This window comes from Arthrobacter sp. ov407 (assembly GCF_900102895.1).
Classification (GTDB): domain Bacteria; phylum Actinomycetota; class Actinomycetes; order Actinomycetales; family Micrococcaceae; genus Arthrobacter.
Genome location: NZ_FNGD01000004.1, coordinates 226,681 through 282,268 on the forward strand (window position 1 = coordinate 226,681; position 55,588 = coordinate 282,268).

The 55,588-nt window shown below is 66.9% G+C and carries 53 protein-coding genes, 4 tRNA genes and 1 other RNA gene (1 of these 58 cut by a window edge); 23 read left to right on the top strand and 35 right to left on the bottom strand.

Annotated features, from left to right (window positions below):
• The first annotated feature begins 330 nt into the window (after window positions 1–330).
• A complete protein-coding gene (locus BLS42_RS06980; RefSeq protein WP_256336316.1) occupies window positions 331–1,344 on the top strand; it encodes an endonuclease/exonuclease/phosphatase family protein in 1,014 nt (337 codons plus the stop codon).
• Here the strand turns inward: BLS42_RS06980 and BLS42_RS06985 are convergent.
• The 3 genes from BLS42_RS06985 to BLS42_RS06995 all read right to left on the bottom strand — a co-directional run bounded on the left by BLS42_RS06985 (window position 1,341) and on the right by BLS42_RS06995 (window position 3,765).
• Window positions 1,341–2,405: a glycerophosphodiester phosphodiesterase gene (locus BLS42_RS06985; RefSeq protein ID WP_090578508.1), complete on the bottom strand. Its 1,065-nt coding sequence runs from the start codon at window positions 2,403–2,405 to the stop codon at window positions 1,341–1,343. The two genes, BLS42_RS06980 and BLS42_RS06985, sit on opposite strands and share 4 nt — an antisense overlap.
• Window positions 2,406–2,568: 163 nt before the next feature.
• Window positions 2,569–3,360: an SDR family oxidoreductase gene (locus BLS42_RS06990; RefSeq protein WP_090578511.1), complete on the bottom strand. Its 792-nt coding sequence runs from the start codon at window positions 3,358–3,360 to the stop codon at window positions 2,569–2,571.
• Window positions 3,361–3,387: 27 nt separating this feature from the next.
• Entirely contained in the window at window positions 3,388–3,765 is a 378-nt protein-coding gene (locus BLS42_RS06995) for a DUF488 domain-containing protein (protein WP_090578514.1), read from the bottom strand.
• A gap of 83 nt (window positions 3,766–3,848) precedes the next feature.
• On the opposite strand from BLS42_RS06995, the gene valS reads away from it, so the two are divergent.
• On the top strand, window positions 3,849–6,467 hold the full coding sequence (valS, locus tag BLS42_RS07000) for a valine--tRNA ligase (protein WP_090578517.1): 2,619 nt from the start codon (window positions 3,849–3,851) through the stop codon (window positions 6,465–6,467).
• A gap of 81 nt (window positions 6,468–6,548) precedes the next feature.
• Here the strand turns inward: valS and BLS42_RS07005 are convergent, their stop codons facing one another.
• The 7 genes from BLS42_RS07005 to BLS42_RS07035 form a co-directional block, all read right to left on the bottom strand.
• Window positions 6,549–8,465: a glycoside hydrolase family 15 protein gene (locus tag BLS42_RS07005; protein WP_090578520.1), complete on the bottom strand. Its 1,917-nt coding sequence runs from the start codon at window positions 8,463–8,465 to the stop codon at window positions 6,549–6,551.
• Between the two features lie 352 nt (window positions 8,466–8,817).
• On the bottom strand, window positions 8,818–9,423 hold the full coding sequence (locus tag BLS42_RS07010) for a mycothiol-dependent nitroreductase Rv2466c family protein (protein WP_090578796.1): 606 nt from the start codon (window positions 9,421–9,423) through the stop codon (window positions 8,818–8,820).
• Window positions 9,424–9,553: 130 nt separating this feature from the next.
• On the bottom strand, window positions 9,554–10,834 hold the full coding sequence (clpX, locus tag BLS42_RS07015) for an ATP-dependent Clp protease ATP-binding subunit ClpX (RefSeq protein ID WP_090578523.1): 1,281 nt from the start codon (window positions 10,832–10,834) through the stop codon (window positions 9,554–9,556).
• A 131-nt stretch (window positions 10,835–10,965) separates the two neighbouring features.
• On the bottom strand, window positions 10,966–11,625 hold the full coding sequence (locus BLS42_RS07020; protein WP_026266422.1) for an ATP-dependent Clp protease proteolytic subunit: 660 nt from the start codon (window positions 11,623–11,625) through the stop codon (window positions 10,966–10,968).
• A 38-nt stretch (window positions 11,626–11,663) separates the two neighbouring features.
• Window positions 11,664–12,302: an ATP-dependent Clp protease proteolytic subunit gene (locus BLS42_RS07025; protein ID WP_028277848.1), complete on the bottom strand. Its 639-nt coding sequence runs from the start codon at window positions 12,300–12,302 to the stop codon at window positions 11,664–11,666.
• Between the two features lie 307 nt (window positions 12,303–12,609).
• Window positions 12,610–14,004, bottom strand: coding sequence for a trigger factor (gene tig / locus BLS42_RS07030; RefSeq protein ID WP_090578526.1), 1,395 nt, complete (start codon window positions 14,002–14,004; stop codon window positions 12,610–12,612).
• A gap of 68 nt (window positions 14,005–14,072) precedes the next feature.
• Window positions 14,073–14,147: transfer RNA gene (locus BLS42_RS07035), tRNA-Pro, on the bottom strand.
• A gap of 130 nt (window positions 14,148–14,277) precedes the next feature.
• Between BLS42_RS07035 and BLS42_RS07040 the strand changes: the two genes are divergently transcribed.
• Window positions 14,278–14,348 (top strand) — tRNA-Gly (locus BLS42_RS07040).
• 88 nt (window positions 14,349–14,436) lie between these two features.
• Here BLS42_RS07040 and BLS42_RS07045 read toward each other — a convergent pair.
• From BLS42_RS07045 to BLS42_RS07060, 4 genes are all read right to left on the bottom strand, one after another.
• A complete protein-coding gene (locus tag BLS42_RS07045; RefSeq protein ID WP_090578529.1) occupies window positions 14,437–15,381 on the bottom strand; it encodes an Fpg/Nei family DNA glycosylase in 945 nt (314 codons plus the stop codon).
• On the bottom strand, window positions 15,381–15,872 hold the full coding sequence (locus tag BLS42_RS07050) for a ribose-5-phosphate isomerase (protein WP_090578799.1): 492 nt from the start codon (window positions 15,870–15,872) through the stop codon (window positions 15,381–15,383). Before BLS42_RS07050 ends, BLS42_RS07045 begins: the two co-directional genes overlap by 1 nt.
• 168 nt (window positions 15,873–16,040) lie before the next feature.
• Window positions 16,041–16,556, bottom strand: a complete 516-nt coding sequence (locus tag BLS42_RS07055; RefSeq protein WP_090578532.1) for a GNAT family N-acetyltransferase — start codon at window positions 16,554–16,556, stop codon at window positions 16,041–16,043.
• Window positions 16,557–16,786: 230 nt separating this feature from the next.
• On the bottom strand, window positions 16,787–17,788 hold the full coding sequence (locus BLS42_RS07060; protein WP_090578535.1) for a hypothetical protein: 1,002 nt from the start codon (window positions 17,786–17,788) through the stop codon (window positions 16,787–16,789).
• Window positions 17,789–18,315: 527 nt separating this feature from the next.
• Here BLS42_RS07060 and pepN point away from each other — a divergent pair.
• Both pepN and BLS42_RS07070 read left to right on the top strand, forming a co-directional pair.
• Entirely contained in the window at window positions 18,316–20,871 is a 2,556-nt protein-coding gene (gene pepN / locus BLS42_RS07065) for an aminopeptidase N (RefSeq protein ID WP_090578538.1), read from the top strand.
• A gap of 81 nt (window positions 20,872–20,952) precedes the next feature.
• Window positions 20,953–21,438, top strand: a complete 486-nt coding sequence (locus tag BLS42_RS07070) for an OsmC family protein (RefSeq protein WP_090578541.1) — start codon at window positions 20,953–20,955, stop codon at window positions 21,436–21,438.
• 18 nt (window positions 21,439–21,456) lie between these two features.
• Here the strand turns inward: BLS42_RS07070 and BLS42_RS07075 are convergent, their stop codons facing one another.
• Window positions 21,457–22,470: an NAD-dependent epimerase/dehydratase family protein gene (locus tag BLS42_RS07075; RefSeq protein WP_090578544.1), complete on the bottom strand. Its 1,014-nt coding sequence runs from the start codon at window positions 22,468–22,470 to the stop codon at window positions 21,457–21,459.
• Window positions 22,471–22,603: 133 nt separating this feature from the next.
• On the opposite strand from BLS42_RS07075, the gene BLS42_RS07080 reads away from it, so the two are divergent.
• Window positions 22,604–23,263: a mechanosensitive ion channel family protein gene (locus BLS42_RS07080; RefSeq protein WP_090578547.1), complete on the top strand. Its 660-nt coding sequence runs from the start codon at window positions 22,604–22,606 to the stop codon at window positions 23,261–23,263.
• A gap of 4 nt (window positions 23,264–23,267) precedes the next feature.
• Entirely contained in the window at window positions 23,268–23,726 is a 459-nt protein-coding gene (locus BLS42_RS07085) for a globin (protein WP_090578550.1), read from the top strand.
• 24 nt (window positions 23,727–23,750) lie between these two features.
• Here the strand turns inward: BLS42_RS07085 and BLS42_RS07090 are convergent, their stop codons facing one another.
• On the bottom strand, window positions 23,751–24,410 hold the full coding sequence (locus tag BLS42_RS07090; RefSeq protein ID WP_090578554.1) for a DUF8185 domain-containing protein: 660 nt from the start codon (window positions 24,408–24,410) through the stop codon (window positions 23,751–23,753).
• A 62-nt stretch (window positions 24,411–24,472) separates the two neighbouring features.
• On the opposite strand from BLS42_RS07090, the gene BLS42_RS07095 reads away from it, so the two are divergent.
• Window positions 24,473–25,390 (top strand): acyl-CoA thioesterase, encoded by a 918-nt coding sequence (locus BLS42_RS07095; protein WP_090578557.1) that lies wholly within the window; start codon window positions 24,473–24,475, stop codon window positions 25,388–25,390.
• Window positions 25,391–25,477: 87 nt separating this feature from the next.
• On the opposite strand, the gene ettA is transcribed toward BLS42_RS07095, so the two are convergent.
• Window positions 25,478–27,160 (bottom strand): energy-dependent translational throttle protein EttA, encoded by a 1,683-nt coding sequence (ettA, locus tag BLS42_RS07100; protein WP_090578560.1) that lies wholly within the window; start codon window positions 27,158–27,160, stop codon window positions 25,478–25,480.
• Window positions 27,161–27,421: 261 nt separating this feature from the next.
• Entirely contained in the window at window positions 27,422–28,006 is a 585-nt protein-coding gene (locus tag BLS42_RS07105) for a single-stranded DNA-binding protein (RefSeq protein ID WP_176803244.1), read from the bottom strand.
• 243 nt (window positions 28,007–28,249) lie between these two features.
• On the opposite strand from BLS42_RS07105, the gene BLS42_RS07110 reads away from it, so the two are divergent.
• A tRNA-Arg gene (locus BLS42_RS07110) sits at window positions 28,250–28,322 on the top strand.
• A 64-nt stretch (window positions 28,323–28,386) separates the two neighbouring features.
• Here the strand turns inward: BLS42_RS07110 and BLS42_RS07115 are convergent.
• Window positions 28,387–29,403: a magnesium and cobalt transport protein CorA gene (locus BLS42_RS07115; protein WP_090578566.1), complete on the bottom strand. Its 1,017-nt coding sequence runs from the start codon at window positions 29,401–29,403 to the stop codon at window positions 28,387–28,389.
• A gap of 189 nt (window positions 29,404–29,592) precedes the next feature.
• Between BLS42_RS07115 and BLS42_RS07120 the strand changes: the two genes are divergently transcribed.
• Together BLS42_RS07120 and BLS42_RS07125 are read left to right on the top strand one after the other, a co-directional pair.
• Window positions 29,593–30,039 carry a LapA family protein gene (locus BLS42_RS07120; RefSeq protein WP_090578568.1) on the top strand — a complete coding sequence of 149 codons (447 nt, stop codon included), beginning with the start codon at window positions 29,593–29,595 and terminating at the stop codon, window positions 30,037–30,039.
• A 24-nt stretch (window positions 30,040–30,063) separates the two neighbouring features.
• Complete coding sequence (locus tag BLS42_RS07125; RefSeq protein ID WP_090578571.1) at window positions 30,064–30,741, top strand: GNAT family N-acetyltransferase; 678 nt, start codon at window positions 30,064–30,066, stop codon at window positions 30,739–30,741.
• Here BLS42_RS07125 and map read toward each other — a convergent pair.
• The gene (gene map / locus BLS42_RS07130) at window positions 30,704–31,471 is read right to left on the bottom strand and encodes a type I methionyl aminopeptidase (RefSeq protein WP_090578574.1); all 768 of its coding nucleotides are present in this window, start codon (window positions 31,469–31,471) and stop codon (window positions 30,704–30,706) included. The genes BLS42_RS07125 and map overlap by 38 nt on opposite strands.
• A gap of 77 nt (window positions 31,472–31,548) precedes the next feature.
• Between map and BLS42_RS07135 the strand changes: the two genes are divergently transcribed.
• Window positions 31,549–32,232 carry a DNA alkylation repair protein gene (locus BLS42_RS07135; RefSeq protein ID WP_090578577.1) on the top strand — a complete coding sequence of 228 codons (684 nt, stop codon included), beginning with the start codon at window positions 31,549–31,551 and terminating at the stop codon, window positions 32,230–32,232.
• Here the strand turns inward: BLS42_RS07135 and mptB are convergent.
• Window positions 32,229–33,869: a polyprenol phosphomannose-dependent alpha 1,6 mannosyltransferase MptB gene (mptB, locus tag BLS42_RS07140; protein ID WP_176803246.1), complete on the bottom strand. Its 1,641-nt coding sequence runs from the start codon at window positions 33,867–33,869 to the stop codon at window positions 32,229–32,231. The genes BLS42_RS07135 and mptB overlap by 4 nt on opposite strands.
• Before the next feature lie 168 nt (window positions 33,870–34,037).
• On the opposite strand from mptB, the gene orn reads away from it, so the two are divergent.
• The 4 genes from orn (at window position 34,038) to def (ending at window position 36,761) form a co-directional block, all read left to right on the top strand.
• Window positions 34,038–34,655, top strand: coding sequence for an oligoribonuclease (gene orn / locus BLS42_RS07145; RefSeq protein ID WP_090578580.1), 618 nt, complete (start codon window positions 34,038–34,040; stop codon window positions 34,653–34,655).
• Between the two features lie 131 nt (window positions 34,656–34,786).
• Window positions 34,787–34,859: transfer RNA gene (locus tag BLS42_RS07150), tRNA-His, on the top strand.
• Between the two features lie 135 nt (window positions 34,860–34,994).
• A complete protein-coding gene (locus BLS42_RS07155) occupies window positions 34,995–36,149 on the top strand; it encodes an acyl-CoA dehydrogenase family protein (protein ID WP_176803248.1) in 1,155 nt (384 codons plus the stop codon).
• 39 nt (window positions 36,150–36,188) lie between these two features.
• Window positions 36,189–36,761: a peptide deformylase gene (gene def, locus BLS42_RS07160; RefSeq protein WP_090578583.1), complete on the top strand. Its 573-nt coding sequence runs from the start codon at window positions 36,189–36,191 to the stop codon at window positions 36,759–36,761.
• Between the two features lie 51 nt (window positions 36,762–36,812).
• Here def and BLS42_RS07165 read toward each other — a convergent pair whose 3' ends face one another.
• From BLS42_RS07165 to rnpB, 8 genes are all read right to left on the bottom strand, one after another.
• Window positions 36,813–37,523 (bottom strand): alpha/beta fold hydrolase, encoded by a 711-nt coding sequence (locus tag BLS42_RS07165; RefSeq protein WP_090578586.1) that lies wholly within the window; start codon window positions 37,521–37,523, stop codon window positions 36,813–36,815.
• A 9-nt stretch (window positions 37,524–37,532) separates the two neighbouring features.
• The gene (locus tag BLS42_RS07170) at window positions 37,533–37,991 is read right to left on the bottom strand and encodes a DUF1579 family protein (protein ID WP_090578589.1); all 459 of its coding nucleotides are present in this window, start codon (window positions 37,989–37,991) and stop codon (window positions 37,533–37,535) included.
• Window positions 37,992–38,032: 41 nt separating this feature from the next.
• Window positions 38,033–38,905, bottom strand: a complete 873-nt coding sequence (gene ppk2, locus BLS42_RS07175; RefSeq protein WP_090578592.1) for a polyphosphate kinase 2 — start codon at window positions 38,903–38,905, stop codon at window positions 38,033–38,035.
• A 186-nt stretch (window positions 38,906–39,091) separates the two neighbouring features.
• Entirely contained in the window at window positions 39,092–39,889 is a 798-nt protein-coding gene (locus BLS42_RS07180; protein ID WP_090578594.1) for an HNH endonuclease family protein, read from the bottom strand.
• A 109-nt stretch (window positions 39,890–39,998) separates the two neighbouring features.
• Window positions 39,999–40,208 carry a hypothetical protein gene (locus BLS42_RS07185; RefSeq protein WP_090578597.1) on the bottom strand — a complete coding sequence of 70 codons (210 nt, stop codon included), beginning with the start codon at window positions 40,206–40,208 and terminating at the stop codon, window positions 39,999–40,001.
• 91 nt (window positions 40,209–40,299) lie between these two features.
• Window positions 40,300–41,790: a glyceraldehyde-3-phosphate dehydrogenase gene (locus tag BLS42_RS07190; RefSeq protein ID WP_090578600.1), complete on the bottom strand. Its 1,491-nt coding sequence runs from the start codon at window positions 41,788–41,790 to the stop codon at window positions 40,300–40,302.
• Between the two features lie 231 nt (window positions 41,791–42,021).
• Window positions 42,022–43,689 (bottom strand): GMC family oxidoreductase, encoded by a 1,668-nt coding sequence (locus BLS42_RS07195; protein WP_090578603.1) that lies wholly within the window; start codon window positions 43,687–43,689, stop codon window positions 42,022–42,024.
• A gap of 110 nt (window positions 43,690–43,799) precedes the next feature.
• Window positions 43,800–44,193: RNase P RNA component class A (rnpB, locus tag BLS42_RS07200), an RNA gene on the bottom strand.
• A gap of 110 nt (window positions 44,194–44,303) precedes the next feature.
• Between rnpB and BLS42_RS07205 the strand changes: the two genes are divergently transcribed.
• The 3 genes from BLS42_RS07205 (at window position 44,304) to BLS42_RS07215 (ending at window position 46,895) form a co-directional block, all read left to right on the top strand.
• Complete coding sequence (locus BLS42_RS07205; RefSeq protein ID WP_090578606.1) at window positions 44,304–45,137, top strand: SPFH domain-containing protein; 834 nt, start codon at window positions 44,304–44,306, stop codon at window positions 45,135–45,137.
• A gap of 30 nt (window positions 45,138–45,167) precedes the next feature.
• Window positions 45,168–46,061 carry an alpha/beta hydrolase gene (locus BLS42_RS07210; protein ID WP_090578609.1) on the top strand — a complete coding sequence of 298 codons (894 nt, stop codon included), beginning with the start codon at window positions 45,168–45,170 and terminating at the stop codon, window positions 46,059–46,061.
• Window positions 46,062–46,130: 69 nt separating this feature from the next.
• A complete protein-coding gene (locus BLS42_RS07215) occupies window positions 46,131–46,895 on the top strand; it encodes a YaaA family protein (protein WP_090578611.1) in 765 nt (254 codons plus the stop codon).
• A gap of 7 nt (window positions 46,896–46,902) precedes the next feature.
• On the opposite strand, the gene BLS42_RS07220 is transcribed toward BLS42_RS07215, so the two are convergent.
• Window positions 46,903–47,640: a zinc ribbon domain-containing protein gene (locus BLS42_RS07220; protein WP_090578614.1), complete on the bottom strand. Its 738-nt coding sequence runs from the start codon at window positions 47,638–47,640 to the stop codon at window positions 46,903–46,905.
• A gap of 123 nt (window positions 47,641–47,763) precedes the next feature.
• The gene (locus BLS42_RS07225) at window positions 47,764–48,687 is read right to left on the bottom strand and encodes a Nif3-like dinuclear metal center hexameric protein (RefSeq protein WP_090578617.1); all 924 of its coding nucleotides are present in this window, start codon (window positions 48,685–48,687) and stop codon (window positions 47,764–47,766) included.
• A gap of 99 nt (window positions 48,688–48,786) precedes the next feature.
• On the opposite strand from BLS42_RS07225, the gene msrA reads away from it, so the two are divergent.
• From msrA to epsC, 3 genes are all read left to right on the top strand, one after another.
• Window positions 48,787–49,311 (top strand): peptide-methionine (S)-S-oxide reductase MsrA, encoded by a 525-nt coding sequence (gene msrA, locus BLS42_RS07230; RefSeq protein ID WP_090578620.1) that lies wholly within the window; start codon window positions 48,787–48,789, stop codon window positions 49,309–49,311.
• A gap of 65 nt (window positions 49,312–49,376) precedes the next feature.
• Window positions 49,377–50,312, top strand: a complete 936-nt coding sequence (gene cysK / locus BLS42_RS07235; RefSeq protein WP_090578623.1) for a cysteine synthase A — start codon at window positions 49,377–49,379, stop codon at window positions 50,310–50,312.
• 39 nt (window positions 50,313–50,351) lie between these two features.
• A complete protein-coding gene (epsC, locus tag BLS42_RS07240) occupies window positions 50,352–50,936 on the top strand; it encodes a serine O-acetyltransferase EpsC (protein ID WP_090578626.1) in 585 nt (194 codons plus the stop codon).
• Between the two features lie 5 nt (window positions 50,937–50,941).
• Here the strand turns inward: epsC and BLS42_RS07245 are convergent, their stop codons facing one another.
• Both BLS42_RS07245 and gndA read right to left on the bottom strand, forming a co-directional pair.
• On the bottom strand, window positions 50,942–51,775 hold the full coding sequence (locus BLS42_RS07245) for an oxidoreductase (RefSeq protein WP_090578629.1): 834 nt from the start codon (window positions 51,773–51,775) through the stop codon (window positions 50,942–50,944).
• A 107-nt stretch (window positions 51,776–51,882) separates the two neighbouring features.
• Entirely contained in the window at window positions 51,883–53,319 is a 1,437-nt protein-coding gene (gene gndA, locus BLS42_RS07250) for an NADP-dependent phosphogluconate dehydrogenase (protein ID WP_090578632.1), read from the bottom strand.
• 278 nt (window positions 53,320–53,597) lie between these two features.
• On the opposite strand from gndA, the gene BLS42_RS07255 reads away from it, so the two are divergent.
• Window positions 53,598–54,326, top strand: a complete 729-nt coding sequence (locus BLS42_RS07255; protein WP_090578635.1) for a FadR/GntR family transcriptional regulator — start codon at window positions 53,598–53,600, stop codon at window positions 54,324–54,326.
• Between the two features lie 29 nt (window positions 54,327–54,355).
• On the opposite strand, the gene BLS42_RS07260 is transcribed toward BLS42_RS07255, so the two are convergent.
• Both BLS42_RS07260 and BLS42_RS07265 read right to left on the bottom strand, forming a co-directional pair.
• The gene (locus tag BLS42_RS07260; RefSeq protein WP_090578638.1) at window positions 54,356–55,420 is read right to left on the bottom strand and encodes an L-idonate 5-dehydrogenase; all 1,065 of its coding nucleotides are present in this window, start codon (window positions 55,418–55,420) and stop codon (window positions 54,356–54,358) included.
• Window positions 55,420–55,588 carry the 3' end of an SDR family oxidoreductase gene (locus tag BLS42_RS07265; protein WP_090578641.1) on the bottom strand. 602 nt of this gene lie beyond the right edge of the window, so only the last 169 of its 771 coding nucleotides appear in the window; its start codon lies beyond the right edge, outside the window; the stop codon is at window positions 55,420–55,422. Before BLS42_RS07265 ends, BLS42_RS07260 begins: the two co-directional genes overlap by 1 nt.

Here is a 55,588-nt window from a genome sequence, read left to right on the forward strand (position 1 = left end):
CACCGCGGTACCACCTCACTTACCGCCGCCGGTCCGCACCCTTTCGAGAAAGGGGCTGCTCCGGCGTCGGCCGCTCATTACTGCTGTGACGGGCTTACCCGTCCGGTTCTACTGGCCCTGGCATGCGCTGTGGCGACTGAGTCTCCACCGTACGCAAGGGTGTTCTTCCGGAAGCTCACCGGTGATGGCCGGGTCAAAGCTGCTAAGTCGATGGTACCGGAGAAAATACGGCGTTTCACAGCGAGGCAACTCAACTGTCAGGGGCGACGCTGGCGGCCCGACTGCATAGACTGCTGCCATGACCGTCCCCCGGCCGCCTCGGGCAGACCCGTGAAGAGCCGCAGCTCAAGCCGCCGCTGGCACTTCTCCTCTGCCCTCTGCGCCGCGCCCGTGGCGGTGGTGTCCGTCTTCCGGGCGGTCCCGGCGCCGTGGCCGGCCCCTGTGGTCCAGCTCGTGGCCTTCACACCCTGGTTCGTGCTCCCCGCCGGCGCGGCCCTGGTGCTGGCGCTGCCGGCACGGCGTCCCTGGGCGGCCCTCCCGGCCGCCGCCCTCCTGGCCCTCCAGCTGCTCTGGCTGTTCCCGCCGGACCGGGTTGCGGACCGGCTCCTGACCCGGCAGGCGGCGGAACTGAAGGTCATGACCCTCAACGCCTGGAAGGGCCAGGCGGATGCCGCGGAGGTGGTTCGGCTGGTGCGCGAAAACGGCGTCGGACTCCTTGCCGTCCAGGAACTCTCCCCGGCCCTGGAAAGACGGCTGGATGCGGAGGGGTTGGGCGCGTTGCTTCCGCACCGGATCAGCCGCACGAGGGACGGCGCGGGCGGCGGCGGCGTGTACTCCTCCCGCCCGATCGTTGCGGTGGACTCCGTGAGCGGTTCCGCCTTCCATATGCCCACGGTGCAGCTGGAGCTCGACGCCGGCGGCCGGACGGCCTCCCTCACCGTGACCAACGTGCACACCAAGGCTCCCGTGTGGGGCCGGGCCGGGCAGTGGCGGAGCGAATTGGCCGCCCTGGGCCGCCTGGCCGCCCGTCCCGGCAACGCGCTGCTGCTGGGTGACTTCAACGCCACCCTCGACCACGCCGAGTTCCGCCAAATCCTGGAGGGGCCCGCCGGGGCAGGCACTGACGGTACCGGATTCGGCGGCCCCCTCGTCGACGCCGGGGCCGCGGCCCTGGCCCGCCTGGTTCCGACCTGGCCCATGGACGGCCCGCCGCTGCCGGGCGTGGTGATCGACCACATCGTGACCGGCCCGCAGGTGCGCAGCCGCGGTTATTCGGTGTTGCCGGTGGCCGGGTCGGACCACGCGGCCGTTCTGGCCACGCTGTCCGTCCCGGCGGAGGATTAGCTGCGCGGCAGTTTCATGCCGGACTCGGCCATCACGTCCCGGAGCCGGTTCGGGTAGTCCGTGATCAGGCCATCCACTCCGGCACTGATGAGCGCGCGCATGGTGGGCTTGTCGTCAACGGTCCACGGAATGACCTGCATGCCTGCCGCATGGGCACGGCGGACCATGTCGGCGGTGACGTAAGGAACATAGCCCGGATCTGTCACGGCGCCGTTCTGCGGCGTGCCGTGCACCGGGGAGATGGCGTCGAAGCCAAGGGAGGACGCTGCGGCGACGATGTCACCGCCGAAGTCATCGGCGTCGATTCCGCCCAGCCACGGCGACTTGCCGGGCTGGCCTGCCTGGAGGAAGTCCTTGTTGGTCAGGGCCACGGTGCGGATCTGGGGATCGCGCTGTTGGACCAGGCGCAGCGAACCCCAATCGAAGCTCTCAATCGAGACACGGCTCTGCATGTGGGCGGCCTTGATTTCGCGGAGCGCGACGTCGACGAACTGCTCGCGCGGGGCGGTTTCCTGCGGCGCGCCTGCCTCCACCTTGGTTTCGATGTTGAACTTCGCCTGGCTGGCGTGGTGAGAGTCCGCCAACGCGAAGACCTCGGCCAGCGTGGGCATCTTTGCGCCCGGCGAGGCCGCCTGGCCAGGGAAATCGGGAAGCGTGAGGCTGCCGCAGTCCAGGCTGCGGACCTGCGCGAACGTCAGGTCCTTGACGTACTTGCCGACGTAGGGGAACTGGGGGTCGTTCGGCGTGACGGGAGCTGTGTCCAGGCACTTCTGGCCGCTGATTTTGCGGTCGTGGGTGATGACCTCGTGGCCGTCCTTGGTGATCTGGAGGTCAAGCTCGAGGGTGGAGACGCCGGTCTCGATTCCCTTGGCGAAGGACGCCAGCGTTGACTCGACAGTCAAGCCGATGCCGCCGCGGTGGGCCTGGAGATCGAAGTGGTTGTCCTGGCCGTTGGCGTTCGTGTCGGCCGCGTGGGCCTGGGCCGCGTTTGCTTGGGCTGACGTGGCGAGGAGCAGGGCTGCGCTGAGTACGGCAGCGCCGAGCTTCGTCGGGGTTCGCATGGGAAAGTTCTCCACTCTGGTGGTGTGCAGTTGCACGGGCCACCTTGCCCCGCCGCGGCCAACTCCGGACCAGCGCAACCTGACCAGCGCACCACGCCAGAGTGAACGTCCGGGGTCGCCGCCGGACGCCCCAGCCCTGGGCCTGAGGGCTGGGGCCCGGGCCTTACTGGCTCTTGCGGATCAGCTTGTAGTTGGCCGCCTGCGCCACCGGGCGGATCACGATCTGGTCCAGGTTGATGTGGTGCGGCGCCACGACGGCGTAGCGGACCACGTCGGCGACGTCGGCGGCCGTCAGTGGCTTCTCGACTCCCTGATAGACCTTGGCCGCCGCGTCCTGGTCACCGAGGCGGTTCAGGGCGAACTCCTCGGTCTGCACCAGGCCGGGGGCCACCTCGATCACGCGGAGGTTGTGCTCGGCCTCTTCCAGCCGCAGGGCGCCGGTCAGGGCGTGCTGGGCGAACTTGGCCGCGTTGTAGCCGCCGCCGCCCTCGTAGGCCGAGAGCCCGGCGGTGGAGGTCAGGTTCAGCACGGTGCCCTCGCCGCAGGCACGCAGCATGGGCAGGAACGCGCGGATCAGCTTCATGCTGCCCAGCACGTTGACCTGGAACATCCATTCCCAGTCCTCGGTCTTGGCCCCGGCAACCTTGTCGGCGCCGCGGGCGCCGCCCGCGATGTTGATCAGCGTGTCGATGCCGCCGGCCCGGGTCACCTCGTCGAGCAGCCGGGCCACATCGGCGTCGTCGGTCACGTCGGCGGGAAGGGCGACGGCGCCGGTTTCGGCGGCGAGCGCCTCGAGCCGGTCGGCGCGGCGGGCGACGGCGAACACGGTCCAGTCTTCCTTGCGGAGCGCACGCACCGTGGCCTCGCCGATTCCGGTGCTGGCGCCGGTGACTACTGCTGCTTTGACTACTTTTGCGGTGACTACTTCTGCGCTGTTGTGGATTCCCTCAGTCATGGCACCACCCTAACGGCAACGCCGGGCTCATTTCCTACTGTTGCTGCCGTGCTCCAGGAACTCCTTCAGCACCAGGGCATGGTTGGTCTCCGGGTCCCGCGCACCGAACAGCAGCGTCACCTTCCCGTGCTCCGCCGCGAGTCCATACAAAGTCTGCACGGCGGGGTTGGCGTCCAATTCCGCTTCGTAGGCCGCCCGGAAGTCCGCGAACCTTTCCTGCATGTGCCCGAATTCCTTGCGCAGCGGCGGGGACGGCGCCACGTCCTTGAGCCAGAGCTCCAGTTGGGCCTTTTCCTTGCTGACTCCCCGCGGCCAGAGCCGGTCCACCAGAACCCGGCAGCCGTCGTCGTCGGACGGGTCATCGTAGATGCGCTTGATCGCGAAAGTTCCGGCAGATTTCTCCATACTGCTGGACACTATTGCAGTGTTTTGCCGTGGACGAGCCCGATTCTGCGAAACGAAGTGAAAAGAACTGCAAGAATTGACCCATGGCTGAAGACAATCAGGGTACAGACACGCCCACCACCGCCCCCATCAACGTTCCGGACAAGCCCGCCCTGGAGGGGTTGGAAGACGCGCTCACGCAGCGCTGGCTTGACGAAGGGACCTACAAGTTCAACCCGGACACCACCCGGGAGCAGGTCTACTCGATCGACACTCCCCCGCCCACGGCATCGGGATCCCTCCACGTCGGGCACATGTTCTCCTACACCCAGACCGACGTCCTGGCGCGCTACCAGCGCATGACCGGCAAGAATGTCTTCTACCCCATGGGCTGGGACGACAACGGCCTGCCCACCGAGCGCCGCGTGCAGAACTACTACGGCGTGCGCTGCGACCCCACCGTCACCTACGACGCCGGCTACCGCCCCCCGGCCGAGCCCGCCAAGAACCAGCGCGACTTCGACGTGATCTCCCGCCGGAATTTCATCGAGTTGTGCGAAGAGCTCGCGGTCGAGGACGAGAAGGTCTTCGAGCACCTCTTCCAGACCTTGGGCCTGTCCGTGGACTGGGACCTGACCTACCGGACCATCGATGACAAGTCCCGGGCCATCTCGCAGCGTGCCTTCCTGGCCAACCTGGCCGCCGGCGACGCGTACATGGCCGAGGCGCCCACCCTGTGGGATGTCACTTTCCGCACCGCGGTGGCCCAGGCCGAACTTGAGGACCGCGAAGTCGCGGGCGCTTACTACCGCTACCCGTTCTTCACCGAAGACGGCGAGAAGATTTACATCGAGACCACCCGCCCGGAGCTGCTGGCCGCCTGCGCCGCGCTCGTGGCGAACCCCGACGACGAGCGCTACAAGCCGCTGTTCGGCAAGAAGGTCACCTCTCCCCTGTTCGGTGTCGAGGTAGAGGTCAAGGCCCACCCGCTCGCCAAGGCGGACAAGGGCTCCGGCGCTGCCATGGTCTGCACCTTCGGCGACCTCACCGACGTCACCTGGTGGCGTGAACTGCAGCTGCCCACTCGCGCGATCGTGGGCCGCGACGGCCGCATCATGGGCGAGACCCCGGAGTGGATCACCACCGAAGAAGGCCGCGCCAACTTCGCGGCCATCGCCGGCAAGACAGTGTTCAGCGCCAAGGAAGGCATGGTGGAGCTCCTGGCCGCCGCGGAACTGCTCGACGGTGAGCCCAAGAAGATCATGCACCCCGTGAACTTCTTCGAGAAGGGCGACAAGCCCCTCGAGGTCGTCACCTCGCGCCAGTGGTACATCCGCAACGGCGGCCGCGACGAGGACCGCCGCGAAAGCCTGATCGGCCGCGGCAACGAGATCGAGTTCCACCCCGCCTTCATGCGCTCCCGCTACGAGAACTGGATCTCCGGGCTCAACGGCGACTGGCTCGTGTCCCGCCAGCGCTTCTTCGGCGTGCCGGTACCGGTCTGGTACCCCTTGGATGCCGACGGCAACCCCGAATACGACGCCCCGATCGTGCCGTCCGACGCGCAGCTTCCCGTGGACCCCGCGGCGGATGCCGCCCCGGGCTACGAAGAAGCCCAGCGCGATGTGCCGGGCGGTTTCACCGGCGACGCGGACGTCCTCGACACCTGGGCCACGTCCTCCCTGACCCCGCAGATTGTGGGCGGCTGGAGCACCGACGAGGCACTCTTCGCCAAGGTCTACCCCTTCGACGTGCGCCCGCAGGGGCACGACATCATCCGGACCTGGCTGTTCTCCTCCGCCGTCCGCGCCGACGCGCTGCAGAAGGCCGCACCGTGGAAGCATGCTGCCATCTCCGGCTGGATCCTGGACCCGGACCGCAAGAAGATGTCCAAGTCCAAGGGCAACGTCATTGTGCCCACCGATGTGCTCGAGGAGTACGGCTCGGACGCGGTGCGCTACTGGGCGGCCTCGGCCAAACTCGGCGCGGACACCGCCTACGAGATCGCGCAGATGAAGATCGGCCGCCGCCTGGCCATCAAGCTGCTCAACGCCTCCAAGTTTGTCCTGAACCTGGGCGCCACCGAGGACTCCGTCGTTTCCGGCGACGTGTCCGTGCTGAGCAACCCGCTGGATCGCGCGGTCCTTGCCCAGCTCGCCGACGTTGTCGCACAGGCCACCAAGGCGTTCGAGGGCTACGACTACGCCCGGGCCCTGCAGATCACCGAGAGCTTCTTCTGGAACTTCACGGACGACTACGTGGAGCTCATCAAGGACCGCGCCTATGGTGCGGCCGGCGAGGAGCAGCAGGCATCCGTGCTGGCTGCGCTCGCGACGAGCCTGGACACCCTCCTGCGGCTCTTCGCGCCGTTCCTGCCGTTCGCCACGGAGGAGGTCTGGAGCTGGTGGCGCACCGGTTCCGTGCACCGCGCCCAGTGGCCGTCCGCCGTCGCGGTCGACGGCGACACGACCCTCCTGGCCACGGTCGGCACCGCGCTCAGCGGCATCCGCAAGGCCAAGTCCGAGGCCAAGGTCAAGCAGCGCACCGAGGTGCTGTCCGCGACGATCACGGCCTCAGAATCCCTCACCACGCAGCTGAAGGCCGGCCTCGCCGACCTCAAGGCGGCCGCCAACGCGCGTGAACTGGCGCTTGTCGCCGGCGAGGGCGAACTGGCCGTGAGCGACGTCGTACTGGCTCCGGCTGAGCCGCCTGCCCAGGCGTAAATCAGGAAACTGACGAGGGCGCCGTGCCAGGGAAACCTGGCCGGCGCCCTCGCGCGTCCCCGGGTCAGCGCGTCCGCCGGGTCAGTGCCCGGCCGCCCGGTCCTCGGATTGGCTGATCGCCCAGGCCGCGTTGACGAGGCCGATGTGGCTGAACGCCTGCGGGAAGTTGCCCAGCAGCTCGCTGCTGTCCGGGGCGACCTCTTCGGCCATCAGGCCCAGGTCCGTGGCGAAGGCGGCGGCCCGTTCGAAGACGGCGCGGGCGCGTTGAGTGCGTCCGGCCAGGGCAAGGGCGTGCGCCAGCCAGAAGGTGCACAGCAGGAACGTACCCTCCTCCCCTGCCATGCCGTCGTCGGCCACGTAGCGGTACACGAGCCCGCGAGGGTCCGTGAGCCGCTCCTCGATCGCCTCAATCGTGGCGAGCATGCCGGGATCGTCCGCCGGCAGGAAACCCACCATGGCGAGCATCAGGGCCGACGCATCGAGGTCCTCGGAACCGTACGCCTGGGTGTAGGCGTTCGCCGCCCCGCTCCATCCCTCGGTGCGGATGGACGCCGCAATCGCGTCCCGCGCCTCGGCCCAGCGCGGAATCTTTTCCGTTGACTGCAGGATTCCGGCGAGCGAGATGGCGCGGTCCACGGCGACCCAGCACATCAGCTTGGAGTGCAGGTAGTGGCGCGGCTCCCCGCGGACTTCCCAGATGCCGTGATCGGCGGACCGCCAGCGCGCGGCGGCCGTGTCCGCGGCGTCGGCCAGGAACCTCCGTGTCTCCGGTGCCAGCTCCGCGAGAAACTCCGGAAAGGTCGCGGCGGCGTCGAGAAGCTCGCCGTAGACGTCGAGCTGGCGCTGGTTCCAGGCGCCGTTGCCCACCCGGACCGGCGAGCTGGCGCGCCAGCCCGGCAGGTGGCCGAGCTCGCGTTCGGGGAGTTCGCGCTCCCCGCCGATGCCGAACATGATCTGCAGTTCCTCGCCGGCGGCCAGCTGGCTGGCGGCCGCGGCGGCCAGGAACTGGAAGAACTTCCCGGCCTCGTCCGGGCAGGCCGCCACCCAGAGTGCCTGCAGGGTCATGCTGGCGTCCCGGATCCAGCTGTAGCGGTAGTCCCAATTGCGTGTGCCGCCGGCCACCTCCGGCAGCGACGTGGTCGGGGCGGCCACAATGGCGCCGCTCGGGTAGTAGGTCAGCGCCTGCAGAATCCTTCCGCTGCCTGCCACCTGGTCCTGCCACGGGCCGCGGTAGTTCTGGTGCATTCCGGACCAACTGGTCCAGCCCTGCACGGTGTCCTCGAGCCTGCGTGAAATCTCAGCCTGGCTCCAGAACACCGGGGCGCCGCTCCCGCCGGGCTCTGAGTCGCGGCTCTGGGAGTCGCGGGTCTGGGAGTGGAGGGCAAAGCCGGCAACCTCTCCGGCGCGGAGGGTCAGGCGTGCGTGCGCGGTATCGGTGCTGGTCTCGGAGCTGAGCTGGAACGGTGCCGGTGTCGAGAGCGACAGGACCACATCCCCCGCACTGATCAGGATCCCGCCGTCGGCGCCGCGGAGCAGGGACCAGGTGAGCAGTGGCTTGGTGAGGCCGTAGTCGGGTCGTGCGCTGAGGACGATGTCGACGTCGACGGTGCCCTGCGTGCAGGACACCTGGCGCAGGAGGGTGCCCGGGGAGTCCGCACCGAGCTCGTGGCCGCGCCTGCCCTCCCCTAGGGCGAGGGCATCCGTGACGGTCACGGACCCCCCGGCGGTGGTGTGGGTGGTTTCCAGGACCAACGTGGGTCCGAGGTAGCGCCGGGTCGAGGAGTGGGCGCCGGCGGGCCGGATCGACCAGAATCCCGCTTCCGGGCCGAGGATCCGTCCGAACACCGAGGGGCTGTCGAAACGGGGGAAACAGAGCCAGTCCACGGAGCCGGCGGCACTGACCAGCGCACCGGAGCAGCAGTCGGATAAGAGGGCGTAGTCCGCGATGGGTTCACTGCCCTGGACACTCGTCTGCAGACTGCTCTGGACGCTACTCATGGGCACACTCTGACCAGTTTTTGGGCAAAGGGGAAGCCCCATCAGCGTTAGCCGTTGGTGGGGCTTCGACTTTTCGATTGTCACGTGACGTCTTAGACAATCTGGCGGGATCCTTAGACTTTCAGGTCTTCCTACCTCGTCACTGGTAGCCATCATCTGACTTTGCCGAAGGCTGCGTCGGATGAGTGTCACTGAATCTTTGGTTCCTGCGTCCCTCTTCTTTCGAAGTGGGTAAGTTCCATTGTTGTCCCCCGGTTGGGCATGCACAAGAGCCCCGGTAGAACTACATCGGAGTAGTTCTACCAGGGCTCTTGGCAGTACGGGCAGCGTGCCCGACGCGGTGTCTTCAGGCCTAGTTGAAGACCGGGCTTTCGGTACGGCTGCGCTTGATTTCGAAGAAGTAGGGGAAGGATGCCAGGGTCACCGTGGCGTCCCAGATCCGGCCGGCTTCCTCGCCACGCGGGATGCGGGTCAGGACCGGGCCGAAGAAGGCCGTGCCGTTGAAGGCGACGACGGGTGTGCCCACGTCCTGTCCGACCAGGGAAATGCCTGCCTCGTGGCTGGTGCGGAGCTGCGCATCGAATTCGTCGCTCTGGCCAGCAGCCGCAAGCTCGGCCGGCAGTCCCGCCTCGGCCAGCGACTTCGCGATGACCTCGTCGATGTCCTTGTTGCCTTCGTTGTGGATCTTGGTGCCCATGGCGTCATAGAGCGGCTTGATGTACTGCGCACCATGCTGTTCAGCGGCGGCAATGATGACGCGGACAGGAGCCCACGCCTTTTTCATGAACTCCCGGTACTGCTCGGGCAGCTCCTCGCGGCCCTCATTGAGCACGGCGAGGCTCATCACATGCCACTCGGTCTTGATGTCGCGGACTTCTTCCACTTCGCCGATCCAGCGTGAGGTGACCCAGGCGAAGGGGCACATCGGGTCGAACCAGAAATCGGCTTTGTTGGTCATGGTTTCAGACACAGGTGTTCTCCTTTAGGAAGTCTGCTTAGGACAGCGCGCTGCTATGGATCACATACACGGCGCGCCAAAGAGGACAGCGACCGGTACGGCTGATTTATTCCGAGTGGCTTATTCCGGGTCAGGCGGACTTGCGGCGCTTGACGTCGTGGGGGATCATCGTGGGCGCTGCCTTCTTGGCCACGACCTCTTCCGTGATCACGACGCTCGCGACGTCGTCGCGGCTGGGGAGGTCGAACATGACCGGGAGCAGGACTTCCTCCATGATGGCGCGCAGCCCTCGGGCGCCGGTGCCGCGCTCCAGTGCCTGGTCGGCAATGGTGTTCAGGGCCTCGTCCTCGAAGATGAGCTCGACGCCGTCGAGCTGGAACATCTTCTGGTACTGCTTGACGAGGGCATTCTTCGGCGTCGACAGGATCTGGATGAGCGCGGCACGGTCCAGGTTCGAGACCGTCGTGATAACGGGCAGCCGGCCGATGAATTCCGGGATCAGGCCGAACTTGAGGAGGTCTTCCGGCATGACCTCGCCGTAGGAGTCCGTCGTGTTCTTGACCTCGTTGAGCGGGGCGCCGAAGCCGATGCCCTTGCGTCCGGAACGCGAACCGATGATGTCCTCGAGCCCCGCGAAAGCGCCGGCCACGATGAACAGCACGTTGGTGGTGTCGATCTGGATGAATTCCTGGTGCGGGTGTTTGCGACCGCCCTGCGGCGGGACCGAGGCCACAGTGCCTTCGAGGATTTTCAGGAGCGCCTGCTGCACGCCTTCGCCCGAGACGTCTCGGGTGATGGACGGGTTTTCGCTCTTGCGTGAGATCTTGTCGATCTCATCGATGTAGATGATGCCCTGCTCGGCCTTCTTGACGTCATAGTCGGCGGCCTGGATGAGCTTGAGGAGGATGTTCTCAACGTCCTCACCGACGTAACCGGCCTCCGTCAGGGCCGTAGCGTCGGCCACGGCGAACGGGACGTTGAGGCGGCGGGCCAGGGTTTGGGCCAGATAGGTCTTGCCGCAGCCGGTGGGGCCGATCAGCAGGATGTTGGACTTGGCGATCTCGACGTCGTCGTGGTGCACGCCGTCGGCGAGGTTGCCGCTCTTCGGCGCGTGGCCGGCCTGGATCCGCTTGTAGTGGTTGTACACCGCAACGGCGAGCGACCGCTTGGCGGGTTCCTGGCCAATCACATATTCCTGCAGGAAGTCGAAGATTTCGCGGGGCTTGGGCAGCTCGAAACTGCCCAGGTCAGCTACTTCCGCGAGTTCCTCTTCGATGATCTCGTTGCAGAGTTCGATGCACTCGTCGCAGATGTAGACGCCGGGCCCGGCAATGAGCTTGCGAACCTGCTTCTGGCTCTTTCCGCAGAAAGAACACTTCAGCAGATCAGTGCTCTCGCCAATCCGAGCCATGTGTGAACCCCTTTAGTAGCTTGCTGCTGCCTGTGACATGTTCCACTCTAGGTCACTTTGGGCCCGTTGGGTGGAATGCTGACGCCGGTGCGGCCAAGTCAAAGGGCCGCACCGGCGTCGCGAATTGCTGATTAGCGCGCGATTGCCTGGGGCTTGATCTTGCGGGAATCGAGGACCTGGTCAATGAGGCCGTACTGCATGGCTTCGGCGGCCGTGAGGATCTTGTCCCGCTCGATGTCGTTGTTGACCTGCTCCGGCGTTCGGCCGGAGTGCTTGGCCAACGTGTCCTCGAGCCAGGACCGCATGCGCATGACCTCTGCAGCCTGGATCTCCAGGTCCGAGGCCTGCCCGCCCTGTCCACCGGACAGTGAGGGCTGGTGGATCAGTACACGGGCGTTCGGCAGCGCGAGGCGCTTGCCCGGCGTGCCGGCCGCGAGCAGCACGGCGGCGGCGCTGGCCGCCTGGCCGAGGCAGACGGTCTGGATCTCCGGCCGGATGTACGTCATGGTGTCGTAGATCGCGGTCATGGCGGTGAAGGAGCCGCCCGGGGAGTTGATGTAGAGCGTGATGTCGCGGTCCGGGTCGGTGGACTCGAGCACCAGCAGCTGGGCCATCACGTCGTCCGCCGAGGCGTCGTCGACCTGGACGCCCAGGAAGATGATGCGGTCCTCGAACAGCTTGGTGTACGGGTCCTGGCGCTTGAAGCCGTAAGGAGTGCGCTCTTCGAACTGGGGCAGCACGTAGCGGCTGCTCGGCAGGTTACCGGCAGTCGAACCGAAGTTGTAGTTCATGTTCATTGCTCCTGAATTCATTGCTTTCTACCTGCCGGTCAGTTCTCGGTGGCTGTCGCAGCGCCGCCGCTGTTGCCGGAGCCGTTGGCGTTGGTTCCGCCGCCGCCGGCCACGGATCCGGCGTGCGCCGCGATCTTGTCGAAGAAGCCGTATTCGAGGGCTTCCGGGGCCGTGAACCACTTGTCGCGGTCGTTGTCCTTGAGGATGGTGTCCACGCTCTGGCCGGTCTGGTCGGCGGTCAGCTCGGCCATGACCTTCTTCATGTGAAGGATCAGCTCGGCCTGGATCTTGATGTCCGACGCCGTGCCGCCGATGCCGCCGGAGGGCTGGTGCATGAGGATGCGGGCGTTGGGGGTGGCGTAGCGCTTGCCCTTGGTGCCGGAGGAGAGCAGGAACTGGCCCATGGACGCGGCGAGGCCGGTGGCAACCGTGACAACATCGTTCGGGATGAACTGCATGGTGTCATAGATGGCCATGCCGGCGGTGACGGAGCCGCCGGGTGAGTTGATGTAAAGGTAGATGTCCCTTTCAGGATTCTCCGCCGAGAGCAGCAGCAGCTGGGAGCAGATCGCGTTGGCGTTATCGTCGCGGACCTCGGAGCCGAGCCAGATGATGCGCTCTTTCAGCAGGCGGTTGTAAATGTAGTTATCCTGGGCTGCCGGATCGACCGTGGCCATCCGGGGTGCCCCTGCTTGCTGTGACATATGTACTTACCTCTCGCTGGCGACGGTGACGCCACTGGACGACATCACTGAACTTTCCTACAGCGACACTAACCGTTTTCACGCCCGCTTTGTTCGCTGGCGCCGGGCTGTTCGCTGACGGCGCACGATTGCCGGGACCCCGCAAGCCGGGTCCCGGATGCGCGGCCTTCGCGGCTCTTAACAGACCGCGCAACAGGGCATGGCCGGCAGGCGCGGGCTTAAAACGAACGGCCCCCGGATCGGTGATCCGGGGGCCGACTGTTCTAAGTCTCAGGGACTGCTAGAACTTCACTGCTGCGGGGTCATCGCTCGACGCAGCCTCGGTGGCTGCGTCTTCGGAGGCGGCTTCTTCCTCAACGGACTCGGCGGCCGGGGCAGCCTCGTCGCCGGGGCGGACGAAATCGCTCAGGTCAACCTTGTTGCCCTCGGAGTCGGTAACCTCGGCCTGGCCCAAAACGACGGCCAGTGCCTTGCGGCGGCGGACCTCGGAAACCATCATGGGAACCTGGCCGCTCTGATCGATGATCTGGGCGAACTGGTTCGGGTCCATGCCGTACTGGCTGGCGGTGGTGACGATGTAGTCGATCAGCTCGTTCTGGCTGACGTTGACTTCTTCCTTCTCGGCAATTGCGTCGAGGATGATCTCGTTCTGGAAGGCGCGCTCGGTGTTGGCCTTGACCTCGGCGCGGTGCTCCTCGGTGTCGTGCTCGCCTTCACCGTGGGCGTTTTCGGCGTTGAAGTGCTGCTCAAGCTGCTCTTCGACGATCGATGCCGGGACGGGAACCTCAACGAGCTCAACGAGCTTGTCCAGGACCTTGTCGCGGGCCTCGACGCCCTGCTCAACAACCTTGGACTCGGCGGCCTGCTTGGCGAGGTCCTCACGGAGTTCGGCCAGGGTGTCGAATTCGCTGGCGAGCTGGGCGAAGTCGTCGTCGGCGACGGGGAGCTCGCGCTCCTTGACGGCCTTGACAGTGACCTTCACCTGGGCGGACTCGCCTGCGTGCTCGCCGCCGACCAGCGTGGTGTCGAAGATGGCGTCCTCGTCGGCGCTGAGGCCGGTGACGGCCTCGTCGAGGCCTTCGAGCATGGTGCCGGCGCCAACCTGGTAGGACAGGCCGGAGGCGGAGTCAACATCGGCGCCGTCGATCGAGGCTGCGATGTCGATCGTCAGGAAGTCGCCATCGGCGGCCGGACGGTCTACGGACTTCAGCGTGCCGAAGCGGCCGCGGAGCTCGTCCAGGGCCTTGTCGACGTCGGAGTCCGAAGACTCGGCGGCGGCGACCTCAACCTTGATGCCGGCGTACTCGGGCAGTTCGATCTCGGGGCGGATGTCAACCTCGGCGTGGAACTTGAGTTCGCCGTCGGTGGCGGACGGGTCCGGCACCTCGGTGATCTCGACCTCGGGACGGCTCAGGGGACGGATGCCGGTTTCCTGCACGGCGGCCTGGTACCAGCCGTTGAGGCCTTCGTTGATGGCAGTCTCCAGGACGTAGCCGCGGCCAACGCGCTGGTCAATGAGCTTGGAGGGGACCTTGCCCTTGCGGAAACCCGGGACCTGGATCTGCGAAGCAACAGTCTTGTATGCCTCTGCGATGCTGGGCTTCAATTCCTCAAAGGGGACCTCAACATTGAGCTTGACCCGCGTGGGGGTGAGGTTCTCGACAGCGCTCTTCACAGTCTAAGTACTCCTGGTGTGGGGGGTATGGGGTTCTGCATTGCCACGTGCTGGCAGTGCTTGCAGAGTCGGGGTGACAGGATTTGAACCTGCGACTTCCTGCTCCCAAAGCAGGCGCTCTAGCCAAGCTGAGCTACACCCCGTAAGTGCACAGAACAGTCTACGGTCATACTGTGCCGATTTGCACATTTGACACCGGGGCCCTGAATTGGGTTTAGTTGTATCCGGCTTGAACAGCCGACCGGAAGTATGCTGGAATTCCAGCAAGATCCCGGGGACGTAGCTTAATGGTAAAGCCTCAGTCTTCCAAACTGATTACGCGGGTTCGATTCCCGTCGTCCCCTCCGAAATATGACGAAAAAGCCCCTCTGCGGAGGGGCTTTTTTGTGCCTGCTTCATGCCTTGTTCCTGCCTTGCGGCGAGTCTGGCGGATCAGGCCTGCTGGCACTGCGGGCACCAGTACAGTTTCCGCGCACCCAACTCCGTGAGCGCCACGGGCGTGCCGCAGTCACGGCAGTCCAGCCCGTGCCGCCGGTAGACGAAATGTGACTCCTCCGGGGCGGGCAGAACGAGACGGGACGCGCCAGCCCCGGTCCCGTTCCAGTAGCGCGGCGGCGTCGTGATGATCCGGCCGTCCCGGACGCCGTCGGACATCATTGCCGCGGTGTCATCCCAGAGCCGGCGGGCCGCGGCCGATGACAGTTCGACCCCCGGCAGCCAGGGGTTGAGGCGCTGCCGGAACAGCAGTTCGGCACGGTAGACGTTCCCGACGCCGGCAATCACCTTTTGGTCCATGAGCAGGCCCGCGAGCGGTGTGCGTTTGGCCGCCACCGCGGCGGTGAATGCGTCCCGGTCGCCCGGCCGGTTGCGCAGCGGGTCCGGGCCAAGCCGCGCCAGCACGGACGCCGCCTCCGCTTCCGTGATCGCCTCGCACGTCGTCGCGCCGCGCAGATCCGCCCAGCCGTGCCGGCCCACCAGCCGGACGCGGACGGCGCCCACCGGTTCCGGCGGCCCTGCGTATGCAGACGACGCTGCGGCCACGACGTCGGCCGGCTCAGCCGCGCCGCCGTCGTCGTCGTAGAGCTCCCGCTCCCCCACCTTCCGGGGCGCACCGATGCTGGACGCACCGCGGAAGCTGGCGTCGCCGCCGAAATTCCAGGCGCCATAGAGGCCCAGGTGGACATGCAGCAGCAGCCCGTGCTCGAACTCGAGGAAGAGGTGCTTCCCGTGCGCGGTCGCGGATGTCATGACGTGGCCGTCCAGCAGGGCGGCCCCGGGCGCGAACCGGCCCTGCGGGCTCGCGACTGTCAGCTTCTCGCCCGCGAAAACGTCACCGAACTGGCGCGCCAGCCGGTGGACCGAATGCCCTTCCGGCACTAGTCGATGACCTCGCCGGTGCGCTCGTACGTGGCGATCTTGCCGATCCGGCGGACATGGCGTTCGTCGTTGCTGAAGGGCTCCGCCAGGAAGGCCTCGATGATTTCAGTGGCCTCTTCGACGCTGTGCTGGCGGCCGCCGACGGCGACGACGTTGGCGTCGTTGTGTTCGCGGGCGAGCTGCGCCGTGGAGAGGTTCCACGCCAGCGCGGCGCGCACGCCCTTGACCTTGTTGGCGGCGATCTGTTCGCCGTTGCCGGAGCCGCCGAGGACGATGCCCAGGGCGTGGGTTCCGGCCTCCTGGTCCGCGACGACCGCGAGGGCGGCGTTGATGCAGAACGACGGGTAGTCATCCAGGGCGTCGTAGGCCTTCGGTCCGTGGTCCACCACCTCGTAGCCCTTGGCGCTGAGGTGGCTGACCAGGTGGGCGCTGAGCTCCATTCCGGCGTGGTCGGTGGCAATGTGCACGCGGGGGAAGTCAGAAATGGTCACGGCTGTTCCGTTCAGTTGCGGCGCCACGCGGCGGCCGGGGGCGGTTGGGGTCTGGTCCAAGCGTACTAGGCCGAGTCTTCCGGGACGGTGCTCTAGCTGGCCGGATCGAATCTATAACTGCATTCCTGGTACCTCGTATCTGCCGCGGTTTCGTCCTGCGGCCCGCTGCTAATCGCTGGCAGTACGCTCGGGGCCGAGGTCGCGGAGCATGACTAGCTCGCGCCGGCCACCCGGTAGCAGATCGCCGGGTTCATGGGACACGATAAAGCCGTTCCTTTCGTAGGTGCGTCGGGCTGCGCCGTTGTCCGGCATCACGGACAGGGTGAGCGTCGCCGCACCAGTGCTCACCGCCCAACGCGCGATCGCCGTGATGAGCACAGTGGCGACACCGCGACCGCGAACGGCAAGGTCGACCCACATCGAGATGAGCTCGGCGCGGCTGTCGTTGTCCCCATCCGGGGTGCCAGTGGCGATGCCGACCGGAACGTTCCCGTCGTCATCGAAGGCCAGCAGATCGATCGCTCCCGGGATAGAAAGGCGCTCACGCCAGCGGTCCTCCGGCGCGTCTGCCCACTCTTGCAGGCGTGAGCCGAAAGCACCCGGCGCGTCGGTCAACGCCGCGAGCCGCACCGACCGCCAGGCTCGCCAGTCGTCGGCAGACATGGTTCGCAGCTCGATGGTCATGCCGATACCATACCGACTTGCGCGCCGGCGTGAGTCGCGAGGGTCACTGATGAGGAGGGCTTCGCGAGCGGGTCTGTTGCTCCTATTGAGTGTCAAGCGGCTTTTTCGAGGGTTTCCGCGGGCTGCAGGGCCGTCAAGAGCAGGCTTAGGCGTTAGGTGTTGAGACCTCGCGATCGGCGGTCGAAGGCCGCGCGAGACAAACTCCACAGCCGTCGTATGACGCCGTCGAGTTACACGGCGGGGGTCCCGCCGTTCCGCCGTGCCCTGTCCGCCACCCGGGAAAGCGTTTGGGCAATGTTGTCCGCCGCGGTGGCGCTTCCGCCGCTCACCGCCAGCCGGCGCCCGTCCGAGCGGTCGATGACCACCGCGGGGCCGCTGCCGACCAGCATCGCCGTGGTGTTGCCGTGGATCCGGTATCCCCAGCCGCCATAGTCCGCCGCAGTGACGTCCCTGGGCGTGGCGGCGTCGATGGCCGCGGCCGGTACATCCATGACCCGGACGAAGCCTGCCGCGTAGACGTGCAGGCCGCTGCGATCCACCCGGATCCGGGCCACCAGGCACGCGGCGGCCACCAGGGCCGCGGCCACCAGGAGGGCAGAGAGCCAGGGCACGGCAATGGTGAGAAGGGCTGCGGGCAGAAGCGTCGCGATGCCGAGCATGACGAAGATGGAGCTGCGGGCGTGGACCCAGAGGCTGACCCGGTCCCTGGCCAATTCCGGATCCTGTTCGCGCTCGAGGGCCTGGCGGACGGCGAGGTCGTCATCGACAGACCAGCGTTCGTCCGCCTTGAACACGCAACTCATGACGACGCCCAGGCCGAGGGCCGCCCCGCTGCCGAGGGCCAGGACCGAGGCGTCCACATGGGATTGCCGCGCATCGGGCAATCCCAACTGTCCCACGAGCACGGCGGCGAGGACGGTGGTGACGAAGAGGCTCATGGCCAGGCCGGCGCCCATCATGATGCGGCGCATCATCGCTGGGCGGGACAGGGGCACGGCCTGCAGCAACACGGCCCAGCCGATCACCACGATCAGCGAGGCACCTGCTCCCGTGACTGCGGTGAACGGCGCGAAGTCGGCGGCACCGGCGCCGGTCCAGCGGATGGCCAGCGGCTCGGGCAGCTCCGAGCGCACCAGAAGCGCACACACCACGAATCCGGCCGCCAGCATCAGGGGGAAACCGATGGCAAAGCGCAGAGCCCTGGCATCGACTGAGTCACGGAACTTTCCCATACCCCAACGCTACCGCGGCCGCACCTTGAGGGATCTGGGGAAGTGCGCGCAGGTCAGGAGGCCGAACGGGACGTCAACGTGCGAGCCCCACCGAGCACTCACTTGACACGAATGGCCGCTAAGCACGGTGGCATAGCGGCCATCTGCGGCGAACCGGTGGAGAGTGTGCCGGCGCAGTTCCGGGAAGCACCCGGATCGAAGTTCAAGCGCACTCGGGCGAACCACACGCCCGGGTTCCGAACGTCCGTGCCCGAGATCCGCGGCTGAAGCCGACGCAACGCAGTGCCCGCCACGCCATGCCGCGCCGCCCCAACCTCACTCATCTGACACGAATGGCCGCTAAGGGCATCGGCTTAGCGGCCATCCGTGGCAAATCGTGGGACTGGGTGCGGAGGCTTTGGCGCCGGACATTGTGATCGAGATATCTTGCCATTGGCCGCTGACGTGAAAGAATAATTTCACAGTATCGCCGGCGGCTGCGGCCGGCCGGCAGTATCCATCTTCTTCTGGAGGCCCCTTTGCCCGGTATGAACCTGACCCGCGCCGAAGCCCGCGAGCGCGCCACCCTGATCGACGTCGAATCCTACGAGGTCAGCCTGGACCTGACGCGCGGCGAGAAAGTCTTCGGGTCCACCACGGCCGTGAAGTTCAGGGCCAAGCCCGGGTCCTCGACCTTTATCGACGCCGTAACCCACGCCGTGCACAGCGTGAGCCTGAACGGCCGCGAACTGGACCCGGCCGAGGTCTCCGACGGCGTCCGGATCCAGCTCCCGGACCTGAAGGCCGAGAACCACCTGCTAGTGGTCGCCGACGCGCCCTACATGAACACCGGCGAAGGCCTGCACCGCTTTGTCGATCCGGTAGACAACGAGGTCTACCTGTACACCCAGTTCGAGGTCCCGGACTCGCGGCGCATGTTCGCCGTCTTCGAACAGCCCGACCTCAAGGCCAGCTTCACCTTCACCGTCACCGCCCCCTCGCACTGGGACCTCGTGTCCAACTCCCCCACCCCGGTGCCCGTGGAGACCAGCCCCGGCGCTGACGGCGGCGCCCGCTCCGTCTGGGAGTTCACGCCCACTCCGCGGCTCTCCTCCTACGTCACCGCACTGATCGCCGGGCCGTACCAGTCGGTGCGCAGCGAGGTCACCTCGGCGGAAGGCCGGGTCACTCCGCTGGGCATCTTCGCCCGCAAGTCGCTCATGCAGTACCTCGATGCCGAAAACATCTTCGAGCTCACCCGGCAGGGTTTCGAATTCTTCGAGGCCCAGTTTGGCTGCCCCTACCCGTTCGAGAAGTACGACCAGCTCTTCGTGCCGGAGTTCAACGCCGGCGCCATGGAAAACGCCGGGGCCGTCACCATCCTGGAAGGCTACGTCTTCCGCGGCAAGGTCACGGACGCCCAGGTGGAACGCCGCGCCATCACCGTGCTGCACGAGCTCGCGCACATGTGGTTCGGTGACCTCGTGACGATGCGCTGGTGGAACGACCTCTGGCTCAACGAGTCCTTCGCCGAATACATGTCCCACCTGGCCGCCGTGGAGAACACCGAGTTCGACCACGCCTGGACCACGTTCGCCTCCGTGGAGAAGTCCTGGGCGTACCGGCAGGACCAGCTGCCCACCACGCACCCGATCTTTGCCGAAATCAACGACCTCCAGGACGTCGAGGTCAACTTCGACGGCATCACCTACGCCAAGGGCGCCTCGGTGCTGCGCCAGCTCGTCGCCTGGGTGGGCCCGGAGGAGTTCATGTCCGGGGTGCGTGAGTACTTCAGCAAGCACGCCTGGCAGAACACCGAGCTCAGCGACCTCATGGCCGAACTCGAGAAGGCCAGCGGCCGCGACCTCGAAAAGTGGGGCCAGCTCTGGCTGGAGACGGCCGGCGTCAACACCCTGACGCCGGAGATCTCGGCGGACGCGGACGGCACCATCGGCTCCTTCGCCATCGTGCAGTCGGCGATCGAGAGCGAGCCGACGCTGCGGCCGCACCGCCTCGCCGTCGGCTTCTACAACCTCAACGGCGCCGGCAAGCTGGAGCGCGTGCACCGGGAGGAGCTCGACGTCGACGGCGAGCGCACCGAGGTTCCGGCCCTGGCCGGCCTGGCCCAGCCTGACCTGATCCTGCTCAACGACGACGACCTCGCCTATGCCAAGGTCCGCCTGGATCCGAAGTCCCTCGCCACCGCAACGGCCCACCTGAAGGACTTCAGCCAGAGCCTCCCGCGCACCCTCGTGTGGGGCTCGGCCTGGGACGCGGCGCGCGACGGCGAATCCCCGGCCCGCGGGTACGTGGACCTGATCCTGGCCAACATTGCCGAGGAATCCGATTCCTCCGTCATCCTGGTCCAGCTCCGGCAGCTCGCCACCACGCTTACCTTCTACGTGGCCGAAGAGCACAAGGAGGCCACCGCCGTGGCCGCGACCGACACGCTCTGGGACCTCGCCTCGGCCGTGCCGGGCGGCTCGGACGCCCAGCTGCAGTTCGTGAAGTCCTACGCCCTGCTGGCCCGCAGCGCCGGGCAGCTGGACACGGTGTCCGGGCTGCTGGACGGCTCACTCACCCTCGACGGGCTGAGCGTGGACCAGGACCTGCGCTGGGAGCTACTGACGGCCCTCGTGGCAGGCGGCCGCGCCGGACAGGAGCGGATCGACGAGGAACTGGCGCACGACAACACCTCCAACGGCCAGAACGCGGCGGCCCTGGCCAAGGCCGCCATCCCCACTCCGGAGGCCAAGGCCGAAGCCTGGGAATCGATTGTGGTCAAGGGCGATCTGTCCAACGCCCTGCAGGGCTCCGCGGTGGCCGGTTTTACCCGGGTCCTGGACACGTCCCTGCTGGAACCGTACGCCGAGAAGTACTTCGAGGCGGTCCCGGGCATCGTGGCCAACCGCACCCACGCGCTGGCCTCGCAGATCGTTGTCGGGCTCTACCCGGCCCAGCTGACCACGCAGGCCACGGTGGACCGCACGGATGAGTTCCTGGCCGCGCTGCCGGAGGACAGCTCGGCACTGCGCCGGATGATGCTGGAGAACCGCGACGGCGTGGCCCGCTCCCTGCGGGCCCGCCAGGCCGACGTCGGCTAGGAGCCCCGCTCCCTCGGCAATCCTGGAACCCCGGCGCCGCCCCCGTGCGGCGCCGGGGTTCCGTCGTTCTAGACTGGCCGCATGAGCCTTGACGAACACCGCTATGCGCTGACTGTCCGCTGGACCGGGAACCTCGGGGCCGGGACGTCCACGTACCGCGGGTATTCACGGGACCACGACGTCGAGATCCCCGGGCTGCCGGTGTTGCGCGGCTCGGCCGATCCGACCTTTCACGGGGACCGGCAGCGCTACAATCCCGAACAGCTGCTTTTGGCCGCGCTCTCGCAGTGCCACATGCTCTCCTTCCTGCATGTGGCCGTGAAGCACGGCGTGCTGGTGACGGCCTATGAGGACCGGGCAGAGGGCCTGATGCGGACAAACCGGGACGGCAGCGGGCAGTTCGAATCCGTCACGCTTAAGCCCAGGGTGACCGTGGCGGAACCGGCGGCCCCGGAGCTGCTGGAGGAGCTCCACGTCGAGGCCAACAAAGTCTGCTTCATCGCCCGCAGCGTCAATTTCCCGGTGCTGCACGAGCCCACGGCTGTGGTCGAGGGCCAGGCGGACTGAACAGGTCAGCGGGCCCGGTCAGCCAAGCCCGGCTGAGGACTCTGCCCTGTAAGCGGACACGAGCCGGTGTTCCGTCTCCGGGCTCATCCCGGCCTTGCGTTCGCGGCCGAGTCCGCGGCGGCGTTCATCCGCCAGGGTGTCCCGCAGCGTGTCCATCCAGGGCCGAATGGACAGCCCGGCCGCCCGGGCAGCGTCATTGCTGCGGGTCGCGAACCCCTCGTGGCCGGACGGCAGCCACAACGGCAGCGAGTCCGGACCGGCCCAGTAGTTCGCGCCATGGGACGCCAGCCAGTCCTCGGGGGCGACAACGGCCTCGGAGTCGGCGTCGGCGAGCTGACGCGATTCCTCCAGATAGGCGGCAAACGGGACCGGTTCACCGACGGCGTTCAGCGCCCCGGTGGTTCCGTTTTCGGCGGCGGTGAGGACCCAAGCCGCGAGGTCGCGTACGTCGATGATCTGGGTGGCGTCGGCGGGGATGTCCGGGACCAGGACGGGATTGTTGTCCCGGGCAAAACGGGCCGGCCAGTACCCGTAACGGTCGGAGCCGTCTCCGGGTCCGCCGATCAGGCCGGCGCGGCAGAGGTGCGCCTTGTCCCCTGCCAGTTCCCGTGTCAGGTGCTCGATCGCGGACTTGGCTTCGCCGTAGTTGTCCATGCTCAGTTCCGTGCCCGGAGCCAGCGCCGGGAGCACCTGAGCGTCTTCGGCGGCGCCGGCCACGGAATGGTCCGCGTAGACCGAGCAGCTGGAGATGAAGGTCCAGTGCCGGGCCGCTCCGGCCAGCGCCTCAAGCGCCTCCCGCGCCTGGCCAGGGTCCCGCGAAACGTCGACGACGGCGTCCCACCCGCCGCTGCCGGCGGCCCCCTCGTAGGCGGCCTTGCCCTGCGAGCGGTCCGCGCGCAGCCAGGTGGCGCCGTCCGGCGGTGCCGAGGCCGTGCCACGGGCCAGGCAGGTGACGTCGTGGCCGGCGGCCAAGGCCCGCCGGGCTATTTCTGCTGACAGGAAGACGGTGCCGCCAAGGACCAGGATGCGCATGGGGCTACGCTACGGCGCTAATGTTGAAGTAGACCAGAGTGTTATGCGCCCGGCGAACGCCGGCCGCATATCCGGATGCCCAGCCCCGCTGCCGGCAGCCGGGGACGAAGCAACAAGGAGTTTTCCCCCACCGATGATCAGCCTGACCACCATCGAACCAATCACCGCCCAAGAAATCGCCGCCGTCAATCTGCCGGGCGCCCTGATAGCCCTGGGGATCGGCGTCGCCGTGTGGCTGCTGGCGTCCTTCGTGATCGCCGGAATTACCAAGCGTGTCGCCGAGGGCAGCACATTCTTCAAGAAGCGGCATTTCCGCTGGGTGTCTCCCGCTCTGCGGGCACTGGACCACGAGCGCCGGGTCCAGCGGGCCCACACAATTGGCGCACTGCTCAATAGCGTTGTCGGCGTCCTGGTGGCCGTCCTCACCATCGTGTACGTGCTCAAATACCTGAACGTGGACATTGCACCGCTGCTGACCAGCGTCGGTATCCTCGGTATCGCCATCGGCTTCGGCGCCCAGCAGCTGATCCGCGACTTCCTGGCCGGCATCTTCATCACGCTCGAGGACCAGTACGGGATCGGCGATGTCATCGAGACCTCCGAGGTGGTGGGCACGGTCGAGGCCATGAACCTGCGGATCACCCGCGTCCGCGCGGACGACGGAACCATCTGGTACCTGCGCAACGGCGAAATCCTGCGTGTGGGCAACCGTTCCCAGGGCAATTACATTGCACCGTCTGCCCTGCCGGCCGACGAGGCCGATTCCACGCCGCAGCAGCAGGCCGGAGAATAGAGAAATGACGATTCCCAGCACCGGCGAACCCCGGCAGCCCAAGCAACTGCTGCAGAACGATCCGTTCAGCCAGCCCGGCTACACGGACAACTTCTACGACGCCGTCGGCGGCCACGAGACCTTTGTGAAGCTCATCGACATTTTCTACGACGGCGTCGCGACCGATCCGCTGCTGCGCGCCATGTACCCGGAAGAGGACCTGGGCCCGGCCAAGCGGCGCTTCCTGATGTTCCTGGAACAGTACTGGGGCGGTCCCACCACGTACGGCGAGGAACGCGGGCACCCGCGGCTGCGGATGCGCCACATGCCGTTCCGGGTGACGCCCGAGGCGAAGGAACGCTGGCTCCTCCACATGCGCACCGCGGTGGATGCCCTGGAGCTCCCGCCGTTGTACGAGGGAACGCTCTGGGACTACATGGAGCGGGCAGCCCTTTCCATGGTGAACAGCCCGTCGGAGTCGTGAGCACGGAGCTGTCCGGGAAGCTTCCTAGAGCCCGGTGCCCGTCCGCACCAGCACGTGGCCGCGGGTGCCGCTGAGCCGGAACCAGCGCCCGGCCCGGTAGAGCCGTTGTTCGCCGTCGGCCAGGAAGCCCAGGGTGAGCGCGGCGAACGCGGCGCCGGCCGGCAGGCCGCCGGCGTCGGGCAGTTCCCGGCCCCAGACCGTCGCCCGGGCGTTGTTGACGATCAGTGCCCCCGGCTTGTCCGGGATGATCGCGGCGATCTCCCTGATGCCGGCCTCCGCCGCGGCCCGCAGGACAGTGTCCTGGACGGTGCTAAGCAGTTCCCAGCCGGCCCGCGGCGCCCCGATCCCGGCCCACGACTCGCTGACGGTCACCGGCGGCACGGGAAGTTCGACGTCGTGCTCCCCCGCCCGTGCCAAACGGTCCAGCACGGCGGACAGCGGCACTGTGACGTCAGTGTCCGCCGGCTGTGCCAGCGCCATGGTCCGCAGGCCCAGGATGGTGGGGGTGGATTCACCCAGGAGCCGGGGCCGCAGGACGCAGACGTAGGCGGCCAGGACCGGGCCCGCGGCCTGGAGCCGGATGGCGCCGTCCTCAATGGACTTGGCGCGCGTGGCGAAGGTGCGCAGGTCATCGAGGTCGCGGGGATCGGTGAACTGCAGGGGCTGGGTTAGGACATCAGACACACTACCGACTCTACCGGCTGTGCTTCTTTGGAGCGGCGCCGGACCCCGTCTAGAGTCAGAGCATGACTGAAGCCGAAGCCGGACTGCTGGGGCTCCCCACCCAGGACCCCACCTCCTCGCTCATCCAACTCCTCAACCTCGGCGAGCTCGAGGGCGCACGGACGGACGAGGACATTTTCATGGGCCCTTCCCAGCAGCAGCCACTGCACCGCGTCTTCGGCGGCCAGGTGCTGGCACAGTCCCTGATAGCCGGCAGCCGCACTGTCGATCCGGACCGCAGTGTGCACTCCATGCACGGCTACTTCCTCCGGCCGGGCGACGCCAACATGCCGATCACCTTCGGCGTGCAGCGCCTGCGCGACGGCCGGTCGTTCTCGGCCCGCCGGGTCCACGCCTATCAGGAGGGCATGCCTATCCTGTCGATGATCGCGTCCTTCCAGGCGGAGGACGAAGGGATTGAGCACCAGTCCGAGATGCCCGCCGGCATTCCGGACCCCGAGTCGCTGCCCAGCACGGCCGAGCTGCTCGGCAAATTCGATCACCCGGTGGCCCGGCACTGGTCCTACGAGCGGCCCTTCGATATCCGCCATGTCGATCCCGCGCTCTACGTCTCGGCCAGTGGACCCGAGGAAGCGCGCAACGCCGTCTGGATGAAAACCTTCGGGCCGATGCCGGACGACGCCGGCCTGCACCGGGCCGCCCTGGCCTACGCGAGCGACTACACCATCCTGGAGTCGGTTCTCCGCAAGCACGGAATGAGCTGGATTACGCCGGGGATGTCCGTGGCGAGCCTGGACCACGCCATGTGGTGGCACCGGCCGGTCAGGGTCGACGAATGGCTCCTGTACGTCCAGGAATCCCCGAGCGCCCAGGGCGCGCGGGGTCTCGCCACCGGCAGGATCTTCAGCCGGGACGGCCGGCACGTGGCGACGGTGGCGCAGGAAGGCATGGTCCGCGTCCCGAACGATCAGAAGAACTAGGTCAAGGGCGCCGTCGAGCACAAGACACACAAAAGCCGGCTCCCCACGGGGAGCCGGCTTTTTCGTGGCGCTGTAAGCCGCGTGGGCTTAGTCGCGGGTGAGGCGGCGGTGCGTTACGCGGTGCGGCTTGGCCGCGTCCGGGCCCAGGCGCTCCACCTTGTTCTCCTCGTAGGACTCGAAGTTGCCCTCGAACCAGTACCACTTGGACGGGTTCTCCTCGTCGCCTTCGTAGGCCAGGATGTGGGTGGCCACCCGGTCCAGGAACCAGCGGTCGTGCGAGACGACAACGGCGCAGCCCGGGAATTCGAGCAGGGCGTTTTCGAGGCTGCTGAGGGTTTCGACGTCGAGGTCGTTAGTCGGTTCGTCGAGCAGCAGCAGGTTGCCACCCTGCTTGAGGGTCAGCGCAAGGTTGAGGCGGTTGCGCTCACCACCGGAGAGCACCCCGGCCTTCTTCTGCTGGTCCGGGCCCTTGAAGCCGAAGGCGGCCACGTAGGCGCGGGACGGCATTTCGACATGGCCGACCTGGATGTAGTCGAGACCGTCGGACACGACCTCCCACAGGGTTTTGTTCGGGTCGATGCCGCCGCGACTCTGGTCGGCGTAGGAGATCTTGACGGAATCGCCGATCTTCAGTTCGCCGCCGTCGAGCGGTTCCAGGCCCACGATGGTCTTGAAGAGCGTGGACTTGCCGACGCCGTTGGGGCCGATGACGCCGACGATGCCGTTGCGGGGCAGGGTGAAGGACAGGCCGTCGATCAGGGTGCGGTCATCGAAGCCCTTCTGGAGATCCTTGGCCTCCAGCACGAGTCCGCCGAGGCGCGGTCCCGGCGGGATCTGGATCTCTTCGAAGTCGAGCTTGCGGGTGCGGTCCGCCTCGGCAGCCATTTCCTCGTAGCGGGCCAGACGGGCCTTGGACTTGGTCTGGCGTCCCTTGGCGTTGGACCGGACCCATTCGAGTTCCTCGGTCAGGCGCTTGGCCTGCTTGGCGTCCTTCTTGCCCTGGACTTCCAGGCGGGCGCGCTTCTTCTCGAGGTACGTGGAGTAGTTGCCCTCGTACGGGTAGAGGTGGCCGCGGTCCACTTCGGCGATCCACTCGGCCACGTGGTCAAGGAAGTAACGGTCGTGGGTGACGGCCAGAACGGCGCCGGAGTAGCTGGAGAGGTGCTGTTCCAGCCACAACACGCTCTCGGCGTCGAGGTGGTTGGTGGGCTCGTCGAGCAGCAGCAGGTCCGGCTTCTGCAGCAGCAGCTTGCACAACGCGACGCGGCGGCGCTCACCACCGGAGAGCAGGGTGACATCGGCATCGGCGGGCGGGCAGCGCAGTGCGTCCATGGCCTGTTCCAGCTGGGAATCGATATCCCAGGCGTCAGCCGCGTCGATCGCTTCCTGCAGATGTCCCATTTCCTCGAGGAGGGCATCGTAGTCAGCGTCCGGGCTGGCCATTTCCTCGGAGATCTCGTTGAAGCGCTGGATCTTGCCGTAGATTTCACCGACGCCTTCCTGGACGTTGCCCAGGACGGTCTTGTCTTCGTTCAGCGGCGGCTCCTGCAGCAGGATGCCTACCGTGTAGCCGGGGCTGAGCCGGGCCTCACCGTTGGAGGGAGTGTCCAGGCCGGCCATGATCTTGAGAATGGTGGACTTACCGGCACCATTCGGGCCGACAACGCCAATCTTGGCCCCCGGGAAGAAGGACATGCTTACGTCATCGAGGATGAGTTTTTCGCCGACAGCCTTACGGGCCTTGGTCATTGTGTAGATAAATTCCGCCATGCCTACAAATCTAGTGGTTCGGCCGGGATAACTCACATTCCTTGAGCCCCGATGCGCCCTCAGGACGGACCAGTTGCCGGAGTCACTGCCCTAGCCGTTGCCCTTCCTGTTGCTGCAGTGGCCCCGGTTGCACGCGCAGCCGCGCCCGACCGTGGACGACTCGGTTCAGTCCTGGACTCAGTCCTGGACGCCTATGAGGCCGCCGCCCGAGGCCAGGCCCGGCAGCACGCTGACGGCGACGCTGCCGCCGGTCCCCGGGGTTCAGGCTGCGGCCCCTTTCAATTCACCGGTTTCCTGGTCCACCTCCTCTTCCTCACCGCTCGCGTCATCGATGAAGATCGCATGGTGATCGGGACCGCCGTCGCCGCCGGCATCCCCGTTTGTATCCCCGCCTGCATCCCCGGACTGGGTCTGCGGTCCGCCGACGTCGCCGTCACCACTACCAGGCGCACCAAGGGCACCGGATCCGGCGGCCGTCTGGCTTCCGGCTGCGGCTGAGCGGGTGAAGTTGGCAGAGCCCCACATGAGGTCGTGGCCGACTGACTCCGCATTGATCTCGGCGTCGTGGTAGACCCTTCCGTCCTTTTCCCAGCTGCGCATCTTCAGCCTGCCAACGACGATGACCCGCTGGCCTTTCTTGATGCTGCAGCCCATATTGCCGGCCAGTTGCCGGTAGCCCTGGACAGTGAACCAGTTGGTGTTAACATCCACCCAGGTGCTGGAGCCGCGGTCGTAGCGGCGATCGGTGGCGCCGAGCCGGAAGGACGCCGTGGCCACGCCACCGGGGGTGGTCGAACTTCTAATCTCCGTGGCGACGAAGCCACGGACCGTAATGTTGTCGCTCATTCTCATGTCCTGTCTCGAATTGTCGTGCCCTGCCGGGCAGTTCCAGCATCCCGCCGGGGATCGCCGTCGGGGAGGGTCCGGCTGTGCCATGTGGAAAACTGGCTGCCTGCAGCGGCGTTGGCGCCGTGTTGGGGAGTGGTCCGGGCGGCAGGAGCGGTCACCGGCCAGCGTTGATCCCCACTGGCCGTCCGGCACTGTAAACTTTTTGAGGCGTCCCCGGCAGCGGCCGGTGGGTGCCACCGTGCCCCAGTAGCTCAGGGGATAGAGCAGCGGCCTTCTAATCCGCCGGTCGGGGGTTCGATTCCCTCCTGGGGCACAAATGAGCGGCTCTGACCTGCGATAACGCAAGGTCAGAGCCGCTTCCTATTTCAACTAGGGCGTCAGATCCACTTGTTGCGTTTGAACGTCAGGAACAGGATCCCGCCCATGCCGATCATGAGCGCGAGTGCCATCGGATAGCCGAAGATCCAGTCCAGTTCTGGCATGTCGCGGAAGTTCATGCCGTAGATCGACGCGATCAACGTCGGAGCGAACAGGATGGCAGCCCACGACGAGATCCGTTTGACCTGCTCGTTTTGGGCGAAGCTCGATTCCGTCAGGAGCCGCATTTCGTCGTTCTGCCGCTGGGCAACGAGGGCTGCGTTGACGGCCAACGCGTTTTGCAGCAGCGCACGGAAGGCAGACACCCGCTCCCCCAGTCTGAGGGCGTGGTCCAGGACGTCGCGGAAATGGTCCTGCAGTTCGGGGTCCGGCACACCGTCCGGTCCGCTGCCCATGAGGGTCTGCAGGATTCCGGCAAGAGGGGCTGTTGCACGCTGGAACGTGATGACCTGGCGGGAGAGTTCATAGATCCTTCGCGATACGCCGGGATCGGCAGCGAACAGGTCATCTTCGATTTCATCGATGTCGTTTTCCAGACCCGCGGCCACCGGCTCGTACTCGTCCACCACCTGGTCCAGAATCGCATACAACACCGCGTCCGGTCCGAGAGCCAGGAACTCCGGCTCGGATTCCATGCGCCGGCGCACCCGGGCCAGATCGGGAGACTCTGCCCGGCGGACAGTCACCACAAAGTCCTTGCCGGCGAACACATGGATCTCGCCGAACTCGACCTTCTCCACATCGTCCAGGTACCGGGCGGGCCGCAACACCAGGAACAACGTCTCGCCATAGTGTTCGAGCTTGGCCCGCTGGTGGCCGGCGAGCGCGTCCTCCACGGCCAGATGGCTCAGGTCAAATTCCTCGGCCACCGAGCGCAGCTCCTCAGGTTCCGGCCGGTAAAGCCCGATCCAGGCCATGCCCTGGCGCTGCCGAAGGAGGAAATACGTCTCCTCGAGGCCTTCCGGGTCGGCGGTCCGGTGACCGTCCACATAGACGGCGTTGTCAACAATGGTCACGGCCGCGCCTCCTCTTCAAGGCAATCCCTTGGCTGTGACGTTATACCGTGCCCGGGCCGGTGCCAACAGCCCTAACAGCGCTCCCCCCTGCCCGGACACCCCGCCAGCCATCAGTAAGCTTAGTATTGAGTAGACCGGCAGGGCGCCAGGAAAGTCTGGGCCTGCTCGCAATCGAAAGGCACAACCGCCATGACCGAGACACCGCGCAGATTCGATCAGAACAATCCCGACGATGCCCTGACCAGCCAGCCCCCGGGCGCCGCTGACACCACGTCCGGAACCGGGTCCGGTTCCGGGACCTCCGAGGTTGAAACCTCCCGCGCAGAGGAACCCGCGGCGCCGGCCCCTGCCCCGGAAACGCGTCAGGTCACCCGCGCGGGGATGGTCTGGGCCGCAGTTGCCTGCGCGCTGGTGGTGCTGATCCTGCTCATCGCCTTCATCCTGCAGAACCAGGACTATGTGCAGGTGAAGTTCTTTGGCCTCGAAGGGTCGGTCCCGCTCGGCATGGCATTGTTCATCGCGGCCGTCGGCGGCGGTGTGCTGGTCGCCATCGCCGGAGCCGCTCGCATCATTCAACTGCGGCTCGCCGCGCATCGTCTCCGCCGACAGGCCAGCCCGGGCACGCGCACGCGCTAAACCGCCAGGCGCTACCCTCTTTCCATGGGCGAACCAGAACCCCGGAGCCAAGCAGCCACTACCACCGCTGCAGCGGACTGGGCCGACGTCGAGCGTCTCTTTGGCGTCCGCGGCGAACCCTCACGCTGCTGGTGCCGGTTCTTTGCCTTGACCGGCAGCGAATGGTCCGCGTCGACCCCGGAGGAGCGCAAAAGCCGGTTGCGGGACAAGTTCGACGGCGGCCAGCCAGCACCCGGGGTCCTGGCCTTCCGCGACGGGAATCCAGTGGGCTGGTGCGCCGTCGAACCCCGCGGGTGCTATCCGAGGATCCTGCGCTCGAAGGTTCTGACGTCGGCCCCTGACGCGGCCCGGGACCCCGGCGGGAGCCAGGTGTGGTCAGTCAGTTGTTTCGTCGTCTCCCCCGGCCAGCGACGGACCGGCGTGGCGGGGGCGCTGCTTGCAGCCGCTGTCGAGCACGCCTTCGCGCACGGCGCCACCGTGCTGGAGGGTTATCCGGTCGATTCCGCGCACCGTCCCAAGGCGGGCCCGGCAGACCTCTATCACGGCACCTTGGGACTCTTCCTGGCGGCCGGCTTCACCGTGGTCAGCGACGCGGTGCCGGGACGCGCCGTCGTCCGCCTGACGGCGCCCGCCGCGGGCCCTAGCCCTAGCCCTAGCCCTAGCCCTAGGGCAGCGTCAGGATCACCGGCCCGTCCGCGGTGATGGCCACGGTGTGCTCGCTGTGTGCGGCGCGGCGGCCGTTCGCTGAACGGAGGGTCCATTCGTCGTCGTCGTGGTAATAATCGTCCTTGCGGCCGAGAATCAGCATCGGCTCGATGGCGATCACCAGGCCCTCGGTCAGTTTGATGCCGCGGCCGGGACGTCCGTCGTTGGGCACGGGCGGCTCGGCGTGCATGGTCCGGCCGATCCCGTGGCCGCCGTGGTCGGCAAGCAGCCCGTAGCCGGCCCGGCGCGCCGCCCCGCCGATCGCGTAGGCGAGGTCGCCCATCTTGTTCCCGATCCTTGCAGCTTCGATCCCCCGCGCCAGGGCGGCGTCCGTGGCTTCGATGAGGGCCTGGTCCTCCGGGTCCGCCGTCCCCACGATGAAGCTGACGGCGGCATCGCCGCACCAGCCGTCCAGGAACGCGCCGCAGTCCACGCTCAGGAGGTCCCCGTCCTGCAGCCGGTAGCCGTTGGGGATGCCGTGCACGACGGCGTCGTTCACGCTCGTGCAGATGACCCCGGGAAACGGCACTGAGGCCCACCGCGGCCGGTAGTTCAGAAACGCCGGCGTGGCGCCGGCGTCGGCGATGGACGCCGCGGCGACCTCATCCAGTTCCTTGAGCGAGACGCCAACGGCCGCGGCCTCCCGGACCCGCCCCAGCGTGGTGGCGACCACCCGGCCCGCCTCGCGCATCAGTGCGATCTCTTCAGGACTCTTGATCATGGACATGGCTTTCCTTCCGACGCGGATCCGCGGCTTGCTGGGTTCAACTCTAAAGCCCGCCGCAGGATGTCTACAGTGGCCTCATGGTCACCACCGAACTGATTGACGCGATCCGCGGCCGGCTGCAGGCGGCGGCCGATCCAGGCCGCGCCGCCGGGGCGCAGGCCTATATGAAGTCGCAGATGCCGTCCCTGGGCGTGCGGGTTCCCGAGGTCCGCCAAATCGTCAAGGCCTCGGCCGCGGCCCATCCGCCGGGCAGCCTGGCGGAACTGCAGTCGATGGTGCTGGCGCTGTGGCGGAGCGCCGGCTGCCGTGAGGAACGCTATGCCGCGATCGAGCTGACGGGGCTCAAGCTCGCGGCCGGGGAGCTGAGCATGCTGGCCCTGTACGAGGAAATCATCCGCACCGGGGCGTGGTGGGACCTGGTGGACGGGGTGGCGCACCGGCTGGGCGCGCTCTTGCAGGCACACCGGGCAGAACTGACGTCGGTGCTGGGGCGCTGGAGCAGGGACGACGACTTCTGGGTCCGGCGGGCCGCCATTACGGCGCAACTGGGGGCGAAGACCGCCACGGACACGGCGCTCCTGGCCGCCGTGATCGAGGCCAACCTCGCTGATCCGGAGTTCTTCATCCGCAAGGCCATCGGGTGGGCGCTGCGCCAATACGCCAGGACGGATCCCGCCTGGGTGCGGGCGTTCGTGCAAAGGCACTGGGACGAACTCAACCCCCTCTCCCGCAAAGAGGCGCTCAGGAACCTGCCGGCCTAGATGATCGGCCGCGTGGTGACCGGCTCGTCCGACTTGCTGAACAGCAGCTTGGTCTTCGGGTCCAGGAAGATCAGGTACAGGGCAAACAGCAGCGCGATGATCGCCGCGGCGTTGCGGGCCAGCGCCAGGGCCAGGCCCAGGTCCGCGGTCTGCAGGTACGGGAAGACGTCCAGCTGGTCCGAGATCGCGTACACCATGAAGAAGGACACGATGAAGTAGAGCGCCTTGACCTGCCAGTCATCGCGGATGCCGGTGACGGCGAAGAGCGGGATGAGCCAGACGATGTACCAGGACTGGATCATCGGGGACAGGAGCACGACGGCGGCGAACGCCAGGGTGAGCCGGCGCATCAGGCGGTCGTAGTCGCCGCGGAAGATCTGCCAGGCGACGATCCCGACGGCGAGCAGCTTGCCGGCGTCGAACGCCCACTTGGCCAGTCCCCAGCCGTCGAGCCCGAAGGCGTTGGCGATGGAGGCCACGATCAGGCCCACCAGGCCAACGGGCGCGTACCAGATCCAGATGCTGCCCGGGGCGGACAGCCCGTTGATCCAGCCGAAGCCGAAGCCATTGACCCGGCTCATGAGGTACAGCAGGGCCAGGCTAATGCCGGCCGTGAGGGCCCAGAAGACGAACTTGCGCGGCCAGCTGGCGCCTTTGCCCGCCCATAGCAGGCCAATGAACGGCAGGAAAACAACCGTGATCGGCTTGACCGAGATGGACAGCGTGACCAGCACGATCCCGAGGATGACCCGGCGGGTGGCGCAGTAATAGAGGCCGGCCAGGGCAAGGCCGATCATGAGGGAGTCGTTGTGGACGCTGGCGATGAAGTTGGTGAGGAACAGCGGGTTGGCTGCCGTCAGCCACAGGGCCCGGTTCGCGTTCACGCCGTGCAGCTCGGCCAGTTTTGGCACGTAGATCACGCAGAGGACGACGCCCACGAGCGCGGCCACCCGGAACAGCATGATGCTGCCTTCGGGGTGCACATTGGTGGCCCAGACCACGAACTGTTCGATCCACAGGAACAGCTGGCCGTACGGGACGGGGGCCTCGGTCCACATCCTGTCGGCGCCCAGCTGGAAGTAGTTGGACAGCGCCGAGATCCCGTTTTCGTAGGGGTTGAAGCCCTCCACCATGAGCCGGCCCTGGCCGATGTACGCGTAGACGTCGCGGCTGAACAGCGGCACGGAGAACATCAGCGGCAGACCCCACGCCGCCGTCGCCTGGAGCGTGGCCTTGCGGGCGCCGGCTCCCCAGACCCGGACGCGCTGGCCGAGCCGCAGCCAGGCGCGGACCAGCAGCATGCCGCCGAAGGCCAGCAGGACAATGGACAGGGCGACGCCAAGGGCCTCGGTGCGCATCCAAATGAACAGCGGAACGCGGCGGAGCTCGGACGCGGGGGCGAGCCAGCCGACGCCCATCGAACCAATCGTCATGAACAGCGATCCGAGGAATCCGGCAAGGATCGGGGACCGGGGGTTGTCGACGTCGCCAACGGCCCCTTCCGCCCCTTGGGAGAGCGCAGTCGGGGCCAGCGCAGCCGGGCCGAGCGCAGACCGGCCGGACGTGGAGGGGCGGGACGTGGACGTGCGGGACGTACCGGCAGCCGTCTCCCCCGCCGCAGGCACAGGCGCCGTCATGTCAGGATCGTCCAATCTGTTGTGGGCCATATTTCGCCCACAGCCGGCCGCAATGTCCGGCCCGGGGCGCCGCGTTGAAGAAATAAGTTGACGAAATAATTCGCCGGCCGCGTATCCGAAATCCTAGCACCGGACGGCTCTGTGGCGTCGGAACGGTAGGCTGAGCGGGTGCCTATTACTAACGAACGCATCGTCTGGATCGACTGCGAAATGACCGGCCTGGACACCAAGAACGACGCGCTCATCGAGGTGGCCGCCCTGGTGACCGACTCGGAGCTCAATATCCTGGGTGACGGCGTCGACGTCGTGATCAAGCCCGACGACGCCGCGCTGGCCCAGATGGGCGACTTTGTCCGCGACATGCACACGCGGTCCGGCCTCCTTGAAGAGCTCCCGCACGGCAAGACCATGGCCGAAGCGCAGACAGCCGTGCTCGACTACATCAAGAAGTGGGTGCCGGACCCCAGGAAGGCCCCGCTCGGCGGCAACTCGGTCGGCACCGACCGCGTGTTCCTGGTCCGCGATATGCCCGAAGTGGTGGAGCACCTGCATTACCGGATCATCGATGTGAGCACCATCAAGGAACTCTCCCGCCGCTGGTTTGCCCGGGCTTACTTCCAGTCCCCCGCCAAGCTGGGCGGGCACCGGGCCCTCGGCGACATCAAGGACTCGATCGACGAACTCCGGTATTACCGCGAGGCCGTGTTTGTCCCCGCGCCGGGCCCGGACAGTGCCACGGCGCAGCGGATCGCCAAGCGCGTCATGGGCGGCGAAGCAGGGAAGTAATCTGCGCCACGTTTCGCGGAAATTTTGGTGAAAATCGCAAAAGTGGCAAAACCATCCCCAAACAACAGGTAAGCTATTTGTCGTTGCCTTTCCAGTCAGCCGGTTCGCCGGAGGGCCTGATACGGCACATGGTGGGCGTAGCTCAGTTGGCAGAGCGCCTGGTTGTGGTCCAGGAGGTCGCGGGTTCAACCCCCGTCGCTCACCCTCATGAAGGACGGCAGTGATTGTCCGACCTTTTCCAAAGGCCGCACCGGATATCCGGTGCGGCCTTTGTTGTCTGTACTGTGTTTTGCCCGTACGGCGCAGTTGTACCGGGATCTGTCATTGGAAGGAAACGCAGTGAAGCGCACACTCTTTGAAGAAGACCACGAGATGTTCCGCGAGATGGCCGCCGAGTTCAACGCGCGCGCCGTCGCCCCGCACTACGCCCGGTGGGACCAAGACCACATGATGTCCCGGGACCTGTGGTCGGCGGCCGGCGAACAGGGCCTGCTGGGCCTCGCCGTGCCGGAAGAGTTCGGCGGCATGGGAATGTCCGACTACCGCTTCCGGGCAGTGCTCGACGAAGAATTCGCCAAGAGCAACCACCTCGCGGTCGGCCTGGCGTTCCACCTGCACGACGACATGGTCCTCCCCCACTTGCTGGCCTACGGTTCCGATGACCTCAAGGCCCGCTGGCTGCCTGGCATGGTCTCCGGCGACAAGGTCACCTCGATCGCCTGGACCGAACCGGGGGCCGGCTCAGACCTGCGCGGGATCCGCGCCAAGGCCGTGCGCGAGGGCGACGACTGGCTGATCAGTGGCCAGAAGACCTTTATCGGCAACGGCATCTCCGGGGACGCCTCCCTGGTACTGGCCCGCACCGACGGCGGCACCGGACGCGGAAACCACGACTCGTTCTCGCTCTTCATGGTCCAGAAGGGCGAGGGCTACAATCCCGGCAAGCAGCTGGACAAGATGGGCCTGAAAGCCTCCGACACGGCCGAGCTGTTCTTCGACAACGTCCGCGTCCCGCACGCCGATCTCGTGGGCGAGGAAGGCAAGGGCCTGCAGTACGCGGCCGAACAGCTCCCCCAGGGCCGCCTGGCGATCGCCGTGGCCAGCTCCGCCGTCGTACGCGCTAGCTACGAGGCGACCGTCCGCTACACGAAGGACCGCAACGCGTTTGGCGAGCGGATCATCGATTTCCAGAACACCCGCTTCGAGCTCGCCGACATCCTCACGGAGGTCGAGGTCACCGAAACCTACGTGGACCAGGCCATCCTCGCCTTCAACGCCGGGGAACTCGACGCCGCAGGTGCTGCCCGCGCCAAACTGTGGGCATCCGAACGCGCGAAGTCCGTCACGGACCGCTGCCTTCAGCTGCATGGCGGCTACGGCTACATCCTGGAATACCCGGTGGCCCAGGCCTACCTCGCCGCCCGGCTGCTGACGATCTTTGGCGGCACCAACGAAATCATGCGCGACGTCGTCGGCCGCACCATCGCCGGCTGAGACGCCGCGTCCCAACAGCACCTGAGGAACTTTACTGACATGACCGTCCTGCCCATCACGATCTGGGGCGAGCCCGTGCTGCACCGCCGGGCCGCGGAGGTCGAAGTCTTCGACGACGAGCTCCGCACCCTGATCGCCGACATGTTCGAGACCAACAACGCCGCCAACGGCGTCGGGCTTGCCGCTCCCCAGGTGGGGGTCGGCAAGCGGCTCTTCGTGTACAAGTACGACAACGACGACGGCGCCCCGCCCATCGGCGTGGTGGTCAACCCTGTGCTGACACTTTCCAAGATCTCCGGTGCGCTGCCGGACCCCGACGAGGAAGAGGAAGGCTGTCTGTCCTTCCCCGGCGGCCAGTATCCGCTCAAGCGGGCAGAGTGGGCCAGGGTCCAGGGCTTCGACGGTGACGGGAAGCCGGTGGAATTCGAGGCGACCGGCTGGTTCGCCCGGGTCATCCAGCACGAGTACGACCACCTCGACGGCAAGCTCTACGTGAACCGGCTGATCGACCGCTATTCGCGCAAGGCCATGAAGCAGGCCAAGCGCAGCGGCTGGGGCATCCCCGGACTGACTTGGATGCCGGGGGTGGATCCGGACCCGTTCGGCCACTGACGAAGTTCCGCCGCGCAGAGGTGGTCCGGCCGGCTTGCTCCTCCCGGCCGGCTAGCTCCCTGACGTGCGGTCGACGGCCGCCAGGATGGCGGCGCCGAGCTCGGCCGGCTTGGTGAACTGCGGCCAGTGCCCGGTGGGCAGGTCCACGTAGTGGACGTCGCGGATCCGTCCGAGCTCCGCCACATACGGGTGGCCCCCGGCAATCATTTCCCGCAGCATCGTAGACGGGAATTCGCAGGCGATGACGGTGGCCGGGACCTCGAAGCGGCGTTCATCCCTGAGCTGCTGCCGGTCCTGGGCCACGCCGCGAGGCTGCGGGATGGCGCGGGCGCGGAACATGGCGCGCAGGTCGTCGGTCAAGTCGGTGAGGTCCGCGTCTTCGAAGAACTCCCACGGCGGCAGCGGAACATCGTCGCCGTCGGCCGGGAGTTCGTCGTTGATGAGCCCGCCGTCGGCGAGCGGGCCGCTGTCCACGTAGATGGCCCGGGCCACCCGGTCGGGGCGGGCGTCGACGGCGCCGTGGATGATGGCCCCGCCGCCGGAGTGGCCCACCAGGACCACGGGCGCGTCGAAGGAATCGATCTTCGCCACGACGGCATCAATGTGGGTGCGCAGGCCGATCCCGGCCCGCGGCGCATCGGCCGACTCCAGGCCCGGCAACGTCAGCGGGTAGACCTTATGCCCGGCCGCGGTGAGCGGCGGGGTGACCTCCTCCCACGAGGAGGCGTCCAACCAGAATCCGGGTACGAGGATGATGTCCATGCCGGTACCCTACCGTCCGAGTACCAGCTCCACCACCTGATAGGGGTCCTCACCTGGGACGACGTTGTGCATGGTGATGCGTCCGCCCTGCCCCTCCCCCGGGTGGAGGTGGATCTGCCAGCCCCAGTCCGGGCCGCTCGGCGCCGCGTAGGATCCATTGAGCCGGAGGACACCGTCCCCGTCCACGGTGCCGGAGAACTGCATCAGTGCCTTGCCCGTGTGCCACGAATCCACCCACACCGCAGTCGCGGGCTCCCCGTCGGACGCTCCGCCGGCCAGGAGCAACAAACCTTCCTGTGGGCTCTCACCGTCGGACCAGGTGTAGGCGACGCTAGCGAAGTGCGCCGCGGTCACCTGCACTGTGGCGGTGGCCGCCGAGTCCTTGTAGTCGTCCGTGGGCATGATCCGGGAGCGGTTTTGTCCCTGCCAGGTGCCAAGCAACGGCGTCGTGTATCGCACAATGTCCATGCTGCAGTCTACTTGGCAAGTGGCGGGGGTTCGCCTCCTGCTCAGTCCCCGGCCGGCTTTTCCAGGCTTGCCGCGAAGTCCGGGACATAGCGGAACAGTTCCCGCGGCGGGCGCGTGTAGTTGACGGCCTTCGGCCGCTCCGGCAAGGTCACCGGCTCTGTCCGGACTTCCTCGTAATCAATGCTGGACAGTAAGTGGGCGATGAGGTTGATCCTTGCCCGGCGTTTGTCTTCGGCTTCCACCACGTACCACGGGCATTCCGCGGTGTCTGTCTGCACAAACATGTCGTCCTTGGCCCGCGAGTAGTCTTCCCACCGCAAGATTGCCTCCCGGTCCATCGGCGAGAGCTTCCATTGCCGCATGGGATCATCCAGTCGGGATTTGAACCGCCGCTCCTGTTCCGCATGGCTGATCGAGAACCAGTACTTGAAGAGCAGGATGCCGTCCTGGATGAGGAGCCGTTCAAAAACCGGGCACTGCGCCATGAAGCGTTTGTGCTCCGCCGGGGTGCAAAAGCCCATGACGTGTTCGACGCCGGCGCGGTTGTACCAGGAGCGGTCCATCAGGACGATCTCCCCGGCGGCGGGGAGATGCGCCACATAGCGCTGGAAGTACCATTCACCGCGTTCGCGCTCCGTCGGCGCCGGCAATGCGACTATCCGGGCAAACCGCGGATTCAGGTACTCGGTGACCCGCTTGATCGCACTCCCCTTGCCGGCGGCGTCCCGACCCTCAAAGATGACGAGGATCCGCGCCCCCGTGCTCCGGACCCACTCCTGGAGGGCAACCAGTTCTGCTTGGAGCCGCAGAAGCTCGGCCTCGTAGAGGCCGACGTCGAGCCGGGCCAGCCGCCGTGCGGAGCCCTTCTTGTGACCGGCGTGCCCCTTGCCAGAACCGTCCGTGCGATGTGCCATGGTTTCCGTCCGAGTGTTCCGGCGGGCGGTTTGTCCCGCCGCCCCATTCTCGCCGGGTAGCAGAACGGCTACAAGGGTCCTCCAGCCCGGAAGCCGCGGCGGGCGAACTCCTATGCTTGGGCCATGAGTCCCTGCGCCGGGCACGGCGTGACAGGGCACAGCAGGACAGGATAGGGCACAGTGCCGTCACCGGGGAACGATCGTCTGTTGCTCGGGGCAAGACTCGAGGATCCGTTTCATGGCCTCCTTCTCCGCGGGTGTGACCCACAGCCGGTAGGCGGCCTTGACGGAAATCTGGCGGGCCACGTAGTGGCAGCGGAAAGCCTTGTTGGGCGGCAGCCAGGTGGCGGCGTCGGAGGCGCTTTTGTCCTGGTTGGCGGGACCGTCGACGGCAATCAGGTTGAGGGGATCGTTGGCCAGGTGTTCGCGCTGCTGCGGGGTGAGCCGCTGGGCGCCCTTTTGCCACGCGTCGCCGAGCGCCACGACGTGGTCGATCTGCACTGCTGCGCTGGTCTCGGCGCCGCGCCGGAACGCGATCGTGCGGCCGGTGTAGGGTTCCTGGAACGTGCCTCCGGCCACCTGGCACCGGGAGCCGCCGACGAATTCGGCGGCCGCCAGGTCCCTGCGGAGGATGTCGTTGCGCGTATCGCAGCCGTTGCGGTCGACGTCGAGCCAGGCCTGGCCGAAGGCGCCCCGGTCATAGTTGTCCTTGGCCGACCGTCCCTTGACCGCAAGGGTGTCGAGCACGCGGGCCGCGCGGTCCTCCGGCACGGCCCGGACGGGGTCCACCGCCTTCATCCACCGGCCGGCAAGCACAGGGGCCTCGCTGGGGCCCGTTTTGTACGGCTCCGCGACGGCAAACTGGCCGGCCGTGAAGAACCAGGTCAGGCCGCCGAGGAGGGACAGGCCGGCGGCGACCAGAAGAATCCACGCCTGGTGGGAGCGGCGCCGGGCGCGCCGAAACTCCGTCCAGGTGACGGTCATGAGGGTGGCCGCTGGCGGCGTTCTGGCTGCACGCCCCGAGCCTACGCGGGCGCCCTGACACCCGGGAGGTTGTCCACAGTGTTGGGGACCAGTGGCGGACCGCCGGGGGCTATTGTTCCCGCGTGACCCGCTTCAGATCTTCGTTGGCCAGATCCAGCAGGTCCCGGAGCTGGCTCACCCGGTCGTCGTTGACTTCACCGGACCCGCGTTTGACGATCGCGTCGTCCAGCAGACGCTTCGCTTCCTTCGCGTTGCTGCGTGCGACATCCAGCGCGTGTTCCAGGGTGGTCTCGTGTTCAACAGCCGGGTTCTGTTCCATGGCTCCATTGTGGTTCCCTTTCCCGGCCGATTCCAGTGCAACGGCCGGGAAAGGACGAAGACGTCCCGGTCAGGGACGTCGAGCCCGCGGACTAGACCTCTACGGGCAGCCCGGCGGCCTCGAGGATGGAGGCGGCGTCCTTGGCGGGGAAGGACGGCGGGTTGACCCCGGCCATTTCCTCCATGACGCGGACCACCTGGCAGCTGTAGCCGAACTCGTTGTCGTACCAGACATACAGGACGAGGTTCTTGTCGTTCGAGATCGTGGCCAGGCCGTCGACGATGCCTGCCCGGCGCGAGCCGACGAAGTCCGTGGAGACAACTTCGGGCGAATCGATGTAGTCGATCTGCTTGCGCAGCTCGGAGTGCAGCGACATTTCCCGCAGGTAGTCGTTGACCTCGTCCTTGGTGGTGCCGTTTTCCAGGCTCAGGTTCAGGATGGCCAGCGACACGTCCGGGGTGGGGACGCGGATGGAGCTGCCCGTGAGCTTGCCGAGCAGTTCCGGCAATGCCTTGGCGACGGCCTTGGCGGCACCGGTCTCGGTGATCACCATGTTCAGCGCGGCAGAGCGTCCACGGCGGTCGCCCTTGTGGAAGTTGTCGATCAGGTTCTGGTCGTTGGTGAAGGAGTGGACTGTCTCCACGTGCCCGTGCACCACGCCGTAGCGGTCGTTGATCGCCTTGAGCACGGGGGTGATGGCGTTGGTGGTGCAGGAGGCGGCCGAGACGATCGTGTCGGAGTCGGCGATGGTGCCATGGTTGATGCCGTGCACGATGTTCTTCAGCTCGCCCTTGCCCGGGGCGGTGAGGAGGACGCGGGCAACGCCCTTGCTCTGCAGGTGCTGGGACAGTCCCTCGGCGTCGCGCCAGCGGCCCGTGTTGTCCACCACGAGCGCGTCGTGGATGCCGTAGGCGGTGTAGTCCACCGTGGAGGGGTTGTCCGAGTAGATGACCTGGATCTGGACGCCGTTGGCTGTGATGGTGTCGTTTTCGAGGTCCACCTTGATGGTGCCTTCGAAAGAGCCGTGGACGGAGTCGCGGCGCAGCAGGCTCGCGCGCTTGGCAAGGTCGTTGTCGGAACCGCGGCGGACCACGATGGCGCGCAGGCGCAGGCCGTGGCCGCCGCCCGCCTTTTCGATCAGGAGGCGGGCCAGGAGCCGGCCGATGCGGCCGAAGCCGTAGAGGACGACGTCGGTGCTGGTGCGGTCGTCGCCGCCGCGCTTGCCGACAACCTCGGCGAGTTCCTCGCGGAGGAAAGCATCCAGGCTGGCGCCGTCACCCTCGGCGCGGTACTTCTCGGTGAGCCGGGCAATATCAATGGCCGCCGCGCCGAGGTCCAGCTTGGTCAGTGCCTCCAACAGCGGGGCCGTCTCCTCGAGGCGCAGTTCTTCCTTGCTCATCCGGCGGGCGAAGCGGTGGGCCTTGAGGATATTCATGGTGGACTTGTTGATCAGGCTGCGCCCGTGGATGGAGGTCACCACGTTGTTCTCGCGGTACAGCCGGCCGATCACGGGGATCATGGCCTCGGCGAGCGCCTCACGGCCCATCCACGTATCAAGACAAGAATCTGACGTCTGGCTCACAGAACTACCTTCCTAGAATCCACCCCCTACGTCCTCGTAGGGAGAAGTCGGCCGCCGGAGGGTGTCCGGTACCGGGCACCGGCGGGGATTCGGTCCACCCCGGGCGCCTCATCGAGCGCAAAGAAAAATCCGCCGGCTGCGAACGCAGACCAGGCGGCAGAACTTCTACGTTCACCATCAATTCTACGGGCGGCCCGGCGCGGTCAGGTGCCCTGTTGCGCGTGAAATGACTCACACACGGTCCGGACCGCTGCGGGAGCCCGCGAAGCGACCCGAGTCGGGTGTCGCCTCAGCGGCGTCCTCGAGGATCATGTCGACGGCTTTTTCCGCGATCATGATGGTGGGCGCCTGGGTGTTGGCACTGATCAGGCGGGGCATGATCGAGGAGTCAACCACCCGCAATCCCTCCAGCCCGTAGACCTTCAGCCGCGGCGAGACGACGGAATCATCGGTGGTTCCCATGGCGCAGGTGCCGACCGGGTGGTAGGAGGTCCGTCCGTAGGAGCGCACGAAATTCACGTATTCGTCGCGGGTTTTCACCCGTGAGCCGTCGCCGATGTGCTCCGCCTTGGTGAACGCTGCCATCGACGACTGTCCCATGATCTGGCGGCTCTGCTGAACGCCGGCGATTGTCATCTCGAGATCGTAGTCGTCCGCGAGGAAATTCGGATCGATGAGCGGCGACCTGGTCGGATCGGAGGACGCCGGTCGAACTGTTCCCCGGCTGCGGGGCCGCAGGAAGTACGAGTTCAATGTCGCCCCGTATCCCGGCCGCAGGGACGTCATTGCTGCCTCCCCCCGGGCTGCGGGCAGGAAGTGGAACTGCAGGTCCGGGGTCGGCTCGTCCGTGTTTGCGTAGCTGAAGCCACCGGCCTCGACCAGGTTCGACGCGAACGGTCCCGAGCGGAAAGCGAGGTACTCGAGGCCGGCAAGGGCCGTGGCCGGGCGGACGCGGTTGAACCGGTCAAGGCTGTGGCCAGCGGTGAGTTCGTAAATGATGTCGAGGTCGCAGTGATCTTGCAGGTTCTTACCGACACCGGGCAGTGCGTGGACGGTGTCGATGCCGGCGGCGGCAAGGTCTGCCGGGTCACCAATGCCTGAAAGCTGCAGCAACTTCGGCGATCCGAAAGCGCCGCTGGCGATGAGCACCTCACGCCGTGCGCTATAGTGTCGCGCCATTCCACCTTCGATCGCCTGGATGCCGACGGCGCGGCCGTTCTTGATGACGACCTTGGAGACGGTCACGTTGACGCGGACTGTGAGGTTGCGCCGCTTGCGTGCGGGTTTCAGATAGGCGACGGCCGCGCTGCACCGGCGGCCGTTTTTCGTGGTGGTCTGGTAGAAGCCGACGCCGAGCTGCTCGGCACCGTTGAAGTCGCTATTGTAGGGCAGCCCGAACTCCTGACCGGCCCGCACGAAGGCTGCCGAGAGCTTGTGCGGACGCTTGGGGTCCGAGACTCCGAGCGGTCCTTGGGATCCGTGGAGCGGTCCTGAGAGTCTGCTGTTTGACTCCGAGCGGACGAAGTACTTCAACACCTCGGCGGCGGACCAGCCCTCGCATCCGTAGTCCGCGACCCAACCGTCATAGTCCTCGGCCACGCCCCGGGTGAAGACCTGGGAGTTGATGGATCCTCCGCCGCCTAGTACGCGGCCTTGAGGGAGCGGGATGCTACGGCCGTTGCTGTGTTTTTGCGGAACGCTGTTGTACGCCCATTGATACGGGCCTCCCTTAAGTCTCGGGAAGCCTGCGGGCATGTGGATGAAGGGATGGCGGTCGGATCGGCCCGCCTCGAGCAGGAGCACGCTCACCGAGGGGTCTTCGCTTAGCCTGCCGGCTAGGACGCTGCCGCCCGTGCCGCCCCCGGCGATCACATAGTCGTATGCTGCATCACCCGGCACGTTGGCTCCTCAACCATCATCAAGGCACCGATTTGAAGCGTTCATTGAAGTGTCGGGTCTCGCTGAAGTGATGTCAAGCATTCGTTTTAGCCTGGAAGCGGCATTTTGGGTGGATGGGTTGACCGATACGCCGGGTTCTGTGTTCCCGCGCTGTTACCGGCGCGGGAGTAGCGGCCATCCATCTACGGACGCCGTTGCCGACGCCCTCCAGCGGCCTACCCGAACACTCGGGCGAGCAGCCCTCAAACGTGTCCTGTCTGGCCTTGCTCCGGGTGGGGTTTACCTAGCCTTCCCGGTCACCCGGGAAGCTGGTGGTCTCTTACACCACCGTTTCACCCTTACCTGCCCTGCGGCCTGTGCAAGCACACGCCGCACGCAGGCGGTCTGTTCTCTGTGGCACTGGCCTGCGGGTTACCCCGAGTGGGCGTTACCCACCACCCTGCTCTGCGGAGCCCGGACGTTCCTCGAGCCACTTGCGTGACGCGCGGCCGCCTGGTCAACCCATCCGCTGTTCATTCTACGTTCTCCCGGCCGGCGCAGCCGCACCGCGGCCTTTCGGGGCGGCCGGTGGGAGAATTAAAGCAAGATTCCTGCTAGTCAAGGAAGAGATCCCAATGAACTGGATCGCCATCATCATCTGGCTGCTCGCGATCGTCCTGGTGGCTATTCTCGCCAAGATGTCGATCAAGATTGTGCGCCAATACGAACAAGGCGTCCTGTTCCGGCTGGGCCGGGTGGTCGCGGTCCGGATGCCCGGCCTGCGGTTCATCATCCCGGTGGTGGACCGGCTTCAGCTGGTGAGCCTGCGGATCGTGACAATGCCGATCCAGTCGCAAGGCATCATCACCCAGGACAACGTCAGCGTCGATATCTCGGCAGTGGCGTACTACCGGGTGATCGACACAGTGAAGTCCGTCGTGGCGATCGAAGACGTTGCGGCGGCCATCAACCAGATCGCCCAGACCACCCTGCGGAAGGTGGTCGGCCGCCACAGCCTGGACCAGACGCTGTCGGAGACCGAGCGAATCAACAGCGACATCTGGGAAATCTTGGACCCCCTGACCCTGGAATGGGGTGTCGAAGTGACGCTCGTCGAACTCAAGGACATCCAGCTCCCCGAAAGCATGAAGCGGGCGATGGCCCGACAGGCGGAGGCCGAGCGGGAGAAGCGGGCCAAAATCATCGCGGCCGAAGGAGAGGCGATCGCCGCCGTGGCGCTGGGCGCGGCATCTGACACGATGATGGCCCACCCCGTCGCCCTGCAGTTGCGGAATCTTCAGTCCCTCGTAGAGATCGGGGTGGACAAGAACTCAACCGTCGTCTTCCCTGCTCCCCTGATGAGCACCATCGCCGAACTGGCCGCCTTCCTGGCACGCGAAAACCATGTGGCCACGACAGCGATGACCGCGCCGACAACGACGCCGGCGCCACCGATCAAGGCCGCGTAGCGTCTGGGCCACTGCGCCTATTATCGAGGGATGGACAAGTCTGCGCTGACCCGGCGCCGGCTGCTTGAGCTGGCAGGAATCGGCCTTGGCGTGTCCGCCCTCTCTGCCTGCACTGACGGCATAGCGCCTCCCGAGACGCCACCGCCCGTGCCAGCCGGCCCGACGGCGACAGCACCGACGGCTCCCGCCGCCCGGTTGAGCGTCCGGACCCGCTCAGGTTCATTCTTCTCGGCTTTCCGCCCCGGGATCGCCAGCCATTGGTCGCTGGCTGCACCCGAATTGCCGCCCGGCGGCAGGCCGCCCGAATTTCCCGTGGCCGTCTTTCTCCACGGACTGGGCGGCAGCCACACCGTCCTGCTGGAGGACTTGGCGGCCCATGAGGCCCTCCAACGGCACCTCGACGCCGGCGGCGCGCCCTTCGCGATCGCCGCGGTGGACGGCGGAAACACGTGGTGGCACCCCCGCGCCGACGGTACAGACACCCAGTCGATGCTGGTGAAGGAGTTTGTGCCGTTCCTGGGCAGTCAGGGCTACGACCTTGGCAGGATCGGCCTCTTCGGCATCTCCATGGGAGGCTTCGGTGCTCTCCTGCTGGCCTCGCAGGGCCGGCTGGCCGGAGTCCGCGCCGTCGCGGCCATGAGTCCGGCGGTCTGGGACCACTACGACCCACGGGAGGGATCCGCCTTCGACGGCCCGGCCGACTTCGCGGCCCACGACGTGTTCGCCCTCCGGCCCCGCCTCGCGGCGGTGCCCAAGCGGATCGACTGCGGCACCGCGGACGATCTTGCCGCGACGGTTCGTGCATACCGCGCAGGACTGCCCGGCGAGGTCGAGGGTGGTTTCCGGCCCGGCGGCCACGACAACAGCTACTGGCGCTCCGTCCTGCCCGCCGTGGTGTCATTCTTGGGCTACAACCTCGCCTGAACCCGCCGCCGCTGCCGGCCCCTCCGGCACTGCGGCACCCGCGGCATCCGCCGCCGGTAGGATCGTACGGTGCTAATTCTGCTGCCGCCCTCCGAGGGCAAGACTCCCGCCATGGGCGGGGACGCCGCCGACTGGAGCGACTTGAGCTTTCCCGCCCTCAACACCTCCCGGGCCAGGGTCCTGGACGCGCTCGGCACCGTCAGCGCCCACGAGGACGCATTGGCGCTGCTGGGCGTCGGCGCCTCGCTGAGTGCCGACGTCGAACGCAACACCCGCCTGCACGCGGAACCTGCCGCCCCGGCCCACCAGGTGTATTCCGGGGTGCTCTTTGACGCCCTCGGCTACGACTCCCTGACCCCAGCGCAGCGGAAGAAGGCCGACGCGTCGGTGCTGGTGGTGTCCGCCCTATGGGGTGCCATCCGCTTCGCCGACCGCGTACCCGCCTACCGGCTGTCGATGGGGATCTCGCTGCCCGACGTCGGACGGCTCGCCTCGTTCTGGAAGCCGCAACTGGGCGACGCCCTGGCGTCAGCCACAGCGGGTGAGCTGTTAGTGGACTGCCGGTCCAGCACCTACGCCGCGGCCTGGACTCCCCCGCCGGAACAAACGGTAGCCGTGAACGTGTTCACCGAGACCGCCGGCGTGCGCAAGGTGGTCAGCCACTTTGCCAAGCACACCCGGGGCGAGCTGGCACGGCATTTGCTCAGCCGCAGGGGCAATGCGCCCCAGACCCCGGCGCAGCTGCAGAAGGCGGCGGCGGAGAAGTGGGATGCGGAACTCGTTGAGGGCACGGCCCGGAAGCCGCACACCCTGAACATCATCCTGCCGGGCTAGGAACCGCTTAGGCCCACTCGGCCGAGCGGACCAGGATGCAGCCGGAGTCCGGGCAGAACACGATGTCGTCCTCGGCCGCGGCCTTGATCTCGGCCAGATCGCCGGGGCTGAGGTGCATGCCGGAGCCTTCCGAGGTGCCGTGGAAGAGCCGCGCAGCGCCGACGCCGCGCTTGGCCAGGGTCTTCTCGTAGACGGCGAGCATGCCGGCGTCGAGTCCGGCGGCGAACTCGGCACGCTGCCCGCGCACCACGGTGGCTTCGGCGGCGATCTCGGCCAGCTGCTCGTCCAGCTCGGCACGGATGGAGCCGAAGGAGCCCTGGATATCGTCCACGATCTGCTGCTGCGCGCCTTGGCGGGCGCGGAGCGAGTCGAGCCGTTCGAGGACTTCGAGCTCGACGTCTTCGAGATCCGAGCGGCGCTTGTTCAGGGAGACGAGGTCGCGCTGCAGGGCGACGAGGTCCTTGGACAGGCCCGTGCCGCTGTTGAGCCGCGCCTCGTCGCGTTCGATCCGGGAGGCAACCTGCTCGACGTCGGCCTCTGAGCGCTTGAGCTCAAGTTCGGCGTCGTGGACGGCCACCTTCGCGGCGCCGAGTTCACCGTTGGCCACGCTGAGGGCGGCCTCCAGGTCGGTGATCCGGGAGTCGCTTTCAAGGCTTCGTCGGCGGTTGGACAAGGACTTGAGCTTGGCATCGAGTCCCTGCAATTCGAGCAACTTCAACTGTTCCGCCGGTGCTGCCTTGGCCACTATTTACCTCCGCTAAATCCAATCCGGCCGAAGCCGGGCACCGTATCGGCACTCCATAGACTCTAGCGCCTAGCGTGCTCCCCGGCCTCGCTACGCTCACCCGGGGCCCCTCGCACGCCAGGCTTAGCCCGGAGTCAGAATGAAGTCCCACGGGTCGCTGTTGGTGGTACTGACCCGGATCTCGACGTCGTGGCCCTGGTCGGTGAGCACATTGCCCAGCGCTTCGGCGGCCGCGGGCAGCCACAGCCATTCGCTGGCGAAGTGGGACACGTCGATCAGGTACGGCCGGTCGTTCACCGCCGCCTCCCTGGCTTCCGAGGCCGGGTGGTGCCGCAGGTCCGCCGTCACGTAGACGTCCGCGTTGCTTGCCCGCACCTCGCCAAAGAGCGAATCACCGGCGCCACCGCAGACAGCCACCCGCCGGATCAGCCCGTCCCGGTCGCCCGACACCCGGACGCCGCCGGCCACCGAGGGCAGGATGCCGAACACGCGGGCGGCGAAATCACCCAGCGTCAGGACCTCTTCGAGGTCGCCGACGCGGCCGATGCCTTCCTCGGGGAGCCCGTTCGCGGCTGGGGTCAGCGGGGCCACGTTCTGCAGGCCCAGCGCGTCAGCCAGGACGTCGGAGACGCCCCCGACGGCGGAGTCACCGTTGGTGTGCACGGTCATCAGCGCGGTCCCGGACTCGATGAGGCGGTGCACGGCCTTTCCCTTGGCCGTGTTCGCGGCCACGGACGTCACGCCCTTGAGCAGCAGCGGATGGTGCGTGATGAGCAGCTCGGCACCGAAGTCGATGGCTTCCTCGATCACGTCGATCGTCGGGTCGACTGCGAACATGACCCTGCGCACCTCGGCGCCGGGGTGGCCCGCCACGAGGCCCACCTCGTCCCAGTCCTCGGCCAGCGATTCTGGCCAGAGTTCCTCCACCGCCAGCTGGATCATGCCCAGCGTCGCGGCGCCGGGGGCCTCCCCGGTGCCGGTGTCGCCGTCGACGGCGGCATCAGGGCCGCCGGATTCCGCTGAAACTTCGGTGTTCTCAGGTTCCATACCCCCATTTTTACCCTATCCGCGGGCTGCCCGGTCACTCGTAACACTCTCGTAAGGTGGCCGGGGAATCATCGGGGCCCTCGAACCATTGAACACATCATGAGAACTTTTGTCCTCGGCGGAGGCTGCTTTTGGTGCCTCGACGCCGTCTACCAGAAAACCAAGGGCGTCAGCTCGGTCGTCTCGGGCTACACCGGAGGCCATGACCGCAACCCCGACTACTACTCCGTGTGCTCCGGGACCACGGGCCATGCCGAGGTGGTGGCGGTGACGTTCGACGAGGACGTCATTCCCGCCGAGGTCATCCTGGACATGTTCTTCGTCCTCCACGACCCCACCACGCTGAACCGGCAGGGCTACGACGTCGGGACCCAGTACCGTTCCTCGATGTTTTACGAGACCACCGAGGAAAAGATCCTGTTCGAGGAGGCGATCGAACGGAACCAGGCCCTGTGGCGGCACCCGATTGTCACCGAGGTCAGCCGGCTGCCGAAGTTCCATGTGGCCGAGGAAATCCACCAGGACTTCTTCGCCAAGTACCCCGAGGAGGGCTACTGCCAGGTCATCATCAACCCGAAGCTGGCCAAGGCGAGGAAATATTACTCTGCATGGCTTAATGCTTAGCTAGGGCCTGTAGGCGCTCGTTAGGCTGACCTCAGTCAACCCTCTTCAAAGACAGGCATACATACATGGCACCGATCTATGACGATGTAACCCAGCTGGTGGGCGGAACTCCGCTGGTCCGGCTGAACCGGCTGACCGAAGGCCTTGACGCCACTGTGGCCGTCAAGCTGGAGTTCTACAACCCGGCCAACAGCGTCAAGGACCGGATCGGCGTCGCCATCATTGATGCTGCCGAGAAGTCCGGTGCCCTCAAGCCCGGCGGCACCATCGTCGAAGGCACGTCCGGCAACACCGGAATCGCCCTGGCCATGGTGGGCGCGGCCCGCGGCTACAGGGTCATCCTGACCATGCCGGAAACCATGTCCACCGAGCGCCGGGTCATGCTGCGCGCGTACGGCGCCGAGATCGTCCTGACCCCCGGCTCCGAGGGCATGCGCGGAGCCGTGGAGAAGGCCCAGGAGATCGTGGCCAACACGGAGAACTCCATCTGGGCCCAGCAGTTCGCCAACGAGGCCAACCCGGAGGTCCACCGCCGCACCACGGCCGAGGAAATCTGGGTTGACACCGACGGCAAGGTGGACATCTTCGTTGCCGGCGTCGGCACCGGCGGCACCGTCACCGGCGTCGGACAGGTACTCAAAGAGCGCAAGCCCGACGTGCAGATCATCGCCGTCGAGCCGAAGGACTCCGCCATCCTCAACGGCGGCGCCCCGGGCCCGCACAAGATCCAGGGCCTCGGCGCGAACTTCGTCCCCGAAATTCTGGACACCAACGTCTACGACGAGGTCATCGACGCCACGCTGGAAGATTCCGTCCGCGTCGCACGCGATCTCGGCATCAAGGAAGGCATCCTGGGCGGCATCTCCTCCGGCGCCATCGTCTGGGCGGCCCTCGAGGTCGCCAAACGCCCGGAGAACGCCGGTAAACTCATTGTTGCCGTGGTTTGCGACTTTGGTGAGCGCTACATCTCCACCGTGCTGTACGACGACATCCGCGGCTAAGTCCCCGCCGCTGTCCCCCGATTCCCCAGAAAGGTCTTTGTGAGCTTCTTCGCAAGACTGAAGGAAGACCTCGACGCCGCCCGGTCCCACGACCCGGCGGCTCGAGGCTCTTTTGAGAACTTCTTCGCCTATTCCGGCCTGCACGCCATCTGGTTCCACCGCCTGACGCACCGGCTGTGGCAAAACCCGGCCCTGCGGTTCCCGGCGCGGCTGATCTCCCAGCTCGCCCGGTTCCTCACCGGCATCGAGATCCACCCCGGCGCGACCATCGGCCGGCGCTTCTTCATCGACCACGGCATGGGCGTGGTCATCGGCGAGACCGCCGAGATCGGCGAGGACGTCATGATCTACCACGGCGTGACCCTCGGCGGCCGCTCGCTCGCCAAGGTCAAACGCCACCCCACCATCGAGGACCGCGTGGTGATCGGCGCCGGAGCCAAGGTCCTTGGCCCCATCACCATCGGCCGGGACAGCGCCATCGGGGCCAACGCCGTGGTGGTCAAGGACGCCCCGGCCGAATCGATCGTCACCGGCGTGCCGGCCACCTGGCGGCACCGCGACGCGCGGCGCGAGACCAAGCCCGCCGTCGACCCGGCCGAATACCTGATCGATTACCACATCTAGAGCGTCTACCCGGGAAACCGCTTGTAGATGTTCCAGAGGACGGCGTCGAACACCCGGTCCGGCAGCAGGTGGCGCAGCAGCAGGATCCCCCGGGCGCTGGCACCCACCGGGTACCGCGTCTTGGGCCGCCGAGCCGTCGCCGCGTGCAGGATGGCCTCGGCCGCGAGCTCCGGCCGCGCCGAGGTTGCAGCGTTGTCGGTAGTGGCCAGCGCGGCCGCCACCACCTTGGCCTGGGCCCCGTAGGGCCCACTCCCGGAGCTGGCCAGCAGCCCCTGCGCCGCAATGGCGCCCCACTCGGATTGCGTCCCGGCAGGCTCGATGATGGCCACATCAATGCCGTGCGGCTTGAGCTCGAGCCGCAGCGAATCGCTCAGGCCCTCAACAGCAAACTTCGTCGCGTGATACCAGGCACCCAGCGGCTCGTACATTTTGCCGCCGATCGATGAGATGTTGATGATCCTGCCTGACCCCGCGGCCCGCATAGCGGGGATCACGAGCTGCGTCATGCGCGCCAGGCCGAAGACGTTCACGTCGAACTGCCGCCGCCCCTCAGCCAGCTCCACCTCCTCGAGCGAACCGTACGTCCCGTAGCCGGCGTTGTTGACCAGGACGTCGATCCGGCCGTGCGCGGCCAGCACTTCCCCGACGGCGGCGCTCATCGAGTCCTCATCGGTCACGTCCAGGGCCATCACCTTGACGCCGGAGGCCGTCAGGGGCTCCATTTTCTCCACCCGGCGGGCGCCGGCATAGACGGTGAAGCCGGCCGCGGCCAGCTTCTGCGCGGTGGCAAAGCCGATTCCGGTGGACGCACCAGTGACAAACGCTACGGGCTGGAGCATGAGCAGAACTCCTTGGGTGCTGAACTCCTGGGGCAGGAGCGGCCGGAAACACGGACGGCCGGCGCCCCCCCAGCGTATCTGGAAAGAGCCGGCCGTCCGTGGTGCGGCTAGTGGGTGTCGACTGCCTCGATCTCGGACTTGTCCTCGCCCCAGAGGGTGTGGAACGTGCCCTCGGCATCGACGCGGCCGTAGGTGTGCGCACCGAAGAGGTCGCGCTGGCCCTGGATGACAGCGGCCGGCAGGCGCTTGCGGCGCAGGCCGTCGTAGTAGGCCAGCGAGGAGGAGAACACCGGCACGGGGATGCCGAGCTGCACGGCCGTGGACACTACCCGGCGCCATGCCGGGAGGACGTCTGCGATCGCCTTGGTGAACGCCGGGGCGAAGAGCAGGTTGGCCGGCTTCTCCGCAGCGGCGTACGCCTTGGTGATCTCCTTGAGCAGTTCGGCGCGGATGATGCAGCCACCGCGCCACAGCGAGGCGATTTCATCCAGCTTCAGGTCCCAGCCGTATTCCTTGGCCGCGGAGGTGAGCATGTCCAGTCCCTGGGCGTAGGAAACCAGCTTCGAGGCGTAGAGCGCCTGGCGGACGTCGTCGACAAAGCTCTCGGGGACCTCGACGGCGGCCTCGCCGCCGGCGAGCAGTTCCTGGGCCAGCACGCGCTGCTCCGCCTGCGAGGACAGGGCCCGGGCGAAGACGGACTCAGCGATACCGGACGTCGGGGAGCCGAGCTCGAGCGCGGAGATGACGGTCCAGCGGCCGGTGCCCTTCTGGCCGGCAGCATCCACCACTACGTCGACGAACGGCTTGCCGGTCTTCGCATCGACGTGGCCGAGGACCTCGGCGGAGATTTCGATCAGGAACGAGGCGAGGTCGCCCTTGTTCCACTCTTCGAAGATCTTGGCTTGCTCGGCCGGTTCGATTCCGGCGCCGGAGCGCAGGAGGTCGAAGGCCTCGCCGATGACCTGCATGTCGGCGTATTCGATGCCGTTGTGGACCATCTTGACGAAGTGGCCGGCGCCGTCGGTGCCGATCCAAGCGCAGCAAGGCTGGCCGTCGACGTGGGCGGCGATCTTTTCCAGCAGCGGTCCGAGGGCGTCGTAGGACTCCTTGGACCCGCCGGGCATGATCGAGGGGCCGTTGAGGGCGCCTTCCTCGCCACCGGAGACGCCGATGCCGACGAAGTGCAGGTCCTTCTTGGCGAGCGCGGCCTCGCGGCGTCGGGTGTCCTCGTAGTGCGAGTTGCCGGCGTCGATGATGATGTCGCCCGCCTCCAGAAGCGGCTCGAGCTGCTCGATCACGGAATCCACCGGCTTGCCGGCCTTGACCATGATCAGCACGCGGCGCGGCTTCTCCAGCGAATCAACGAGTTCCTGGAGGGTCTCCGTGCGGACGAAGTCGCCCTCATCGCCGTACTTGGCGAGCAGCGTGTCTGTCTTTTCCACCGACCGGTTGTGCAGGGCAACGGTGAAGCCGTTCCGGGCCAGGTTGCGTGCGAGGTTGGCCCCCATCACTGCGAGGCCGGTAACACCGATGTGTGCTGACATCAAAACTCCAATTCATTTCTGTACACCATGATTTCTGTAGACCATGTGTGTACGGCGATTCATGTGCGACGTTAGTCGAGGACTCGGGCAGGTGCGCCGCAGAGGGCGGAACCCGCCCTTGGGATTTTGTTGCTGTCCATAAACCATATGTATTTCCGCGGGCTGCGGGAAAGCACCGCCCACGTAGCGGAATACTGCGCGTCATAAACAGTCTAAGATCACCGGCGCCCGCCCCGCCGGTCGGCCCGGATCATGCCCGCAGCATTATGCTTACGACTATGTCAACCAGCCTCCATCATCGTGCCATTGAGCACCTCGGGACCCGGATCGTGGCCGGCGAGCTGCCGGCCGGGCACGTCATGCTGGCCGAGCACCTTGAGGACGAACTCAAGGTCTCCCGCTCGGTGGTCCGCGAGGCCGTCCGGGTCCTCCAGTCCCTCGGCCTGGTTGAGACCATCAAGCGCGTCGGCATCCGGGTGCTGCCCTCCAGCCGGTGGAACCCCTTCGATCCCCTTGTGATCCGCTGGCGCCTGGCCGGCGAGGGCCGCGGCGCCCAACTGCGCTCCCTGGCCGAGCTCCGCACCGCCGTCGAGCCGGTGGCCGCCGAACTGGCAGCGGCCAACGCCCCCCAGGAGCTCCGTCGGGAGCTCGTGGAGATCTCGCACGCCATGCGCGACGCCGGGCAGGCCGGGGACGTGCCCCGGTTCCTCGAGTTGGACATCCTGTTCCATTCCCTCTTGCTGACCGGCTCCGGCAACGAGATGTTCGCCAACATGGTGGGCCAGGTGACCGAGACCCTGACCGGCCGCACCATCCACGGCCTGATGCCGGACCACCCGCGGGAGACCGCGCTGCAGTGGCACGTGGAGGTCGCCGAAGCCATCGCCGGTGGGGATGCCACCGCCGCGCGCGAGGCCTCGAACCGGATCATGCGGGAGACGATCTCGGAGATGGAGCCGAGCTGGAAGAACCAGCCGCGGGTGTTTGTCCCGGTCGAGCGGCACTAGCGCACCGCTGGCGACGACGGAGGCGCGCCTCACGCCGGGGCCGGCCGGAAGTCCAGCAGGACCTTCCCGGAAACAGCCGCGTTCCTGGCGACGTCGAACGCTTCCAGTCCGCGGTCCAGCGTAAAGGCGTGGGTGACCACGGGATCCACCAGCAGCGATCCATCGGCGAGTGCACCGAGGACCTCGTCGATTTCGTCGTTGAAGCGGAACGAGCCCACCAGCTCCAGCTCTCGCGTGATGGCCAGGGAGATCAGCACGGGCTGCGGACCGGAGGGCAGCAGCCCCACCATGACCACCCTGCCACCGCGGACCGCGCCCTTGATCGCCGAGGCCAGGCCCTGGTGGCTGCCTGAGGACTCGATGACGACGTCCGCCTCCACCGCCGCGATCGCCTCGGCGTCGTCCCCCATGAGGACGGCGTGGGCTCCCATGGCACGGGCTATTTCCAGCGGCCGCTCATGCATGTCCACGGCCACGATCCGCCGCGCGCCGGCGCGTTTGAGGACGGCCACCGCCAGGGCCCCGATGGGGCCGCTGCCGATCACGAGCACCGTCTTTCCCGCCACATCCCCGGCGCGCGACACGGCGTGCCAGGCAACGCTGGCCGGCTCCGCCAGGGCCGCAGTCCGCAGTTCCAGCCCCGCCGGCAGCGGCCGGAGCATCCGGGCAGGCAACGTGGCATAGCGGCTGAAAGCCCCGTCCGTGTGGGGAAAGCGAGCGGCGCTGCCGAGATAGGTGCAGCCCGGTGAAAGGTTGGGGCGGTCCTCCGGGTACCGGGCGACGCCCGGACCCGGTGTGGCGGGATGCACCGCGACGGCCGTCCCGGGCGCTGGCCCCGAGCCGTCCGCGGCGGCCCGGATCACGGTTCCCACGATCTCGTGGCCCAGTACCATGGGCGCCTTTAGGACGGACTCGCCTGCGGCACCGTGCATCCAGTAGTGCAGGTCGGAGCCGCAGATGCCGCCGAAGGCCACTTCGATCACGGCTTCATCGGACGCCGGTGCGGGCACGGGAATGTCCTCAATCCGGAGATCGCCCGCCGCGTGGGCCACCACCGCCGCGGCCGTGGCCGGGAGTGCTGCTGCAGCGCCCATCAGACCACCACCGTCATTCCGCCGTCGATGAAGATAGTCTGGCCGTTGACGAAGTCCGAGCCGCTGGAGGCCAGCCAGACTGCCGGGCCGGCCAGGTCCTGCACCGTGCCCCACCGGTGCGCCGGGGTCCGGCCCAGGATCCAGGAATTGAATGCCTCATCATCCACG

Excerpts from the sequence above, each read along its gene's own strand:
- map (WP_090578574.1), bottom strand. The coding sequence starts at position 31,471 with ATGTCCATGATCAAGAGTCCTGAAGAGATCGCACTGATGCGCGAGGCG.
- ettA (WP_090578560.1), bottom strand. The coding sequence starts at position 27,160 with ATGGCGGAATTTATCTACACAATGACCAAGGCCCGTAAGGCTGTCGGC.
- clpX (WP_090578523.1), bottom strand. The coding sequence starts at position 10,834 with ATGGCTCGGATTGGCGAGAGCACTGATCTGCTGAAGTGTTCTTTCTGC.
- ppk2 (WP_090578592.1), bottom strand. The coding sequence starts at position 38,905 with ATGGCACATCGCACGGACGGTTCTGGCAAGGGGCACGCCGGTCACAAG.
- BLS42_RS07135 (WP_090578577.1), top strand. The coding sequence starts at position 31,549 with ATGGTCACCACCGAACTGATTGACGCGATCCGCGGCCGGCTGCAGGCG.
- BLS42_RS07070 (WP_090578541.1), top strand. The coding sequence starts at position 20,953 with ATGAGCCTTGACGAACACCGCTATGCGCTGACTGTCCGCTGGACCGGG.
- BLS42_RS07095 (WP_090578557.1), top strand. The coding sequence starts at position 24,473 with ATGACTGAAGCCGAAGCCGGACTGCTGGGGCTCCCCACCCAGGACCCC.
- cysK (WP_090578623.1), top strand. The coding sequence starts at position 49,377 with ATGGCACCGATCTATGACGATGTAACCCAGCTGGTGGGCGGAACTCCG.
- BLS42_RS07020 (WP_026266422.1), bottom strand. The coding sequence starts at position 11,625 with ATGAACTACAACTTCGGTTCGACTGCCGGTAACCTGCCGAGCAGCCGC.
- BLS42_RS07005 (WP_090578520.1), bottom strand. The coding sequence starts at position 8,465 with ATGAGTAGCGTCCAGAGCAGTCTGCAGACGAGTGTCCAGGGCAGTGAA.
- gndA (WP_090578632.1), bottom strand. The coding sequence starts at position 53,319 with ATGTCAGCACACATCGGTGTTACCGGCCTCGCAGTGATGGGGGCCAAC.
- valS (WP_090578517.1), top strand. The coding sequence starts at position 3,849 with ATGGCTGAAGACAATCAGGGTACAGACACGCCCACCACCGCCCCCATC.
- def (WP_090578583.1), top strand. The coding sequence starts at position 36,189 with ATGACCGTCCTGCCCATCACGATCTGGGGCGAGCCCGTGCTGCACCGC.
- BLS42_RS07185 (WP_090578597.1), bottom strand. The coding sequence starts at position 40,208 with ATGGAACAGAACCCGGCTGTTGAACACGAGACCACCCTGGAACACGCG.
- BLS42_RS07025 (WP_028277848.1), bottom strand. The coding sequence starts at position 12,302 with ATGGCCACGGTCGATCCGGCAGCCCAGGATAACTACATTTACAACCGC.
- BLS42_RS07085 (WP_090578550.1), top strand. The coding sequence starts at position 23,268 with ATGACGATTCCCAGCACCGGCGAACCCCGGCAGCCCAAGCAACTGCTG.
- BLS42_RS07225 (WP_090578617.1), bottom strand. The coding sequence starts at position 48,687 with ATGGAACCTGAGAACACCGAAGTTTCAGCGGAATCCGGCGGCCCTGAT.
- BLS42_RS07210 (WP_090578609.1), top strand. The coding sequence starts at position 45,168 with ATGGACAAGTCTGCGCTGACCCGGCGCCGGCTGCTTGAGCTGGCAGGA.
- BLS42_RS07260 (WP_090578638.1), bottom strand. The coding sequence starts at position 55,420 with ATGGGCGCTGCAGCAGCACTCCCGGCCACGGCCGCGGCGGTGGTGGCC.
- BLS42_RS07170 (WP_090578589.1), bottom strand. The coding sequence starts at position 37,991 with ATGGACATTGTGCGATACACGACGCCGTTGCTTGGCACCTGGCAGGGA.
- BLS42_RS07055 (WP_090578532.1), bottom strand. The coding sequence starts at position 16,556 with ATGACCATCGAGCTGCGAACCATGTCTGCCGACGACTGGCGAGCCTGG.
- BLS42_RS07120 (WP_090578568.1), top strand. The coding sequence starts at position 29,593 with ATGACCGAGACACCGCGCAGATTCGATCAGAACAATCCCGACGATGCC.
- msrA (WP_090578620.1), top strand. The coding sequence starts at position 48,787 with ATGAGAACTTTTGTCCTCGGCGGAGGCTGCTTTTGGTGCCTCGACGCC.
- BLS42_RS06995 (WP_090578514.1), bottom strand. The coding sequence starts at position 3,765 with ATGGAGAAATCTGCCGGAACTTTCGCGATCAAGCGCATCTACGATGAC.
- BLS42_RS07255 (WP_090578635.1), top strand. The coding sequence starts at position 53,598 with ATGTCAACCAGCCTCCATCATCGTGCCATTGAGCACCTCGGGACCCGG.
- BLS42_RS07165 (WP_090578586.1), bottom strand. The coding sequence starts at position 37,523 with ATGGACATCATCCTCGTACCCGGATTCTGGTTGGACGCCTCCTCGTGG.
- BLS42_RS07075 (WP_090578544.1), bottom strand. The coding sequence starts at position 22,470 with ATGCGCATCCTGGTCCTTGGCGGCACCGTCTTCCTGTCAGCAGAAATA.
- BLS42_RS07180 (WP_090578594.1), bottom strand. The coding sequence starts at position 39,889 with ATGACCGTCACCTGGACGGAGTTTCGGCGCGCCCGGCGCCGCTCCCAC.
- BLS42_RS07010 (WP_090578796.1), bottom strand. The coding sequence starts at position 9,423 with ATGACCAACAAAGCCGATTTCTGGTTCGACCCGATGTGCCCCTTCGCC.
- BLS42_RS06985 (WP_090578508.1), bottom strand. The coding sequence starts at position 2,405 with ATGCGAACCCCGACGAAGCTCGGCGCTGCCGTACTCAGCGCAGCCCTG.
- BLS42_RS07080 (WP_090578547.1), top strand. The coding sequence starts at position 22,604 with ATGATCAGCCTGACCACCATCGAACCAATCACCGCCCAAGAAATCGCC.
- BLS42_RS07245 (WP_090578629.1), bottom strand. The coding sequence starts at position 51,775 with ATGCTCCAGCCCGTAGCGTTTGTCACTGGTGCGTCCACCGGAATCGGC.
- BLS42_RS07125 (WP_090578571.1), top strand. The coding sequence starts at position 30,064 with ATGGGCGAACCAGAACCCCGGAGCCAAGCAGCCACTACCACCGCTGCA.
- BLS42_RS06990 (WP_090578511.1), bottom strand. The coding sequence starts at position 3,360 with ATGACTGAGGGAATCCACAACAGCGCAGAAGTAGTCACCGCAAAAGTA.
- pepN (WP_090578538.1), top strand. The coding sequence starts at position 18,316 with ATGAACCTGACCCGCGCCGAAGCCCGCGAGCGCGCCACCCTGATCGAC.
- BLS42_RS07205 (WP_090578606.1), top strand. The coding sequence starts at position 44,304 with ATGAACTGGATCGCCATCATCATCTGGCTGCTCGCGATCGTCCTGGTG.
- BLS42_RS07060 (WP_090578535.1), bottom strand. The coding sequence starts at position 17,788 with ATGGGAAAGTTCCGTGACTCAGTCGATGCCAGGGCTCTGCGCTTTGCC.
- mptB (WP_176803246.1), bottom strand. The coding sequence starts at position 33,869 with ATGACGGCGCCTGTGCCTGCGGCGGGGGAGACGGCTGCCGGTACGTCC.
- BLS42_RS07105 (WP_176803244.1), bottom strand. The coding sequence starts at position 28,006 with ATGAGCGACAACATTACGGTCCGTGGCTTCGTCGCCACGGAGATTAGA.